The 57,074-nt window shown below is 72.4% G+C and carries 50 protein-coding genes (2 of these 50 running past the window's edge); 26 read left to right on the top strand and 24 right to left on the bottom strand.

Annotated elements, in window-relative coordinates:
* On the bottom strand, positions 1-1,062 hold the 5' portion of the coding sequence (locus ACFY30_RS06020) for an NAD(P)/FAD-dependent oxidoreductase (protein WP_390843941.1). It extends 975 nt beyond the left edge of the window; only the first 1,062 of its 2,037 coding nucleotides appear in the window; it begins with the start codon at positions 1,060-1,062; its stop codon lies beyond the left edge, outside the window.
* Positions 1,063-1,265: 203 nt separating this feature from the next.
* Here ACFY30_RS06020 and ACFY30_RS06015 point away from each other — a divergent pair, with 203 nt between their 5' ends.
* Positions 1,266-2,225, top strand: coding sequence for an LLM class F420-dependent oxidoreductase (locus tag ACFY30_RS06015; RefSeq protein WP_390843940.1), 960 nt, complete (start codon positions 1,266-1,268; stop codon positions 2,223-2,225).
* Positions 2,226-2,337: 112 nt separating this feature from the next.
* Here the strand turns inward: ACFY30_RS06015 and ACFY30_RS06010 are convergent, their stop codons facing one another.
* Positions 2,338-3,363, bottom strand: coding sequence for an SDR family oxidoreductase (locus tag ACFY30_RS06010; protein WP_390843939.1), 1,026 nt, complete (start codon positions 3,361-3,363; stop codon positions 2,338-2,340).
* Between the two features lie 6 nt (positions 3,364-3,369).
* The gene (locus ACFY30_RS06005) at positions 3,370-3,903 is read right to left on the bottom strand and encodes a phage holin family protein (RefSeq protein WP_390843938.1); all 534 of its coding nucleotides are present in this window, start codon (positions 3,901-3,903) and stop codon (positions 3,370-3,372) included.
* 148 nt (positions 3,904-4,051) lie between these two features.
* Here ACFY30_RS06005 and ACFY30_RS06000 point away from each other — a divergent pair, with 148 nt between their 5' ends.
* Both ACFY30_RS06000 and ACFY30_RS05995 read left to right on the top strand, forming a co-directional pair.
* Positions 4,052-4,414 (top strand): VOC family protein, encoded by a 363-nt coding sequence (locus ACFY30_RS06000; RefSeq protein WP_390843937.1) that lies wholly within the window; start codon positions 4,052-4,054, stop codon positions 4,412-4,414.
* Between the two features lie 142 nt (positions 4,415-4,556).
* A complete protein-coding gene (locus tag ACFY30_RS05995) occupies positions 4,557-4,904 on the top strand; it encodes a DUF6204 family protein (RefSeq protein WP_390843936.1) in 348 nt (115 codons plus the stop codon).
* On the opposite strand, the gene ACFY30_RS05990 is transcribed toward ACFY30_RS05995, so the two are convergent.
* The 7 genes from ACFY30_RS05990 to ACFY30_RS05960 all read right to left on the bottom strand — a co-directional run bounded on the left by ACFY30_RS05990 (position 4,876) and on the right by ACFY30_RS05960 (position 11,958).
* Positions 4,876-5,430 carry a GNAT family N-acetyltransferase gene (locus ACFY30_RS05990; RefSeq protein ID WP_390843935.1) on the bottom strand — a complete coding sequence of 185 codons (555 nt, stop codon included), beginning with the start codon at positions 5,428-5,430 and terminating at the stop codon, positions 4,876-4,878. The genes ACFY30_RS05995 and ACFY30_RS05990 overlap by 29 nt on opposite strands.
* A gap of 19 nt (positions 5,431-5,449) precedes the next feature.
* The gene (locus ACFY30_RS05985; RefSeq protein WP_390843934.1) at positions 5,450-5,710 is read right to left on the bottom strand and encodes a LapA family protein; all 261 of its coding nucleotides are present in this window, start codon (positions 5,708-5,710) and stop codon (positions 5,450-5,452) included.
* Between the two features lie 36 nt (positions 5,711-5,746).
* The gene (locus tag ACFY30_RS05980; RefSeq protein WP_390843933.1) at positions 5,747-6,676 is read right to left on the bottom strand and encodes an LD-carboxypeptidase; all 930 of its coding nucleotides are present in this window, start codon (positions 6,674-6,676) and stop codon (positions 5,747-5,749) included.
* On the bottom strand, positions 6,673-8,826 hold the full coding sequence (locus ACFY30_RS05975) for a S9 family peptidase (RefSeq protein WP_390843932.1): 2,154 nt from the start codon (positions 8,824-8,826) through the stop codon (positions 6,673-6,675). The genes ACFY30_RS05980 and ACFY30_RS05975 overlap by 4 nt, the downstream gene beginning before the upstream one ends.
* Positions 8,827-8,841: 15 nt before the next feature.
* Complete coding sequence (locus tag ACFY30_RS05970) at positions 8,842-10,155, bottom strand: M20/M25/M40 family metallo-hydrolase (protein ID WP_390843931.1); 1,314 nt, start codon at positions 10,153-10,155, stop codon at positions 8,842-8,844.
* A 61-nt stretch (positions 10,156-10,216) separates the two neighbouring features.
* Entirely contained in the window at positions 10,217-11,050 is an 834-nt protein-coding gene (locus tag ACFY30_RS05965) for a M55 family metallopeptidase (protein WP_390843930.1), read from the bottom strand.
* Positions 11,051-11,679: 629 nt separating this feature from the next.
* A complete protein-coding gene (locus tag ACFY30_RS05960; protein ID WP_390658793.1) occupies positions 11,680-11,958 on the bottom strand; it encodes a metal-sensitive transcriptional regulator in 279 nt (92 codons plus the stop codon).
* A gap of 303 nt (positions 11,959-12,261) precedes the next feature.
* On the opposite strand from ACFY30_RS05960, the gene ACFY30_RS05955 reads away from it, so the two are divergent.
* Positions 12,262-12,624 carry a hypothetical protein gene (locus tag ACFY30_RS05955; protein WP_390843929.1) on the top strand — a complete coding sequence of 121 codons (363 nt, stop codon included), beginning with the start codon at positions 12,262-12,264 and terminating at the stop codon, positions 12,622-12,624.
* A gap of 12 nt (positions 12,625-12,636) precedes the next feature.
* Here the strand turns inward: ACFY30_RS05955 and ACFY30_RS05950 are convergent, their stop codons facing one another.
* From ACFY30_RS05950 to ACFY30_RS05940, 3 genes are all read right to left on the bottom strand, one after another.
* Positions 12,637-13,362 carry a class I SAM-dependent methyltransferase gene (locus ACFY30_RS05950; protein WP_390843928.1) on the bottom strand — a complete coding sequence of 242 codons (726 nt, stop codon included), beginning with the start codon at positions 13,360-13,362 and terminating at the stop codon, positions 12,637-12,639.
* Between the two features lie 190 nt (positions 13,363-13,552).
* Positions 13,553-16,057 (bottom strand): SpoIIE family protein phosphatase, encoded by a 2,505-nt coding sequence (locus ACFY30_RS05945; protein WP_390843927.1) that lies wholly within the window; start codon positions 16,055-16,057, stop codon positions 13,553-13,555.
* 314 nt (positions 16,058-16,371) lie between these two features.
* Positions 16,372-16,815, bottom strand: coding sequence for an SRPBCC family protein (locus ACFY30_RS05940; RefSeq protein ID WP_390843926.1), 444 nt, complete (start codon positions 16,813-16,815; stop codon positions 16,372-16,374).
* A 201-nt stretch (positions 16,816-17,016) separates the two neighbouring features.
* Between ACFY30_RS05940 and ACFY30_RS05935 the strand changes: the two genes are divergently transcribed.
* The 3 genes from ACFY30_RS05935 to ACFY30_RS05925 all read left to right on the top strand — a co-directional run bounded on the left by ACFY30_RS05935 (position 17,017) and on the right by ACFY30_RS05925 (position 20,231).
* Positions 17,017-18,060: an Rv2578c family radical SAM protein gene (locus ACFY30_RS05935; RefSeq protein WP_390843925.1), complete on the top strand. Its 1,044-nt coding sequence runs from the start codon at positions 17,017-17,019 to the stop codon at positions 18,058-18,060.
* 144 nt (positions 18,061-18,204) lie between these two features.
* The gene (locus tag ACFY30_RS05930) at positions 18,205-19,776 is read left to right on the top strand and encodes an alpha/beta hydrolase (RefSeq protein WP_390843924.1); all 1,572 of its coding nucleotides are present in this window, start codon (positions 18,205-18,207) and stop codon (positions 19,774-19,776) included.
* A 56-nt stretch (positions 19,777-19,832) separates the two neighbouring features.
* Entirely contained in the window at positions 19,833-20,231 is a 399-nt protein-coding gene (locus ACFY30_RS05925; RefSeq protein ID WP_390843923.1) for a RidA family protein, read from the top strand.
* 174 nt (positions 20,232-20,405) lie between these two features.
* Here ACFY30_RS05925 and ACFY30_RS05920 read toward each other — a convergent pair whose 3' ends face one another.
* Positions 20,406-20,981: an adenylosuccinate lyase gene (locus tag ACFY30_RS05920; RefSeq protein WP_390843922.1), complete on the bottom strand. Its 576-nt coding sequence runs from the start codon at positions 20,979-20,981 to the stop codon at positions 20,406-20,408.
* Between the two features lie 579 nt (positions 20,982-21,560).
* Here ACFY30_RS05920 and ACFY30_RS05915 point away from each other — a divergent pair.
* The 12 genes from ACFY30_RS05915 (at position 21,561) to pssA (ending at position 34,665) form a co-directional block, all read left to right on the top strand.
* Complete coding sequence (locus ACFY30_RS05915; RefSeq protein ID WP_390843921.1) at positions 21,561-22,130, top strand: hypothetical protein; 570 nt, start codon at positions 21,561-21,563, stop codon at positions 22,128-22,130.
* Positions 22,127-22,582, top strand: coding sequence for a hypothetical protein (locus tag ACFY30_RS05910; protein WP_390843920.1), 456 nt, complete (start codon positions 22,127-22,129; stop codon positions 22,580-22,582). Before ACFY30_RS05915 ends, ACFY30_RS05910 begins: the two co-directional genes overlap by 4 nt.
* A gap of 130 nt (positions 22,583-22,712) precedes the next feature.
* Positions 22,713-23,315 (top strand): hypothetical protein, encoded by a 603-nt coding sequence (locus ACFY30_RS05905; RefSeq protein WP_390843919.1) that lies wholly within the window; start codon positions 22,713-22,715, stop codon positions 23,313-23,315.
* Positions 23,316-23,683: 368 nt separating this feature from the next.
* Positions 23,684-25,489 carry a 3-hydroxyacyl-CoA dehydrogenase family protein gene (locus tag ACFY30_RS05900; protein WP_390843918.1) on the top strand — a complete coding sequence of 602 codons (1,806 nt, stop codon included), beginning with the start codon at positions 23,684-23,686 and terminating at the stop codon, positions 25,487-25,489.
* A 184-nt stretch (positions 25,490-25,673) separates the two neighbouring features.
* Positions 25,674-26,489 (top strand): TetR family transcriptional regulator, encoded by an 816-nt coding sequence (locus tag ACFY30_RS05895; protein ID WP_390843917.1) that lies wholly within the window; start codon positions 25,674-25,676, stop codon positions 26,487-26,489.
* A 424-nt stretch (positions 26,490-26,913) separates the two neighbouring features.
* Entirely contained in the window at positions 26,914-28,257 is a 1,344-nt protein-coding gene (gene ccrA, locus ACFY30_RS05890; protein ID WP_390843916.1) for a crotonyl-CoA carboxylase/reductase, read from the top strand.
* A 17-nt stretch (positions 28,258-28,274) separates the two neighbouring features.
* Positions 28,275-30,302, top strand: a complete 2,028-nt coding sequence (locus ACFY30_RS05885; RefSeq protein ID WP_390843915.1) for a protein meaA — start codon at positions 28,275-28,277, stop codon at positions 30,300-30,302.
* A complete protein-coding gene (locus ACFY30_RS05880) occupies positions 30,299-31,258 on the top strand; it encodes an HpcH/HpaI aldolase/citrate lyase family protein (protein WP_390843914.1) in 960 nt (319 codons plus the stop codon). Before ACFY30_RS05885 ends, ACFY30_RS05880 begins: the two co-directional genes overlap by 4 nt.
* Before the next feature lie 16 nt (positions 31,259-31,274).
* A complete protein-coding gene (locus ACFY30_RS05875) occupies positions 31,275-31,787 on the top strand; it encodes a MaoC family dehydratase (RefSeq protein ID WP_390843913.1) in 513 nt (170 codons plus the stop codon).
* 3 nt (positions 31,788-31,790) lie between these two features.
* Entirely contained in the window at positions 31,791-32,996 is a 1,206-nt protein-coding gene (locus tag ACFY30_RS05870) for an acyl-CoA dehydrogenase family protein (protein WP_390843912.1), read from the top strand.
* 171 nt (positions 32,997-33,167) lie between these two features.
* Positions 33,168-33,824, top strand: coding sequence for a phosphatidylserine decarboxylase (locus tag ACFY30_RS05865; protein ID WP_390658808.1), 657 nt, complete (start codon positions 33,168-33,170; stop codon positions 33,822-33,824).
* 22 nt (positions 33,825-33,846) lie between these two features.
* Positions 33,847-34,665 (top strand): CDP-diacylglycerol--serine O-phosphatidyltransferase, encoded by an 819-nt coding sequence (pssA, locus tag ACFY30_RS05860; RefSeq protein ID WP_390844195.1) that lies wholly within the window; start codon positions 33,847-33,849, stop codon positions 34,663-34,665.
* 92 nt (positions 34,666-34,757) lie between these two features.
* Here the strand turns inward: pssA and ACFY30_RS05855 are convergent, their stop codons facing one another.
* Positions 34,758-35,876: a glycerate kinase gene (locus ACFY30_RS05855; RefSeq protein ID WP_390844194.1), complete on the bottom strand. Its 1,119-nt coding sequence runs from the start codon at positions 35,874-35,876 to the stop codon at positions 34,758-34,760.
* A gap of 214 nt (positions 35,877-36,090) precedes the next feature.
* Between ACFY30_RS05855 and ACFY30_RS05850 the strand changes: the two genes are divergently transcribed.
* Positions 36,091-37,173 (top strand): ADP-ribosylglycohydrolase family protein, encoded by a 1,083-nt coding sequence (locus ACFY30_RS05850; protein WP_390843911.1) that lies wholly within the window; start codon positions 36,091-36,093, stop codon positions 37,171-37,173.
* Here ACFY30_RS05850 and ACFY30_RS05845 read toward each other — a convergent pair.
* Complete coding sequence (locus ACFY30_RS05845) at positions 37,115-37,744, bottom strand: TetR/AcrR family transcriptional regulator (RefSeq protein WP_390843910.1); 630 nt, start codon at positions 37,742-37,744, stop codon at positions 37,115-37,117. The genes ACFY30_RS05850 and ACFY30_RS05845 overlap by 59 nt on opposite strands.
* Before the next feature lie 92 nt (positions 37,745-37,836).
* Between ACFY30_RS05845 and ACFY30_RS05840 the strand changes: the two genes are divergently transcribed.
* Entirely contained in the window at positions 37,837-38,283 is a 447-nt protein-coding gene (locus ACFY30_RS05840) for an anthrone oxygenase family protein (protein ID WP_390843909.1), read from the top strand.
* A 77-nt stretch (positions 38,284-38,360) separates the two neighbouring features.
* On the top strand, positions 38,361-38,861 hold the full coding sequence (locus ACFY30_RS05835; protein WP_390843908.1) for an NUDIX domain-containing protein: 501 nt from the start codon (positions 38,361-38,363) through the stop codon (positions 38,859-38,861).
* 12 nt (positions 38,862-38,873) lie between these two features.
* Here ACFY30_RS05835 and ACFY30_RS05830 read toward each other — a convergent pair whose 3' ends face one another.
* Entirely contained in the window at positions 38,874-39,074 is a 201-nt protein-coding gene (locus ACFY30_RS05830; protein WP_390843907.1) for a type II toxin-antitoxin system VapB family antitoxin, read from the bottom strand.
* Positions 39,075-39,149: 75 nt separating this feature from the next.
* Here ACFY30_RS05830 and ACFY30_RS05825 point away from each other — a divergent pair, with 75 nt between their 5' ends.
* The gene (locus tag ACFY30_RS05825; RefSeq protein WP_390843906.1) at positions 39,150-39,884 is read left to right on the top strand and encodes an NAD-dependent deacetylase; all 735 of its coding nucleotides are present in this window, start codon (positions 39,150-39,152) and stop codon (positions 39,882-39,884) included.
* Positions 39,885-39,889: 5 nt separating this feature from the next.
* Here the strand turns inward: ACFY30_RS05825 and ACFY30_RS05820 are convergent, their stop codons facing one another.
* Positions 39,890-40,390, bottom strand: coding sequence for a DUF6194 family protein (locus ACFY30_RS05820; protein WP_390844193.1), 501 nt, complete (start codon positions 40,388-40,390; stop codon positions 39,890-39,892).
* A 48-nt stretch (positions 40,391-40,438) separates the two neighbouring features.
* Here ACFY30_RS05820 and ACFY30_RS05815 point away from each other — a divergent pair, with 48 nt between their 5' ends.
* Positions 40,439-41,194 (top strand): MerR family transcriptional regulator, encoded by a 756-nt coding sequence (locus ACFY30_RS05815; protein WP_390843905.1) that lies wholly within the window; start codon positions 40,439-40,441, stop codon positions 41,192-41,194.
* Here the strand turns inward: ACFY30_RS05815 and ACFY30_RS05810 are convergent.
* The 6 genes from ACFY30_RS05810 to ACFY30_RS05785 all read right to left on the bottom strand — a co-directional run bounded on the left by ACFY30_RS05810 (position 41,191) and on the right by ACFY30_RS05785 (position 53,766).
* Entirely contained in the window at positions 41,191-41,673 is a 483-nt protein-coding gene (locus tag ACFY30_RS05810; RefSeq protein WP_390843904.1) for a methylated-DNA--[protein]-cysteine S-methyltransferase, read from the bottom strand. The two genes, ACFY30_RS05815 and ACFY30_RS05810, sit on opposite strands and share 4 nt — an antisense overlap.
* Before the next feature lie 9 nt (positions 41,674-41,682).
* Positions 41,683-43,191: an AlkA N-terminal domain-containing protein gene (locus ACFY30_RS05805; protein ID WP_390843903.1), complete on the bottom strand. Its 1,509-nt coding sequence runs from the start codon at positions 43,189-43,191 to the stop codon at positions 41,683-41,685.
* Between the two features lie 120 nt (positions 43,192-43,311).
* Complete coding sequence (locus ACFY30_RS05800; RefSeq protein WP_390843902.1) at positions 43,312-43,788, bottom strand: hypothetical protein; 477 nt, start codon at positions 43,786-43,788, stop codon at positions 43,312-43,314.
* A gap of 199 nt (positions 43,789-43,987) precedes the next feature.
* Complete coding sequence (lpdA, locus tag ACFY30_RS05795) at positions 43,988-45,400, bottom strand: dihydrolipoyl dehydrogenase (RefSeq protein ID WP_390843901.1); 1,413 nt, start codon at positions 45,398-45,400, stop codon at positions 43,988-43,990.
* Between the two features lie 74 nt (positions 45,401-45,474).
* Complete coding sequence (locus ACFY30_RS05790; protein ID WP_390843900.1) at positions 45,475-49,389, bottom strand: glycoside hydrolase family 2 TIM barrel-domain containing protein; 3,915 nt, start codon at positions 49,387-49,389, stop codon at positions 45,475-45,477.
* A gap of 189 nt (positions 49,390-49,578) precedes the next feature.
* Positions 49,579-53,766 (bottom strand): molybdopterin-dependent oxidoreductase, encoded by a 4,188-nt coding sequence (locus ACFY30_RS05785; RefSeq protein WP_390843899.1) that lies wholly within the window; start codon positions 53,764-53,766, stop codon positions 49,579-49,581.
* 344 nt (positions 53,767-54,110) lie between these two features.
* On the opposite strand from ACFY30_RS05785, the gene ACFY30_RS05780 reads away from it, so the two are divergent.
* Both ACFY30_RS05780 and ACFY30_RS05775 read left to right on the top strand, forming a co-directional pair.
* The gene (locus tag ACFY30_RS05780) at positions 54,111-55,961 is read left to right on the top strand and encodes a M1 family aminopeptidase (RefSeq protein WP_390843898.1); all 1,851 of its coding nucleotides are present in this window, start codon (positions 54,111-54,113) and stop codon (positions 55,959-55,961) included.
* A gap of 211 nt (positions 55,962-56,172) precedes the next feature.
* A protein-coding gene (locus tag ACFY30_RS05775) for an FAD-dependent oxidoreductase (RefSeq protein WP_390843897.1) crosses the window boundary here: on the top strand, positions 56,173-57,074 show its 5' portion. 769 nt of this gene lie beyond the right edge of the window; 902 of the gene's 1,671 nt are visible here — the first part of the coding sequence; its start codon is at positions 56,173-56,175; its stop codon lies beyond the right edge, outside the window.

The raw sequence follows: 57,074 nt of genomic DNA, 5'->3' as shown, positions 1-57,074 counted from the left end.
CACGAACCCCATGTCCTTGTGCCGGTAGGGCCGCAGTTCGCCCCCGCTGAGCGAGGCGGCCACGTTCCGGCCGGCCACCGTGCCCTGACGCCACGCGTGCTGAGCGGTCATCGGGGTGTACTGACCGGGCTTCTCCAGATCGGGTACGGCGGCCGCGTCGCCGCACGCGAACACCTCGGGCCGGCCCGGCACCCGCAGGGTCGGCTCGACGAGGAGCCGCCCGCGTTCCAGGGGCAGCCCGAGGGACTCGGCGAGCGGGTCGGGCCGGACGCCCACGCACCACACCAGGGTGCGGGTGTCGACGAACTCGCCGTCGGTCAGCAGGACTCCGTCGCCCGTGGCCTCCTTCACGGAGGTGCCCATGCGCACCTCGACGCCCCGCCGGCGCAGCACCCGGTCGGCGGTGCGGGAGAGCTGTTCGTCGAGTTCCGGCAGGACGCGTTCGGCGACGTCGAGCAGCAGCCAGCGCGGCCGGATGCCCTTGCGCAACGGGTGGGAGCGCACCAGCGCCTCGGTGAACTGCTGTCCGTGCGCGGCGACTTCGGTGCCGGTGTAGCCGGCGCCGACCACCACGAACGTGCAACGCGCCGCGCAGTCCTCGGCGCTGTCGGCACCGGCCGCCAACTCGACCTGGCGGGTGATGTGGTCGCGCAGGTAGAGCGCCTCGGGCAGCCCGCGGAAGCCGTGGGCGTGCTCGGCGACACCGGGGACGGGCAGCAGCTTGTTGACGCTGCCGGCGGCGAGGACGAGCCGGTCGTAGGCGAGGGTGCCGGTGCCGCCCTCCGGGTCGGTGTAGTGGACCGTGCGGCCGTCGAGGTCGATCCGGTCGGCCTCGCCGAGCACCAGCCGTACCTCCCGCAGCGTCCCGGACAGCGAGACGGTGACCCTGCGCGGTTCGAGGAGGCCGGCGGCCACCTGGGGCAGCAGGGGCAGGTAGAGGAAGTAGTCGGTCGGGTTGAGCACGGTGATGTCGGCCCGGCCGCGGGCCTCCCGCGCGAGGGTGCGGGCCGTGCGGTATCCGGCGAAGCCGGCTCCGACGATCACGATGCGGGGTCGAGCCACGGTTCGCCTCCGGGTGTTGTCGTACGGAGTTTCCGCGTCCCCCTGGCCAGGGCGGCCAAACGTGCGCCGGGGGGTGCCGGGCGGGCGCCACCGGTTTCCCGGCCGGGCGCGGGGTACTCGGTCGGGGCCCCGGCCCGCCCCGCCGCGGCTCCGGCCGTGACCGGCCGGGACGATCCGACCCGCCCAGCGCGGAGGTACCCCCCATGCCCGAGTACGGCTACTTCCTGTCCTGCGAGGAGTTCGGCCCCGCGGACCTCGTCGAGCAGGCCCGGATGGCCGAGCAGGCCGGTTTCCAGGCACTGTGGATCTCCGACCACTACCACCCGTGGAACGACGCCCAGGGCCAGAGCCCCTTCGTCTGGTCGGTGATCGGCGCCCTGTCGGAGGCGGTGTCGCTGCCGATCGAGACGGCGGTGACCTGCCCGACCGTGCGGATCCATCCGGCGGTGGTGGCGCAGGCCGCGGCCACGTCCGCGGTGATGACGGGCGGCGGGTTCCGGCTCGGCGTCGGCTCGGGCGAGGCGCTCAACGAACACGTCCTCGGCGACGCCTGGCCGCCCGCGGACGTCCGCCTCGACATGCTGGAGGAGGCCGTCCAGGTGATGCGCAGGCTGTTCACCGGCGAGGAGGTCACCCACCACGGCCCGCACTACACGGTGGAGAACGCACGTCTCTACACCGTCCCGGACGAACCGGTCCCCATCGACATCTCCGGCTTCGGGCCGAAGGCGACCTCCCTCGCCGCCCGCGTCGGCGACGGCTACATCACGATGATGCCCGAGGAGCCGATGGTGGAGCAGTTCCGCAAGGGCGGCGGCGGATCCAAGCCGGTCAGCGGCGGGCTCAAGGTCTGCTACGGCACCGACCGCGCCGAGGCGGTCCGCACGGTCCGCCGGCTGTGGTCGAACCAGCTGCTGCCCGGCGAAATGGGCCAGATCCTGCCCACGCCGAGCCACTTCGAGCAGCTCGCGCCGCTGGTCAGCGAGGAGATGGTCGCGGAGAACACGGTGTGCGGCGACGACGTCGACGAGCACGTGGCCGCGCTGAAGGCGTTCGCCGACGCGGGCTTCGACCGGATCTACGTCAACCAGATCGGCCCCGACCAGCGCGGCTTCTTCGACTTCTACCGTACGAAGGTGCTGCCCCGGCTCGACCGGGGCTGACCGCGGTGCGCCCGGGCCGGAACGGCAGCGGGGGCTTCCGGGTGGTGTGAGCCGGCGCCCGACGCCCGGTCTGCGTCGGGCGGTATGCGTCGACCCGCCGCCCGTGCCCCGGTCAGCCGTGCGACCTGCGGCGCAGCCCGGCGGTGACCGCGGCGCCCAGCCCGCCGGCCAGCAGACCGACCCCCATCCGCGCCCGGTTGCGCGAGACCCACTCCTGCACGCTCGTGTCGGTCGACTCCCCGTCGAACCGGCCGTGCGCGCCGAAGTCGTGCCCGTGCGGGCCGTCGGCGGGGCTCCACAGGTTGCCCGGGCCGCCGTCCCGCTCGCCCTGCTGCTGGGCGTCGAAGCCGGTGCGGGCGAGATACCGGTCCAGGAAGCCCGGAACCACCGCGTTGGCGATCAGGGTCGCCGCCGTGGAGCCTCCGACCCAGTACTCCCGCCGGCGGGCGTGGCCGGCCGCGTGCACGATCGCCCGGGCCGCGACCTCCGGCTGGTACACCGGGGCCACCGGCCTGGCCCGCCCCGGCATCCGGTCCACCACCCAGTCGAACTGCGGGGTGTTCACCGCCGGCAGCTGCACCATCGTCGTGCGGACCCGGCTGCCCGTGTGCAGCAGCTCGCACCGCAGGGACTCGTTGAACCCCTGGATCGCGTGCTTGGCACCGCAGTACGCCGACTGCAGCGGCACCCCCCGGTAGGCGAGCGCGGAGCCGACCTGGACGATCGTGCCGCGATCGCGCGGCAGCATGTGGCGCAGGGCGGCCCGGGTGCCGAACACATAACCCAGGTACGTCACTTCGGTGACGCGGCGGAACTCGTCGGGGGTGATCTCGGTGAAGGGCGCGAAGACGCCGGCGAAGGCGTTGTTGACCCACACGTCGATGCGGCCGAACGCGTCGGCGACCTTCTGCGCCGCGTCCTCGACGGCCTTGGCGTCGGCCATGTCGACGCTCACGACGAGGGCCTCGCCGCCCGCGCGCTGCACCTCGTCCGCGGCCGTGGCGAGCCCCTCACGTCCCCGGGCGAGGAGGGCGACCCGGTCGCCGCGCGCGGCGAAGGCCAGGGCCGTGGCCCGGCCGACGCCCGCGCTGGCGCCGGTCACCACCACGGCCCGGGCCGGTCCCCGAAGGGTGCGCATCACGCATCACGCCCGGTGGTGCGGGATCTCGGGGTCGATGTCGTCACCCCGCGCCGTACCCTCCGGCCCCTGCGCGCCGGGCACTCCGGGGGCGGGAGGTGTGGTGGGCGCGGTGGGCGGCATCGGCGGGTACGGCGAGCCGACACCGGCCGCGGGCCCGGCCGGCGGCAGTCCGCCGGCGACGGGGCCGTGTCCCGCCTGCTGCGCGGCGTGGCTCAGCCCGGCCTCGCCGCCGGGCCGGGCGGGCCCGTGCGGCCGGGCGGCGCCGCGCAGCGCGTACGCCACGGCGCCCAGGACCGCCGCGGTGATCAGGGCGGCGGCCCAGCCGGGCAGACCGATGTCGAGGGCGAGGCCCAGGGCGAGCGCGACGGCCGCGCCCGCGTAGAGGGCGACCGCGCCGGACGCCGCGTACAGCGTGGCCTTGCGGCGCTGCCTGCGGGTCTGCTCCCGCAGCTCGTCGCGGATCGTCTCGCGCGCCACCTGCGCCAGCTCTTCGACGAGGTGCTTGTCCAGATGCTCCAGGTGATCCATGCGCTCCATGGCGGCCGGGTACCCGCCGTCACGGGCCCGTAACGCCACGGCCCGACGGGCGTCCTGCGGAGGGGCGCCGGACGGGAGGCGAGGGGGCGCGAAGGGGATCGGGTGAAGGGACCGCCACCCTCGGGCCGGCCCAACTAGGCTCGCCGCCATGGACATTCTGGGAGCCACGCTGCGGGTCTGTGTCGACGATCTGGAGGCCTCGGTCTCCTTCTACGAGCGGCTCGCGGGCACCAGAGCCCTCCGCTTCGAACGCGGCGGTGTGGAAGTGGCCGCGGTCGGCTGCTTCCTCCTGATGAGCGGGCCCGAGGCGGAGCTCGAGGTGCTGCGGAAGGTGGCCGCGACGATCGCCGTGGCCGACGTCGACGAGGCCCACAAGACCCTCACCGAGCTCGGCGCGGACGTCGTCGCGGGCCCGGTGGGTACCCCGGCGGGCCGCAACCTGATCGCCCGTCACCCGGACGGCTCGGTGTACGAGTACGTGGACCGCCGCCCCGCCCAGGACACCGCTTAGGACCTGGTCTCCGCCGGGACCGTGCGACGGGGGCGGGCGCGGGGCCCGGGTTCGCGGGGCGCCGCGCACCACGAAATTCCGTGTGCGCCGCGTCCCCGCCGACGTACCCTCGACCGTCCGAAGGGTCGAGCGAGGAGCGAACGTGAGCGAGCAGCACACCTACCGGGTGATCGTCCGGGGTACCTGGGACGGCCTCACCGACGAGGCCCGGGCCCGGCTGCTCGCGGAGGCCGACGGCCACGGTCTGGCCGGCATGCGTTTCACCGAGGAGGGCACGCTGTCGTACGAGCCGCGCCCGCTGAAGCACTTCTCGATGCGCTATGTGGTGGTGTCGGACGCGGCGGACGGCGAGGAGATGGCGGGCGCGCTCGCGCAGGAGCGCGCGGAGACGGCGCTGCGGGAGCGGGGCTACGGCTTCACCGGGCTGAAGTCGACCGTGACGGACCTCGACACCATGAAGATCAACCGGAAGTCCGCAGCTCGGCGGTGATCGCCCACCGCTCGTGGTCGCGCCACTCCCCGTCGATGTGGATCATCTTCGGGGAGAAGCCCTCCAGCCGGAACCCGCAGGCCCGGGCGAGGGCGATCGACGCCGCGTTCCCGGGCTGCACGTTGATCTCCAGCCGGTGCAGCCGCATCGGCCCGAACGCGTACCCCACGACCAGGTCGAGGCCCTCGCGCATCAGTCCCCGGCCGGCCGCGTGCGCGAAGGCGCCGTAGCCCAGCGCGCCGCACTGGAAGCCGCCCTGCACGATGTTGTTGATGTTGATGAACCCCGCGAGGGCGGCCCCGCGCTCCTTCTCGCAGATCAGGAACCCGGCTTTCGTGGGGTCCTCGATCAGCCGTCCCGCGTAGGCGGTGTACGCCTCGGGCGTGGCCGGCGGGAACAGCCACGGGTGGTGCAGGTCCTTGCTCTCGCGGACCCGGGCGGTGAACTCGGCCCCGTCCTCGTACGTGAAGTGACGTATCCCGACGCGAGGGCCCTCGGCGAGGTAGCGGGAGGCGGAGTGCGGCATCCGGCCAGCCTACGGCCGGTCAGCGACGGCGGCCCACGAAATAGGCTCCGCACAGCGCGCCGATGAGCCCGGTGGCGAGCAGGGCCGCCCACAGCGGCATGGTCACCACGGGGATCAGCAGCCTGATCTCGGTGTCCTGGGTGTTCTCGAAGATGAAGACCAGGGCGAGCGCGGCGAGCACCAGGACGACGATCCGGCCGGGCGTCATCGCCTCGCGCCAGCCACCGGACCGGTGACGGGTCCCGGAGGTCGTGGAGAACTTCGAGGTCTTCGGGCTCATACGTCCAGGGTGGGCCGCGAACCGCTGTCCCGCACGTCAGCGCAGGGCGGGCTCGTCCAGGGTCAGCGTGCCCGCGTCCGCGTCGAGTTCGGCGTTCACCCCGAAGGGCACGGTCAGCGCGCCCTCGCAGTGCCCGAACCCGAGTTCCTCGACGACCGGCACGCCGAGGCCTCCGAGCCGGTCGGCGAACACCGGCCGCAGCTCCTCGTAGGGCCCGCAGCGCTCCCAGGACCCGAGCGCGATCCCGGCGACGCCGTCCAGCCAGCCGGTGCGCAGGAGCTGGGTGAGGGCGCGGTCCACGGCGTACGGCCGCTCCCCCACGTCCTCGATCATCAGCAGCCCGCCGCGCGCACCGGGCCGGGTGTGCGGGGTGCCGTGTCCGGTGGTGAGGAGGGTCAGACAGCCGCCGAGGGTGACGCCCCGCGCACGGCCCGGTGCGAGGGCCGGTGCCGGGGCCGGGGAGCCGAGGGTGCGGACGGTCTCGGGGGTGAAGAGGGTGGCCCTGAGGTGTTCCTGGGCGCGGGCGTTCTTGACGAAGTCGATGCCGGCGGCCACGGGTCCGTAGAGCGTGACCAGGCCGAGGCGGACGGCGAACGCCTCGTGGAGGGTGGTGTTGTCGCTGAAGCCGACGAACACCTTCGGTCCGGCCGCCCGCATCGCCTCCCAGTCGAGCAGGTCGACCACGCGCTGGGCGCCGTATCCGCCGCGGGCGCACAGCACGGCGTCGACCAAGGGGTCGCACCAGGCGCGCTGGAGGTCGGCGGCCCGGTCGGCGTCCGTGCCCGCGAGGTGGCCGAGGCCGGGGTGCCGGTCCAGGACGTGGGGCGCGGCCACCGGGTCGAGGTCCCAGCCGCGCAGCAGGTCGAGCCCCGCCTGCAGCCGCTCCTCGGCCACGGGTCCGCTGGGGGCGACGACGGCGACCCGGGCGCCGGGGGCCAGCCGGGACGGCCGGACGAGGTCCTTCACTGCACGAGCTCCAGGGTGGGGATACCGGGCGGACGCAGCCCGAACACCTGAGCGTACAGCGACAGCTCCGCCTCCAGCGCGCGCACCGTCGTCTGCGCCCGCCGGAACCCGTGCCCCTCCCCCTCGAACGCGAGATAGGCATGGGGTGCCCGGATCCGCCGCCCCGCCAGCCGGGCCAGGAACCGCTCGCACTGCGCGGGCGGACAGATCACGTCGTCCAGGCCCTGGAGCAGCAGAAACGGTACGGCGATGCGCTCGGCGTGCTGCAGCGGCGAGCGCTCCGCGTACCGGGCGGGCACCTCGGCGAGCGGCCCGACCAGCGTGTCCAGGTAGCGCGACTCCAGGTCGTGCGTCTCGCCGGTCGCCCAGCCCAGCAGGTCCAGCACGGGATAGCGGATCGTGCCGCAGGCGTACACGTCGGTGCCGGTCAGCGAGGCGGCGGCGGTCCAGCCGCCCGCGCTGCCGCCCCGGATGGCCAGCCGGCCGCGGTCGGCCGTCCCCTCGTCGGCGAGGGCCCGGGCGACGGCCGCGCAGTCCTCGACGTCGACCACCCCCCACTGCTCGCGCAGCCGCTCCCGGTACTCCCGCCCGTAACCGGTCGATCCGCCGTAGTTGACCTCGGCGACGCCGATGCCCCGGGAGGTGAAGTAGGCGATCTCCAGGTCCAGCACGAGGGGCGCCCGGTCGGTGGGGCCGCCGTGCGCCCACACGACGTAGGGCGGCAGTTCGTGCCCGGGGGCCGCGCAGGCCGGATGGTGGGGCGGGTAGACGTGCGCGTGGATGTCGCGCCCGTCGGGTCCGGCGAAGGTGCGGATCTGCGGCTCCGGGTAGTACGCCGGATCCACCGCGTCGTCGTGCGCGGCGCCGATCACCCGGGCCCGGCCGGTGCGGGCGTCCAGCTCCACCACCTCGTAGGCGCTGCGCGGACTGGCCGCGACGGCGACCACCCGGTCCCCCCGCACGGCCAGGGTGGACGCGAACTCCGTCCACGGCCCGGCCGCGTCGACCAGCTCCCCGGTCTCCGGATCGAGGATCCCGAGCGCGGTGGCGCCCCGGCCGTGCACGACCGCGACGAGCCCGTTGTCCAGCGGCGCGAACCAGCGGTGCCCGAGCTTCCACAGGGCGCCGCCGAACTCCTCCTCACGGGGGCAGACCGGCTCGTGGTCTCGGTAGAGGTTCCACCAGCCGGTGCGGTCGCTCGTGTACAGAAGACAGTCGGCAGGGGGGTGTTGGCCGTCCTCGGTGGACCGCGTACGGTCGTCAGCGGACTGCGCTTCGCCGACGGTGGACCGCATACCCTCACCCAGGGAACGCATACGACCGTCCGCAGACCGCATACGATCGTCCGCGTACCGCCCACCGCCGTCCGCATATTGCATACCGCCGTCCGCGTAGTGCACACCGCCCCGCGCAGACCGCTGCCAGTCCACCTGTGCGATCGACTCCTCCGGCCCGCCGGCCACCACCCGCGCGCCGCTGAGCGTCCCGTCCGGCGAGACGTCGGCGACGAGCACCTCCGTGCCGTCCCACGGCATCCGGGGGTGGTCCCAGGCCAGCCAGGCGGCCCGGCGGCCGTCGGGCGTCAGACGCGCTCCGGTGACGAAACGGTGCCGGCCGTCGGTGAGTTCGCGTACGGCGCTCCGGTCGTCGGCTGCCGAGCCGTCCAGGGGTACGGCGGCCAGGACCCGGCGCACGTCGGTGGGGCCGGTGCCGGTGAACTCCTCCAGGACGCACCAGACTTCCCCCCGGTCGAGCAGCAACTGCGGCTCCGCCCAGCGCAGTCCGCCGCCGAGCGTCGAGACGGGGGTCAGGGGCCGGGGAGCGGAGCCGGACTCGCAGGCGTACAGCCGCTGGTCGTCGAAGTGCACGAACACCACCAGGGGACCGTCCTCCAGCGCGGCTCCCGCCCACGGCTGTCCGCCGTACTCGACGACCCGGCTGCGCACGTTCCACGGGGGCGGGAGGAACGACTCCTGGGTGCCGTCCGGGTGCCGACGCACCAGGGTGCGCCGGCCCTCCTCGGTGGGGCGGGGCGCGGTCCACCACACCTCCTCGCCGACGAAGCCGACGTACTCGGGCCGTCCGTCGTGCGTGGCGGCGAGATGGGCGTCGAGGGGTGAGGGCCAGGAACCGTACGGCAGGATCTGCACGTTCTCCCCGCTCGTCTAGGCCGTGCGCAGGAAGCGGTCGAGGACGTCGACGCCGAAGTGCAGGGCTTCGACGGGGACGCGTTCGTCGACGCCGTGGAAGAGGGCCTGGTAGTCGAAGCCCTCGGGCAGCTTCAGCGGTGCGAAGCCGTAGGCGGTGATGCCGAGGCGGGAGAACTGCTTGGCGTCGGTGCCGCCGGACATGCAGTACGGCACGACGTGCCCCTCGGGTGCGAACTCCTCGACGGCGGCCCGCATCCGGGCGTACAGCGGGGTGTCCACCGGTGCCTGGAGGGCGACCGAGTGGTGACGGAACTCCCAGTTCACGTCGGGGCCGGTGAGTTCGTCGAGGGTCGCGCGGAACTCGTCCTCGGTGCCCCACAGATACCGTCCGTCGACGTGGGCGACGGCCTCGCCGGGAATGACGTTGAGCTTGTAACCGGCTTCCAGCATGGTCGGGTTGGCGCTGTTGCGGACCGTCGCCTCGACGAGGGAGGCCGCCGGGCCGAGCTTCTTCAGCAGGGTGTCCACGGCGTCGGGGTCGTCGAGCGCGGGCTCGATGCCGTAGAGGGCGGCGAGTTCGGTGAGGGCGGCACGGGCGGTCGGGGTGAGGCGGAGCGGCCACTCGTGTTCGCCGATCCTGGCGACCGCGGCGGCCAGCCGGGTGACCGCGTTGTCCCGGTTGACCTTGGAGCCGTGACCGGCGCGCCCGCGCGCGGTGAGCCTGAGCCAGCCGGTGCCGCGCTCCCCCGCGGCGATCGGGTAGATCTCGCGGCCGGCGCCGTCGTGGAAGGTGAACGCGCCGGACTCGCCGACGGCTTGCGTGCACCCCTCGAACAGCGCGGCGTGGCGGTCGGCGAGGAATCCGGCGCCGTCCTCGGCGCTGGCCTCCTCGTCGGCGGTGAAGGCGAGGACGAGGTCGCGGCGGGGCCGTACGCCCTGCCGGGCCCAGGCGCCCACCACGGCCAGGATCATCGCGTCCATGTTCTTCATGTCGACGGCGCCGCGTCCCCACACCACTCCGTCGCGGATCTCCCCGGAGAAGGGGTGCACGGTCCAGTCGGCGGCCTCGGCGGGGACGACGTCCAGGTGGCCGTGGAGGAGCAGCGCGTCCGCGGACGGATCGGTGCCCGGGATGCGGGCGACGACGTTGGTGCGTCCGGGGGTGCGTTCCAGGAGGGTCGGTTCGATGCCCGCGTCGGCCAGTCGCGCGGCCGCGTACTCGGCGGCGGGCCGCTCCCGGCAGTCACCGCCGCCCCGGTTGGTGGTGTCGATCCGGATGAGGTCGGAGGTGAAGCGGACGACCTCGTCCCGTGCCTGCGCGTCAGCCATCCCTCTCCTCTTCCCGGCCGTTCCGCCCGGCGTCCCGGTCCTGATTTCCCGGCCCCGCCGTTCAGCCGTACTGCTCCTCGATCGCGGCCGAGACGACGGTGGTGACCGCTTTGAAGGTACGGATGCCCTCGTACATCGTGCCGCTGGTGTAGACGATCCTACGTTCGCCGGTGCGCGCCACGCCGGGTACGACGGTGGCGGCCATCGCGAGGTGCTCGGCGTCGAACTCGACGGCGACCGTGTGCGGTCCGCCGTGGACGGGGTCCCGTCGCACCGCGAGGGAGGCCGCCTCCTGCGCGGCCGCCCGGATGTCGGCGGCGGTGCGGGCGGGTGTACGGCAGACGGCGGCGTACCGGGAGACGTGGTCCTTCACGGCGACCTTCAGTGCCTCGGGCGCGTAGCCGAGGGCGTCCTCGCAGGCCACGTCGTCGCCGGTGACGAGAACGACCGGGACGCCGTACTCGGCGACCACGTGCGCGTTGAGCAGGCCCTCGCTGGCGCGGACGTCGTCCAGCCAGACGCCGGTGATGGAGTTGGCGAGGTAGGTGTGGGCGAGGACGCCTTCCATTCCGGCGCCGGCGTGGTAGCCGACGAAGGCGATGCCGTCCACGTCGCCGTACTGCACGCCTTCCACCATGGAGAGGGACTTGTGCCGGCCGGTGAGCATCTCGGCCCGTTCGTCGAGCCGTTCGAGGAGGAGGTTGCGCATGGTCCAGTGGGCCTCGTTGATCAGCACCTCGTCGGCGCCGCCGGCGAAGAAGCCGTGCACGGCCGCGTTGACGTCCGAGGTGAACATCGACCGGCAGCGCTCCCACTGCGCGGTCCCCGGCAGCACGTCGGCCGGCCAGGTGACGCCGGTGGCGCCCTCCATGTCGGCGCTGATCAGAATCTTCACGTCCGGGACCCCGTTCTGTCCGACTCCGGTCTCTCCGGCGTCTCCAGGAGGTGTTCGAGCCTAACGGGCCGCCTCGCGGTTCCCCGCGGAGCGGGTCCGGTCACGGGCGAGCTGCTTCACCTGACGGAGCGTCGAAGTCGTCCCCACGGACCGCCCCCCGGCGTGCCGATCCTTTCGCTGAGGCAGGAGTACAGGGCGCCGGGGGCGGTGTGCAGGGCGGCGGCGACGAGGTGCGGCGTGCGCCCGCGCCGCCCAGCGCGGGCACGCCTCCGCCCGGCCGGTGGCCGCGGCGGCGAAGCGGACCTCGGGACGGGCGCCCGGCGCGCCGCCCGCGGGGCGCGCTTCCCGGCGGCCGCCGAGGCGGACCTCCGGCTCGTCACCCGCGCCTGACCGCGCCGCCCAGGGCCGGAGGGGAGGACCCGCGATGGTCCTCTCCCCTCTCACGGCCGCCCGGGCCCGTCGCCGGGTCCTGAACGCGGCGGCCGCCGGGCACACCCGGGGGCGCGCCGCCCCCACGCCTGCCCATGCCCCTGTCCCGGCTGTCGGACGGCGCGGCCGCCGTCCCGGCCGGACGGGGCCCGAAACTGTGTCCGTCTGAGCCCGCCCCCGGCGGGCGGGTCAGGCCCTGGTCAGGCCAGCGACAGGAACAGCTTCTCCAGGCGGCCGCGCATCTGCGCGGAGTCCCGGACCTCCGGGTCCTCGCTGGTCATGCACTGCTCCAGCCCGGTCGCGATGATCGCGAAACCGGCCCGGTCCAGGGCTCGGGAGACCGCCGCGAGCTGGGTGACCACGTCCTCGCAGTCCCGGCCCTCCTCGATCATCCGGATCACGCCCGCGAGCTGGCCCTGGGCGCGCCGCAGCCGGTTGAGCGCCGACTTCAGCTCCTCGGCCGACATGTCGAGTTGCACACTTCCTCCTCCTTCATACCCCCGCGGGTATCGTACCTGTGCGGGAGAACAATCCGGAGAAAGGTTCTGTTCCGTGACCGGGTCCCGGACCGCCCCCGCCTCCCCCGCCTCTCCCATCGCCCCGACCGCCCGGCGCGCTCACTGTGCCCCTGGACCGGCTCGACGAGGCCGCTCCCGCCCCGCGGCGGACGCGCGGCGGCGTCTCCCGCTGATCGTATGCTCCTCCGGGCCCGGTCAGCCCAGGGCTGCGCTCGGCTCGCCGGACTCGGAGGCCGACGGCCGCGCCGGAGGGCGGCGGCACGAGTGCCTGGACAGGCCGCCGCCGGGCACGCCGTCGAGAGCCCGGCGTGTGCCCGCCCGTCGTGGCCGCTGGCCCGTCAGGTCCGCCCTCGTCGCCGACCCCCTGTCGTCGCGGGTGTCACAGGTGTCGCGGGTGTCGCGGGTGTCGCGGGTGTCGCCGCGTGCCTGGCCCGGGCGCCCGCGCGCCGATCGTCCGGGCTCACCGGCGCCGGCCCGGCGTTCTCCGGCGCGACCGACACCTGCGGCACGGCCGGCACCTGCGGCGCGGCCGTCCCGTCGTCCCGTCGTCCCGTCGTCCCGGCGTCCCACGACCCGCCGGTGGACGCCGTCTCCTTCGAGGTGACGCCGGCGCGGCTCATCGCCTGATGTGCTACGCGGTCAGCCGGGCCGCCCCGCCACCAGCCACTTCGACGGCAGTTCGATCCGGGTGCCGTCCGGCGCGGACTCGGTGGTGATGAGCGGGAGTTCACCGCTCGCGAGGACGGTGAGCCCCGCCGCGCGGAGGTAACCCGGCACGGCGTCGTCGGCGACCTCGCCGGGGGCTATGCCGTGGCGGAAGATCGGCGCGAGTTTCGGGGGCGGACCGGCCGGGCCCTGGGCCAGACCGCCGAGGACGGGACGGGCGGCCTCGGACAGTTCGACGAGGAAGACCCGGCCCCGCTCGCCGAGCAGCGCGGCGATCCCGTCGGCCAGCGGCTGCCGGTCGGCGGGCTCGCACTGGTGCAGGACGCCCCGCATGTAGACGTTGGCGTCCCCGAGTTCGGCGTGCAGGGTCTCGGCGGCGCCCCGCTCGGCCGCGTCCAGCAGCCGGTACGTCGCCTGTCCGGCGGGGTCGGCCTGCCGGGCGTGGTCGAGTGCGGCGGCGGCCAGGTCGACGCCGACGACCTGCCGGAAGCGGTCGGCGAGGAACCGGGTCTGGGTGCCGTTGCCGCAGCCGAGGTCGACCAGGGGCAGCCCGGCGTCGGCGAGACGGGGCTCGAAGAGGGCGAGATGGAGGGCGGCGGTGACCTTGGGATCGGCGTCCCAGAACACCGCGCCCGGGTCGTCGGGGGCCTCGCGCCAGAAGCCCTCCCAGGCTTCTCGGTACCGCATCGTCACGCTCATGCACAGCTCCCCGGGGTGCGACGCCGATCCGCCGTAAGTGACGGGCGAGTACGGTCTATCGCTCCCACGGCGCCGCTACAAGCGCGGTGCGTCTTCCTTCACGCCCCGTTCCGGAACCGTACGCCGTCGTGCGCCCCGCACGACGCGGGCGGGCGCGGGAACCGGTGTCCGTGAGGCCCTTCGGGGCCGCTCAGCGCCGCGGCAGCGTGAGTTCGAACCACACCGACTTCCCGGCGCCCGTGCGGCTGGTCCCCCACTCCCTGGCCAGCGTGCTCACCACCCGCAGGCCCCGCCCGGTCTCGTCCTCGGGCCCGGCGCTCAGCAGGGTCGGCAGTTCGTGGTCGTCGTCGTCCACCTCGCACAGCAGCGTCTCCCCGCGCACCAGCCGCAGGGTGACGGGCTGCCGGTGGGAGTGCCGCAGGGCGTTGGTGACGAGTTCGCTCACCATCAGTTCGGCGGTGTACGCGAGTTTCGCCAGGCCCCAGTCGTGGAGTTGTTCGCGGACCGCCGCGCGGGCCCGGGCGGCCTCGGCCGGGTCGAGGCGGAAGCGCCACTCGGCCACGTCGTCGGGCTCGATGCCGTTGAGGCGGGCCATGAGCAGGGCCACGTCGTCCTTGCGGCCACCGCGGCCCGCCTTCGAGAACGTCGCGGCGAGGGCGCGGATGATGGTGTCACAGGCGTCGTCCATGGAGGCGGCCGGATGCGCGGCGGACTCGCACAGGGTCGCCAGGCCCGCCCCGATGTCCTCGCCGCGCACCTCCACCAGGCCGTCGGTGCACATCACCAGCCGGTCGCCGGGTTCCACGCGTACGCGTACCGCCTCGAAGGGCACCCCGCCCACTCCGATGGGCGCCCCGGTGGGCAGGTCGAGCAGTTCGCTGCGGCCGTCGACGGCGCGGACCAGCACCGGGGGGATGTGGCCCGCGTTGGCGAGGTGGAGTTCGCTCGCGATGGGGTCGTAGACGGCGTACAGGCAGGTGGCGAGGTAGGTGTCGCCGAGCCGTTGCGCCAGGTCGTCGAGGTTGCGCAGGAGTTGGGCGGGCGGCAGGTCGAGGGCGGCCATGGTCTGCACGGCCGTTCTCAACTGGCCCATCATCGCGGCGGAGTTGAGGCCGTGGCCCATGACGTCGCCGACGACGAGGGCGGTGCGTGCGCCGGGGAGTTTCACGGAGTCGAACCAGTCGCCGCCGACCCGCCCGAGCAGGGTGCCGGGCAGGTAGCGGGTGGCGATGTCGCAGCCCGCCATGCGCGGCGGGATGTGCGGCAGCATGCTGTCCTGGAGGGTCTCGGCGACGCTCTCCTGGTAGGTGTACATGCGCGCGTTGTCGAGCACGAGGCCGGCGCGGGCGGCGAGTTCGGCGCCGGTGACCCGGTCCATGTCGTTGAACTCGGCGCGCTCGGGGTGGCGCAGCAGGATCATGAAGCCGAGGACGACGTTCCGGGCCTTCAGCGGGACGACGAGCATGGAGCGGCCGGTGATGAGGGGCCGGATGTCGCGTTTCTCGAACTGCGAGGCGATGGCGTGGCCCATCTGCTCGCTGATGCGCGGCACGAGGACGGGTTCGCCGGTGGTCATGCACTGGAAGAACGGGGTGTGGGCCGGAAAGGGCATGGCCTCGCCGACCGGGACGACGTCGTCCCAGCGGCCGGGTTCGTCGGTGTGCTCGACCGCCACCCGGTGCCACATGGTCGTGGTGTCGGGTACGCCTTCCGCGAATCCCTCGCCGGCGACGACCTGTTCGCGCAGATAGGTGCCGGCGACGTCGGTGAAGCGGGGGACGACGGCCTTGCTGACCTCGGTGATCGTGCGGGAGAGGTCCAGGGAGGTGCCGATCCTGCCGCTGACCTCGTTGAGGAACTCCAGGCGCTCGCGCACGGCGGCGTACTCGAGGTCCTCGCGGTCGTCGGCGAGCTCCGGCGTGACGGGCAGTCCCTCGGCGGCGGCGCGGACGGCCCGCTCACGACGGGCCTTGCGCTCGGCGCGCCGGGCCACGCCCCAGTCGGGGGTGACCGGCACCCGGTCGTTCTGACTGAACTCCAGTACGGGGTAGCCGAGTTCGAGGACCTGGGCGACGATGCGGGCGCTCTCGCCGACGCTCATGCTGGGCAGGATCTCGGGCAGTCTGCGGGCGAGTTCCTCGGCGCCGGGGAAGTCGGTGTGCAGGGCGAAGCCGGGCGCGATGCGTTCGACGGCGAGCGGGTCCGAGGATGTCGCCGGCTGTTCCCGGTGCAGGGTGGCGGCGTCGGCGGCGAGGACGAGCAGCCGCTCACGGCCCGGTCCGACGAGGGGGTAGGCCCACCACAGGACGTCGACCCGGTGGCGGTCCCGGTCCGGAACGGTGAGGCGGGCGCGTCCGGCGGCCGGGTAGCTCAGTCCGCGGTCGAGGGAGGACTCCAGGCCGGGGCCCAGTCCGTCGTAGGCCCCGAACTCACCGTACGAGCCGTGCGGAAGGTCGTCGTCGGGCTCGGGGAGGGCGCCGGAGACGGGGAGCAGGTCGATGGCGGGTGCACCGATCGCCTCCTCCTTGGCGACGCCGAAGAGCCGGCGTGCGCCGGTGCTCCAGTGGGAGACGAGGCCGTCGCGGTCGACGACGACCACGGCCAGTGGCATGCGCCCGGCGCCGGCGGCGTCGTCCGCCGCCCCACTGCCCGCTCCGCGGCCGGGAGGTGCGTCCCTGTCGGTGCCACGGTCCATGGCCCAGGCCCTCTCTCCCCAGAGCTGTGCAAGATCTGTCCGCAGCACCAACCGTACGGCGCGTACCGCTCGGGATGTGCGGCAATCCTGGAATTGGTTTCACCGGCGCGCTCCGGGGTACGCCGTGCGCCGCGGTGCCCTTCCGGTCCTCGTGGCCGTGCCGCGCGTCCCCCTCGTCGCACCTGCCGCGCGCTCCCCGCGGGAAGCGGGGGGACACGGGCAGACGCGACGGGCCGCGGCGCCGTACCGGTCGCCGGGGGAGCCACTCGAACCGGTGAAGGGGGTCGGCGGACCCGGAGGTCAGGCCACCGGGACTACTTCTCGACCTCGGCGGCGAGCTTGTCGAGGATCTCGTCGTAGATACGGCCGAGGCCCTTGGGGGCGAAGGTCCTCTCGAAGAAGCCGCCGATACCGCCGGCGCCCTGCCAGGTGGTGGTGACGACGACACGGGACGCGCCCTCGCCGGCCGGGGTGACGCGCCAGACGGTGACCATGGAGGAGTTGCGGTCCTTCTCGACGAGTTCGCCGTCGGTCGGCTCGGTGACCTCCAGGAGGCAGTCGCGGACGCGCTTGCTGGTGGCCTGGAGCTTCCAGTGGACGAGGGTGCCCTCGCCGTCGCCGCCCTCGCGCACCTCGTACTCGCTGAAGTGCTCGGGCAGCAGGCTCGCGCGCGTGCCGCTGTAGTCGGCGAGCGTGTCGAACACCTTGTCGGGGTCCGCAGCGACGACCCGCTCGGTGGTGGCCTCGACCTGCGCCATGAAGTTCCTCCAGGTCCGTGTTGCTCAGGGTTGCTCAGGGTGTGCTCGGGCGAGGCAAGCCAACCACCCCGCTCCACGGCCGCCCAAATCGGGGGCGCGGAAGCGGTCGGAAGACGCTCGAAACGCCGAGGCAGAAGCGCACGCGCACGATCATGGGAACACATGTTCTATTGTGGGGCTCAGTGCTACCGAGGAGGCGTCATGCGCTGGGAGAACCTCGCCCTGGAGTCCCGCCACGACCGGGCGTCGGACGCCGCGCTGTTCGGCGCGGACGCGGTCACGACCCGGACGTTCGACACGCCGGAGTTCGCCGGGATCACCTTCCACGAGGTCCGGGCCCGCTCGGTCCTCAACCGGGTGCCGGGCGCCTCCCGGATGCCGTTCGAATGGACGGTGAACCCCTACCGTGGCTGCACGCACGCGTGCGTGTACTGCTTCGCCCGCAAGACCCACAGCTATCTGGACCTCGACACCGGGATCGGCTTCGACACCCAGATCGTGGTCAAGGTGAACGCGCCGGAGGTGCTGCGCCGCCAGCTCGCCTCGCCCCGCTGGCACGGCGATCACGTGGCGATGGGCACGAACGTCGACTGCTACCAGCGCGCGGAGGGCCGCTACCGGCTGATGCCGGGCATCCTGTCCGCCCTGCGCGACCGGGCCAACCCCTTCTCGATCCTGACCAAGGGCACCCTGATCCTGCGCGACCTCGACCTGCTGAAGCAGGCCGCCGAGGTGACCGACGTCGGGATCTCCGTCTCGGTCGGCTTCACCGACACCGCGCTGTGGCGCACCGTGGAGCCGGGCACCCCGGCCCCCGAGCGGCGCCTGGACGTCGTACGGACCCTCACCGGGCACGGCATCGGCGTCGGCGTGCTGATGGCGCCGGTGATCCCGTTCCTCTCCGACGAACCGGCCCAGCTGCGGGCCACCGTGCGGGCGACGGCCGCGGCGGGGGCCACCTCCGTCACCCCGCTCGTGCTGCATCTGCGCCCAGGCGCCCGCGAGTGGTTCATGGCCTGGCTGGGACAGCACCACCCGCACCTGGTGCGCCGTTACGAGCGGCTGTACGCGGACGGCTCCTACGCCCCCAAGTGGTACCAGCGCCGGATCACCCGTCAGGTGCACGAACTGGCGCAGGAGTACGGCATCGGGCCCGCGCGCGCCGGGATGCCCCGCCGGATCCGGCCGACGGAGCAGGCGGAGGAACCCGCCCCGTCCGGGCCGACCCAGCTCACCCTGATCTGAGCGCGTTCGAGCGCATCCGGCGCCCGATCGGGTCAACTCTCACCGCAACACGTATGTCCGGACGATCTTTCCGGGACGATGCCGCGAGGGCCGTGAGCCACGCGGCCCGGCCACCTCCGGCCCCCTCCGTCCTGGGAGGACTCCTTGAACCCACGCGCGGCCCTGCTGTGCGCCACCGCCGTCGTCCTGGCCGGGACCGTCACGGCCGTACCGGCGGGCGCGACCCCCGCGCCCGCGGCCGCCGCGACGGCGAAGCTCGACTGGAAGACGTGCGCCACCACCGACCAGCCGACGCTGCAGTGCGCGTCCCTGAAGGTGCCGCTCGACCACGACACCCCCGGCGGGGAGCAGATCACCCTGGCGCTGTCGCGCGTCCCGCACACCGCGCGGACCTACCAGGGGCCGCTGCTGGTCAACCCCGGCGGGCCCGGCGGCCGGGGACTGTCCCTCGCCGGATTCGTCGCGTCGTCGCTGCCGAAGGCGGTGGCCGCCCAGTACGACGTCATCGGCTTCGACCCGCGCGGGGTGGGCAGGAGCACACCGGCCCTGGACTGCAGGCCCGGCCACTTCGGGCCCGTGCGCCCGGACTCCGTGCCGGCCACCGAGGCGGCCGAGAAGGCGAACCTGGAGCGGGCACGGGCCTTCGCCGAGGCGTGCGGCAAGAAGTACGCGCACGTGCTGCCGTTCATCGACACGGTCAGCGCGGTGCGCGACATGGACGCGATCCGCGCCGCCACCGGCGCGCCCAGGCTGAACTACTTCGGCTACTCGTACGGCACCTACCTCGGCGCGGTCTACGCCAAGCTGTACCCGCAGCGGGTGCGGCGCCTGGTCCTGGACTCGATCGTCGACCCCACGGGCGTCTGGTACGAGGCCAACCTCACGCAGGACGTCGCCTTCAACGACCGCCACCGCGCCCTGATGGCGTGGATCGCCAAGTACCACGAGACGTACCGGCTCGGCAGCGACCCGGAGAAGGTCGAGGCCGCGTGGTACGCGATGCGGGCGGCGCTCGCCAGGAAGCCGGCCGGCGGCAAGGTGGGCGCCGCGGAGCTGGAGGACACCTTCCTGCCCGGCGGCTACTACGACGGCTACTGGCCCCATCTCGCCAAGGCGTTCGCGGCGTACGTGAACGACGGGAAGGCCGATCCGCTGGTGCGGGCCTACGAGGACTACGCCGCCGTGGACGCCTCGGGGGACAACGGCTACAGCGTCTACACCTCGGTGCAGTGCCGTGACGCGCTCTGGCCGCGCGACTGGGACACGTGGCGTTCGGACAACTGGGCGGCGTACCGGAAGGCGCCGTTCATGGCCTGGAACAACGCCTGGTACAACGCGCCGTGCGCGTTCTGGCCGACCAGGTCGCGGGGCCCGGTGAACATCGCCAACGGGGCGCTGCCGCCGGCCCTGCTCTTCCAGGCGACGAACGACGCGGCCACCCCGTACGAGGGCGGCGCGCTGGTCCACGCGCTGCTGCGGGGCTCCAGCTTCGTGGTCGAACAGGGCGGCGGGAACCACGGCGTCACGCTGAGCGGCAACAGCTGCCTCGACAAGCACCTGGCGGCGTATCTGACCGACGGCACGGTCCCGCGCGGCACCGGCCCGGTCGACGCGGTGTGCGAGGCGCAGCCCGATCCGAAGCCGCCGACCTCGAAGGCCACCGCGCGCACGGCCCGCGGCTCGGCCCTGCACGGCCTGCTGGGCTTCCGCGGCTGAGCGCGGGCGCCGGGCCCGTCGGGGGCGTTGTCGGACCCGTGGTCCACCATGGACCCATGAGCGAACCGACCAGGATCCCCGCCCCCGACGGGGTCGCCCCCGCGGCCCAGTACGCGCACGTGGTCATGGGCTCCGGCCGTTTCGTGGCGATCTCCGGTCAGCTCCCTCTCGACGAGCACGGCGCGCTGGTCGGCGAGGGGGACCCGCGGGCGCAGGCCCGTCAGGTCTTCGAGAACCTGCGGCGCTGCCTCGCCGCGGCGGGCGCCGGCTTCGACGACGTCGTCAAACTGACCTACTTCGTCACGGACATGGCCCACATGCCCGCGATCCGCGCGGCCCGCGCCGCCCACATACCCGACGACCGCCTCCCGGCCGCCTCGGCCGTCCAGGTGGCCGCGCTGGTCCGCCCGGAGTTCCTGATGGAGATCGAGGCGTTCGCGGTCCTCGGGGCGTGACCCCGGGCGGCACAGAGCGCTGTTCCGTCAAGGAAGCGTCTTGGTGAGGGCCTGACAGTCTGATGGCCTGACATCTTGACGGCCTGCCAGTTTGACGGCCTGACGGTGTGCCGGATGGCCGGTCTGGCAGTGTGACGGCCTGGCGCCTCACGTCCCGCCGGTCCCGCCGGCCGCCTACCGCTGGCGGGGAATCCGCGCCAGCGCGTGCACGGCGGCCTCGGCGAGCGCGGGATGCGCGAGGGCCTCGTTCAGCACGGGCCGGGCACGGTCGTCGCCGAGCGAGCCGAGCCCCTCCACGCAGGCCAGGGCCACCCGTCGGTAGGGGTCGTGCGGGGTGAGCCGGCGCCGGAGCGTGGTGATCAGCGCGGGCACCGCCTCGGGCGCGCGCAGCCGCACCAGGAGCCGGACGGGGTGCAGGGCGTAGGCGACGCGCAGTTCGTTGGTGGCCAGCGCGGCGGCGGCGCGTGCGGTGCGGGGATCGCCGAGGCGGGCCAGGGCGTGGGCGGCGGAGGCGCAGCGCGGCGGATCGCGGTGGTTGAGCAGCAGCACGAGCGCCTCGAACGCCCGCGGGTCCCCGGCGAGCCCCAGCCGGAAGGCGGCCAGCTCCCGGGCCCACAGCGGCTGCCCCGACTCGGTGAGCACGTCCGCCAGTTCGTCGCGGTCCTCGGTGGCCGCGAGCCGTTCGAACGCGGCCGTGCCACCCGACTCCCGCCGTAAGCGCTCCGTGAGTGATCGCAACTCTTCGTCCATGCCCTCGAGGGTAGGGGCTGGGACACACCCCGGGGACCGGGCGGCGCGCAGCGGCGCTTGGAAGCACAACCAGCGCACTGGCGACGGATTCGAATGCGCCTCCGGTGTACGCGCGCCCGTTCCTCTCCAGGGCCGCGGCACCCCTCCGCGCGATCCCCTCCCCCTCAGCGACGTGCAGCAATGTCATGGACCACGAGCAGAGGAAGCATCCTCGGCGTCAACTTCGTTCAGCGACGGTCATGTTCGGCCGATTTTCGAAGCACATTAGTTCGCATGAGTGAACTTTCGAGGCGGAAAGGGCTGACCGCCCCCGTCAGTACGATGACGCACCCGACAGCACAGGAAGCGCCTGCTGTTGGCACATCTCCGCAGCAACCACAGCCATGAGCGGTGGTCCGAGCAGGAACGATCAAAAGCGTTGCTACTGATAAGTAATGAGCCGTCAGATGGACGTCGGAATCGACAGGAAAGGGTCGACGGCCTCCTCCCTGATGATGGGTGCCGTCGATGCGGGGCCGCTGGGCTCCTGCACCGAGGCGCCCGGCGGCGCCGTCGTCTTGTCCGAAGGGCCTTGACCAGATGAGTTCTCCCCCGCCATTCGATCCGTCCTCCTACGGGGAACTGATGCGCGGTCTGTTCCACAAGGTGCGGCTCGACACGTTCGAGACCTACGACGACCCGCGTTGCAACATCACGGCCGTCACCATGGAGGCCTTCACCGTGACCCTGCCCCGGCTGCCTGCCGGCACGAGCGTCGAGGAGACGTACGAGCGGCTGATGGACGCGAGCATGCAGCTCGCGGCGGACGGGATGAAGCGCGTACGGGACGGTTCAGGCCCGTACGAGGTGCACCTGGTCCCGCTCGTCTCCCTGTACGGCCCCCGGCTCGGCGAACTGGACGAGGAACTCCTCCCGTGGCTGGTCGCGGTCGACGGTCTGCCGCGCAAGGAGCGGGCCGTCTTCCGGGCCATAGCCCACCTGGGCTGGACCAACGTCCGGACCGCCGAGCTGCTGGACCGCTCCGAGGGCTGGACCAGCAAGCTCATGACACGGGCCAGATTCCTCTTGACGCGCGCCGGGGTCTCCGTGGAGGAGCTGCAGACGAGCTTCTTCGACATAGAGATCGAGAGAAGAAAGGACAAGGAATGACCCATGTGACGGCTCACCGCCGCAAGGCGCGTCTCATCGATCATGCCGCTCCGCCCACTTGCGAGGAGTGGCGGGAGAACGACGCCCGGTACTTCGAGGACATCGAGGCGGAGATCCGGCGCCGGGCAGCCGGGGGCGATCCCGGCCGGGCTCCCTGGACGTCGCCGCTGTACTTCGACACCGGCCACGGCACGTCCGCCACGCGACGCGCGCTGCTCGCACTGCGCCATCTTCCGCGCGGGGCGGTCGTCCGCCTGGTCCTGGACCGGCTGCTCCACGGGGAGAGCATCCGTCCCGCGACCGGCCCGGGCGCGGGACGCACCGGCGACGACGCCGACACCGAGGGGCGCGAGCACCGTGCTCACGACGGCCGCTCCCGCTTCCCGGACCACACCATGAGCCCGCCCACCCGGGGCGGGCGGACCATCGTGGCGTCGTCGGCCGGCGCATAGCCGCCGGCCGTCCGACGTCATGACGGAGCCGCCGCTCCCGGCCCCGGCCCACGGGCCACGGCCGCGGGGCGGCGGTCTCCGGCGCACCCCGCACCACCCACGGCCCGCCGCGAGAACAGAGAGCACGACGATGGCGACCCACGGCACTCCCCGGCAGACCGTCGCGAGATGCAGCAACGCGACGAGGGCGGGAATACCCCACGCCCGTACGACACCCGAGACCGGCCCGTACACCGGGGCGGACTCCGGCCCCGCGCCCGAACCGGACACCGACACGGACACCCCGCCCGCGTCCCGCACCACACCCGCGCCCGGCCCCGCGTCCGAACCCGACGCCGCCCCCGCACCCGGATCCGCACCCGCACCCGGCTCCGACACCGTCCGCACACTCGGGCCCGCGTCCGAACCCGACGCCGCCCCCGCACCCGTTCCCGCGTCCGCCCCTGCCCCCGCCCCCGCCCCCGCCCCCGCCCCCGGGGAGGGACCCGGCCCGGCGTCCGGCCGCCCGGCGGTGCGCCCCGCGCGCCGGACGCTCGCCCTCGGGGCCGTCCTCGCCCTGCTGGCCACCGCCTCCCTCACCTGTGTCGCCCTGGGCGTCCACCAGATGCTGGACCACTCCCCGCTCGCCAACGGGTTCCTGGCGCTGGCGGGTGTGTGCATGACCGGGGTCGCCGCCGGCGTCCCCATCCTCCTCCACCTCCGCCGCAGGGACCCCTCGGACGGCGGCCCCTGACGCGCGCGCCCGTGCGGAACAGGTCACACTTCCGAGGGCTGGCGCGCTCGTTACCCACCGGTTAAGCTCATACGAGCGAGTCACCCACTCGCTCATCCCTCGCGGCGGCCTGGTGACGCAGCCTCCGCGAGAGCAGTCGGTTCGGTACCTGGTACCGATGTACGACCCGGTCCCGGGACAGGGCCGGTCGGATTCCCGTTCGTCCGGTGGGCGTGTGCGCGCCCGCGGCGAGCGGCACCGGGCGTGTGCGCCAGTAGCCCGGCAACACCCGCACTCCTTCCGCACCCGGTGCGCCCGGGCCTCGCAGAGGCTTTCCGGCGCACCTGGGGGCGTTCCCAGTCGTCACCCTCTTTCTCTGGAGTCCCGCGATGGCCACTCCCCTGTCCGACACCCCTCTGTCCCCGCTCCGGACGATCGCCGTCGTCGGCCTCGGCACCATGGGCACCGGCATCACCGAGGTCCTGGCCAAGGCCGGCCGCGAGGTGATCGGCATCGACATCAGCGAGGCCCAGGCGGCGCGGTCGCTCGCCGCCCTGGAGGCCTCCACCGCCCGCGCCGTGCAGCGCGGCCGGCTGACCGAGGAGGAGCGCGCCGACGCCCTCGCCCGGGTCCGCACCTCCACCGACCTGCGCGCGGCGGCCGACGCCGACCTGGTGATCGAGGTGGCCCCGGAGTCGTACGAGATCAAGCAGCCGATCTTCCGTGAGCTGGACGGGATCGTGCGGCCGGACACGATCCTCGCGACCGGCACCAACGCCCTGTCGGTCACCCGGCTCGCCGCCGAGTCGGCGCGCCCGGAGCGGGTGCTGGGCCTGCACTTCTTCAACCCGGCGCCCGCGATGAAGCTGGTCGAGGTGGTCTCCTCGGTGCTGACCGCGCCGGCCGCCGTCACCGCCGTCACCAACCTCGCCCTCGACCTCGGCAAGGAGCCCGTCGCGGTCGGCGACCGCCCCGGGTTCGTCGCGGACGGGCTGCTGTTCGGCTACCTCAACCAGGCCGCCGCGATGTACGAGGCGCGGTACGCCTCCCGCGAGGACATCGACGCCGCGATGCGGCTCGGCTGCGGCCTGCCGATGGGTCCGCTCGCCCTGCTCGACCTGATCGGCGTCGACACGGCCCGTACGGTCCTGGAGGCCATGTACGCCGAGTCCCGTGACCGGCTGCACGCCCCCGCCCCGATCCTCAAGCAGCTCAGCGAGGCGGGCCTGACGGGTCGCAAGGCGGGCCGCGGCTTCTACACGTACGAGGCGCCGGGCAGCGCGACGGTCGTCCCGGACGCGCTGACGCCCGTCTCCGGCGGGACCGGGACGCCGGGGCGCGAGGTCCGCAGCGTCGGTGTCGCCGGTTCCGGCACCATGGCCTCCGGTATCGCCGAGGTGTTCGCCAAGGCGGGCTACGACGTCGTCCTGGCCGCCCGCAGCGAGGAGAAGGCGCAGACGGCGAAGGCCCGCATCGGCAAGTCGCTCGCCCGGTCCGTCGACAAGGGCCGGATGACCGCCGAGGCCGCCGCTCAGACCCTGGAGCGGATCACCCCGGCCGGCGGCTACGACTCCTTCGCCGACGTCGATCTGGCCGTCGAGGCGGTCGCCGAGGACCTGGAGATCAAGCAGCAGCTGTTCGCGACGCTGGACAAGGTGTGCAAGCCGGGTGCCGTCCTGGCCACCACCACCTCGTCGCTGCCGGTCGTCGCCTGCGCCCGCGCCACCTCTCGCCCGCAGGACGTCATCGGGATGCACTTCTTCAACCCGGCGCCGGCCATGAAGCTGGTCGAGGTCGTCCGTACCGTGCTGACGGCCGAGGACGTCCACGCGACGGTCCACGAGGTGTGCGGACGGATCAGGAAGCACGCCGTCGACTGCGGGGACCGTGCGGGCTTCATCGTGAACGCCCTGCTGTTCCCGTACCTCAACAACGCGATCAAGATGGTGCAGGAGCACTACGCCTCCCTCGACGACATCGACGCCGCCATGAAGCTGGGCGGCGGCTACCCGATGGGCCCGTTCGAGCTGCTGGACGTCGTCGGGCTCGACGTCTCCCTCGCCATCGAGAAGGTCCTGCACCGCGAGTTCCGCGACCCGGGTCTCGCCCCGGCCCCGCTCCTGGAGCACCTGGTGGCCGCGGGCTGCCTCGGCCGCAAGACCGGCCGCGGCTTCCGCGAATATGCCCGCCGCTGACGGCGCCGGCGACGGGTTCGAAGGGGACCGGGACTGGGGCGGGCTGCTGGACCCGGGCGGGCATCAGGCACCCGCCCGGCCGGGGCGTCTCCCCCCGGTCCGGCCCGGCGGTCCCCCGCCCCTGCCGGGCGGGGGAAACCCCGGACCTGCGCATCGAGCTGCGCACATGCAGTACGTTCGGGTCATGTCCCAGCCCGCCAGGTCCCCACGTACACCAGCCACGCCCGACGCGCCGGAGAGTGCCGCGGGCGGCCGCGCGGCCGCCCAACGGCTCAGGATGCGCCGCGAACTGGCGGCCGCGGCCATGGAGCTGTTCGCGACGAAGGGGTACGAGGCGACCACCGTCGACGAGATCGCGGCCGCGGCCGGCGTCGCACGCCGCACCTTCTTCCGCCACTTCCGTTCCAAGGAAGAGGCCATCTTCCCCGACCACGACGACACCCTGATCCGCGCCGAGGCCGTCCTCAACGCGGCCCCGGCGCACGAGCACCCCCTCGACACCGTGTGCCGCGGCATCAAGGAGGTCATGAAGATGTACGCGGGCCGCCCGGAGATCTCGGTCGCCCGCTACAAGCTGACGCGTGAGGTGCCCACCCTGCGCGAGGCGGAGATCGCCTCGGTGGCCCGCTACGAGCGGCTGTTCACCCGCTACCTGCTCGGCCACTTCGACGAGCACGCGCACGACGACGACGCCAACGACGACCCGCTGCTCGCCGAGGTCGCCGCCTCCGCCGTGGTCACCGCCCACAACCACGTGCTGCGGCGCTGGCTGCGGGCCGGCGGCCAGGGCGACGTCGAGGCACAGCTCGACCACGCCTTCGCGATCGTCCGCCGGACCTTCGGCACCGGCATCGGCGCCGGACGAAGCGGCGCCGCCCCCGCGAAGCAGGTCCCCGCGGCGGTCTCCGCCCAGGGCGAGGTGCTGGTGACGGTCGCCCGCACCGACGCCCCGCTGGACGAGGTCATGCGCACCATCGAGCAGGCGCTGAAGGAGCGCTGAGCCTCCTCTCCCGCAGCCCGGCCCCTGTGATGACGGCCACCCCACCGGGTGGCCGTTTTGGCATGTCAGAGCCCCTTTTCGCGCGGATTTCAGCGGCCGTTCGATCGATCATCGCTCATGTGTTACGTAAAGATTTCAGCTGAGAGGAAGTTCTGGCACTCAGTGCCTTGCGGGGTGACACGCGGTGTCATACGTTGAAGGAGTCCGGGCGGCCGGCGTGCAGAGACCATACGTACGCCGGCTGTCCCCGCAAGCCGACGGCTCGCGCGCCCGGACGCCTGCGTCACAGGCAACCTCCCGCGCCACAAAGCGCTGCCGAACAGCACCACCGCCGAACCGACGGCACCTTCCCGCAAACCCTCAGCAGCACCGACGTAACCCTCAGCGCCCCGCCCTCAGGGCGCTCACCGCCGGAGGCATCACCGTGACCGTGAAGGACATCCTGGACGCGATCCAGTCGCCGGAATCGACGCCGGCCGACTTCGCCGCCCTGCCGCTCCCCGAGTCGTACCGCGCGATCACCGTGCACAAGGACGAGACCGAGATGTTCGCGGGTCTCGCGACCCGCGACAAGGACCCGCGCAAGTCGATCCACCTCGACGAGGTCCCGCTGCCCGAGCTCGGCCCGGGCGAGGCCCTGGTGGCCGTCATGGCCTCCTCGGTCAACTACAACTCCGTGTGGACCTCGATCTTCGAGCCGCTGTCCACGTTCGGCTTCCTGGAGCGCTACGGCCGCCTCAGCGAGCTCACCAAGCGGCACGACCTGCCGTACCACATCATCGGCTCCGACCTCGCGGGCGTCGTCCTGCGCACCGGTCCCGGCGTCAACGCCTGGAAGCCCGGTGACGAGGTCGTCGCGCACTGCCTCAGCGTCGAACTGGAGTCGTCGGACGGCCACAACGACACCATGCTCGACCCCGAGCAGCGCATCTGGGGCTTCGAGACCAACTTCGGCGGCCTCGCCGAGATCGCGCTGGTCAAGTCCAACCAGCTGATGCCGAAGCCCGGTCACCTGTCGTGGGAGGAGGCCGCCGCCCCCGGCCTGGTCAACTCCACCGCCTACCGGCAGCTGGTCTCCCGCAACGGCGCCGGCATGAAGCAGGGCGACAACGTCCTGATCTGGGGCGCGAGCGGCGGACTCGGCTCGTACGCCACCCAGTTCGCGCTGGCCGGCGGCGCCAACCCGATCTGTGTCGTCTCCAGCGACCAGAAGGCGGACATCTGCCGCTCGATGGGCGCCGAGGCGATCATCGACCGCAACGCCGAGGGCTACAAGTTCTGGAAGGACGAGAACACCCAGGACCCGAAGGAGTGGAAGCGCTTCGGCAAGCGCATCCGCGAGCTGACCGGCGGCGAGGACATCGACATCGTCTTCGAGCACCCCGGCCGCGAGACCTTCGGCGCGAGCGTCTTCGTCACCCGCAAGGGCGGCACCATCACCACCTGCGCCTCGACCTCGGGCTACATGCACGAGTACGACAACCGCTACCTGTGGATGTCGCTGAAGCGGATCATCGGCTCGCACTTCGCCAACTACCGCGAGGCCTGGGAGGCCAACCGGCTCATCGCGAAGGGCAAGATCCACCCCACCCTGTCGAAGGTCTACTCCCTGGAGGAGACCGGCCAGGCCGCCTACGACGTGCACCGCAACCTCCACCAGGGCAAGGTCGGCGTGCTGTGCCTGGCCCCCGAGGAGGGCCTGGGTGTGCGCGACGAGGAGAAGCGCGCCCAGCACATCGACGCCATCAACCGCTTCCGCAACATCTGAGACACCCGAGGTCATAGATGACTGAGCGTCAGAAGGACCGGCCGTGGCTCATGCGCACGTACGCCGGTCACTCCACGGCCGAGGCGTCCAACGAGCTGTACCGGCGCAACCTCGCCAAGGGGCAGACGGGCCTGTCGGTGGCGTTCGACCTGCCCACGCAGACCGGCTACGACTCCGACCACGTCCTCGCCCGCGGCGAGGTCGGCCGGGTCGGTGTGCCGGTCGCGCACCTCGGTGACATGCGCAGGCTGTTCCAGGACATCCCCCTGGAGCAGATGAACACCTCGATGACCATCAACGCCACCGCCATGTGGCTGCTGGCGCTCTACCAGGTCGTCGCGGAGGAGCAGGGCGCCGACATCAGCCGGCTCCAGGGCACGACCCAGAACGACATCGTCAAGGAGTACCTCTCCCGGGGCACGCACGTGTTCCCGCCGGGGCCCTCGCTCCGGCTGACGACGGACATGATCGCGTACACGGTCTCCCACATCCCGAAGTGGAACCCGATCAACATCTGCAGCTACCACCTGCAGGAGGCGGGCGCCACGCCGGTCCAGGAGATCGCGTACGCGATGTCCACCGCCATCGCGGTGCTGGACGCCGTCCGCGACTCCGGCCAGGTGCCGGCCGAGAAGTTCGGTGACGTGGTCGCCCGGATCTCCTTCTTCGTGAACGCGGGCGTCCGCTTCATCGAGGAGATGTGCAAGATGCGCGCCTTCGGCCGCATCTGGGACCGGATCACCCGCGAGCGGTACGGCATCGAGGACCCCAAGCAGCGCCGCTTCCGGTACGGCGTCCAGGTCAACTCGCTCGGTCTGACCGAGGCGCAGCCGGAGAACAACGTCCAGCGGATCGTGCTGGAGATGCTGGCCGTCACGCTCTCCAAGGACGCACGCGCGCGTGCCGTGCAGCTCCCGGCGTGGAACGAGGCCCTGGGCCTGCCCCGCCCCTGGGACCAGCAGTGGTCGCTGCGCATCCAGCAGGTGCTCGCCCACGAGAGCGACCTGCTGGAGTACGAGGACATCTTCGAAGGCTCGCACGTCGTCGAGGCGAAGGTGAGCAAGCTGGTCGAGGAGTCCCTCGCGGAGATCGACCGGATCCAGGAGATGGGCGGCGCGATGGCCGCCGTCGAGTCCGGCTACCTCAAGTCGCAGCTGGTCTCCTCGCACGCCGAGCGCCGGGCCCGTATCGAGTCCGGGCAGGAGAAGATCGTCGGCGTCAACATCTTCGAGACGACCGAGCCCAATCCGCTCACCGCCGATCTCGACACCGCCATCCAGACGGTCGACCCGGCCGTCGAGGCCCGGGTCGTCGCCTCGCTCCGGCACTGGCGCGACACCCGCTACCAGCCGCCCTTCAACCACCCGCGCCCCTGCAAGGCGCTGGAGCGGCTGAAGGAGGCCGCCAAGGGCACCGACAACCTCATGGAGGCCACCCTGGAGTGCGCCCGCGCCGGGGTCACGACCGGCGAGTGGGCCGGGGCCCTGCGCGAGGTGTTCGGCGAGTTCCGCGCCCCCACGGGGGTCTCCTCGGCGCCGGTCGCGGTTCCGGCGGAGGAGGGGTCGGCCATGGCCGACGTCCGCCGCAAGGTGGAGGTGACGGCCAAGGACCTCGGCGTGGGCAAGCTGCGCTTCCTGGTCGGCAAGCCCGGCCTGGACGGGCACTCCAACGGCGCCGAGCAGATCGCCGTACGCGCGCGGGACGCCGGCTTCGAGGTGGTCTACCAGGGCATCCGGCTGACGCCCGAGCAGATCGTGGACGCGGCGCTCGCCGAGGACGTGCACGCGGTGGGGCTGTCGATCCTCTCCGGCTCGCACGCGCAACTGGTCCCCGACGTGCTCGAAAGGCTGCGTGTGGCCGGTGCCACAGATATACCGGTGATCGCCGGTGGCATCATCCCCAACGGGGACGCCGAGCAGCTCAGGGCCGCCGGAGTGGCCGCGGTGTTCACCCCGAAGGACTTCGACATCACCGGAATCATCGGCCGCATCGTCGACGAGATCCGGAAAGCGAACAAGCTCGACCCCCTGGAGGTCCCCGCATGACCGTCAACCGTCTGCGTCCCCGCCGCTCGTGTCTCGCGGTACCGGGCAGCAACCCGCGCTTCCTGGAGAAGGCGCAGGGCCTCCCGGCGGACCAGGTCTTCCTCGACCTGGAGGACGCGTGCGCGCCGCTCGCCAAGCCCGAGGCGCGGCACACCATCGTCAAGTTCCTCAACGAGGGCGACTGGACGGGCAAGACGCGCGTCGTGCGTGTCAACGACTGGACGACCGAGTGGACGTACCGTGACGTCGTGACCGTCGTCGAGGGCGCGGGCCAGAACCTCGACTGCATCATGCTGCCGAAGGTGCAGACCGCCGAGCAGGTCGTCGCGCTCGACCTGCTGCTGACGCAGATCGAGAAGACGATGGGCTTCGAGGTCGGCAAGATCGGCATCGAGGCGCAGATCGAGAACGCGCAGGGCCTGAACAACGTCAACGCCATCGCGCAGGCCTCCCCGCGCGTGGAGACGATCATCTTCGGCCCGGCCGACTTCATGGCGTCGATCAACATGAAGTCGCTGGTCGTGGGCGAGCAGCCGCCCGGCTACCCGGCGGACGCCTACCACTACATCCTGATGAAGATCCTGATGGCCGCCCGCGCCAACAACCTCCAGGCGATCGACGGCCCCTACCTGCAGATCCGCAACATCGACGGCTACCGCGCGGTCGCCCAGCGCGCCGCCGCCCTCGGTTTCGACGGCAAGTGGGTGCTGCACCCGGGCCAGGTCGAGGCGTCCAACGAGATCTTCTCGCCCTCCCAGGAGGACTACGACCACGCCGAGCTGATCCTGGACGCGTACGACTACTACACGTCCGAGGCGGGCGGCAAGAAGGGCTCCGCGATGCTCGGCGACGAGATGATCGACGAGGCCAGCCGCAAGATGGCCCTGGTCATCTCCGGCAAGGGCCGCGCCGCCGGCATGCAGCGCACCAGCAAGTTCGAGATCCCCGCCAACTAGAGGAGCCCTGAGCGCGATGCAGTTCGGACGCACCTACGAGGAGTTCGAGGTCGGGGCGACGTACAAGCACTGGCCGGGCAAGACGGTCACGGAGTACGACGACCACCTGTTCTGTCTCCTCACCATGAACCACCACCCGCTCCACATGGACACCAACTATGCGGAGAAGACGACGGACTTCGGCAAGAACGTCGTCGTGGGCAACTACATCTACTCGCTGCTGCTCGGCATGAGCGTGCCGGACATCTCCGGCAAGGCGATCGCCAACCTGGAGATCGAGTCGCTCAAGCACGTGGCGCCGACCTTCCACGGCGACACGGTCTACGGCCAGACGACCGTGCTCGACAAGTGGCCGTCCAAGTCGAAGAACGACCGCGGCATCGTCTACGTCGAGACCAAGGGCTACAAGCAGGACGGCACGCTGGTCTGCGTGTTCCGCCGCAAGGTGATGGTGCCGACCGAGACGTACATCAAGGAGCGCGGCGGCGAGCAGCCCGGCCGCCCGGAGCTGAAGTCGCAGGAGAAGTAAGCCATGGCCCGTCTCGCCCAGACCGCCGGTCTGACCGACGTCCAGCAGGAGATCCTCTCCACCGTCCGCGACTTCGTGGACAAGGAGATCATCCCGGTCGCGACCCAGCTGGAGCACCGCGACGAGTACCCCCAGCAGATCGTCGACGGCCTCAAGGAACTGGGTCTGTTCGGCCTGATGATCCCCGAGGAGTACGGGGGTCTGGGCGAGTCGCTCCTGACGTACGCCCTGTGCGTCGAGGAGATCGCCCGCGGCTGGATGTCGGTCTCCGGGATCATCAACACGCACTTCATCGTGGCGTACATGCTCAAGCAGCACGGCACGCAGGAGCAGAAGGACCACTTCCTCCCGCGGATGGCGGCCGGCGACATCCGCGGCGCGTTCTCGATGTCGGAGCCGGCCCTGGGCTCGGACGTCTCGGCGATCACGTCGAAGGCGGTCAGGGACGGCGACGAGTACGTCCTGAACGGTCAGAAGATGTGGCTGACGAACGGCGGCACGTCGTCCCTGGTGGCCGTCCTGGTCCGGAGTGACGAAGGACACCCCGAGGGCACGGCGCCCCACAAGTCCATGACGACCTTCCTGATCGAGAAGGAGCCCGGCTTCGGTGAGGTCCGCCCCGGCCTGACCATCCCGGGCAAGATCGAGAAGATGGGTTACAAGGGCGTCGACACCACCGAGCTGATCATGGATGGCCTGCGGCTTCCCGCCGATCGGGTGCTCGGAGGGGTCACCGGCCGAGGTTTTTACCAAATGATGGACGGCGTCGAGGTGGGCCGGGTCAACGTGGCGGCGCGTGGCTGCGGCGTCGCTCAGCGTGCGTTCGAACTGGGCGTCCGGTACGCCCAGCAGCGTCACACTTTCGGCAAGCCGATCGCCCAGCACCAGGCGATCCAGTTCAAGCTCGCCGAGATGGCTACCAAGGTCGAGGCCGCGCATGCCATGATGGTGAACGCGGCACGCAAAAAGGACTCCGGCGAACGTAACGACCTCGAGGCCGGTATGGCGAAGTACCTCGCCTCCGAGTACTGCAAAGAGGTCGTGGAGGACGCCTTCCGGATCCACGGGGGCTACGGCTTCTCCAAGGAGTACGAGATCGAGCGCCTCTACCGTGAGGCCCCGATGCTGCTGATCGGTGAAGGTACCGCCGAAATCCAGAAAATGATCATTGGGCGCCGACTGCTCGAAGAGTATCGGTTCCAGGGATAGATGTCCGGGTTGGGGGTGTTTTCTTCGAGAAGAAGATCACACCCCGTCAACTTCCCTCGGCCGTCGACTCGGCTTCCTGGCTTACCCAGTTGCGCCCCCGAACCGCTACGATCGCCGGAAAGCCGCCGTCCCCCCGTCGAAGCGCGGCATCATCCGCTACGAAGGTCATCCATGCCCCACAGCCAAACCTCTGCACACCGCGACCGCCTGGTAGGCGCACGCCTCGCGCGCGGAGCATCGCCGTGGCTTCTGCCGACCGTCGCCACCGCAGCCGTCAGCCTGGTCCGCGCCCGCCGCTCGGGCGTCGCCAAGGCCGTCGCCGTGCCCGCCACCGCTCTCGCGGCGGGCATGCTGTGGTTCTTCCGCGACCCCGAGCGCGAGATCGCCCCGGGCCGGGTCATCTCCCCCGCCGACGGAGTGGTGCAGAGCATCATGCCGTGGAAGGACGGACGCACCCGGGTGGCGATCTTCATGAGCCCGCTCAACGTCCACGTCAACCGCGCGCCGCTGGCCGGCACGGTGACGTCGGTCGAGCACATCCCCGGCGGCTTCGTTCCCGCGTTCAACAAGGAGAGCGAGAACAACGAGCGCGTCGTCTGGCACTTCGACACCGAGCTCGGTGACATCGAGATGATCCAGATCGCCGGTGCCGTCGCCCGCCGTATCGTCCCCTACATCCCTGAGGGCACGAAGGTCGAGCAGGGCGAGCGGATCGGCCTGATCCGCTTCGGTTCGCGCGTCGACATCTACCTGCCCGAGGGCGTGGACGTCGCGGTCGAGGTCGGGCAGAAGACCGTGGCGGGGGTGACTCGCATTGACCGTGATTGACCCGGAGACCCAGGCGGGCTGGGTGCCCGAGGCCGACGAGGTGGACGAAGAGGAGGAGATGCCCCTCTCTCTGCGTCTGTCGATAGCGGACACGCTCACCCTCGGCAACGCCACGTGCGGCTTCATGGCGGTGTACTTCACCACCACCGGGATCCTGATCCCGCACCTCACCGGCAGCCAGGAGTCCGGCATGGCCCGCCACAGCGCGGCCACGGCGGTCATCCTGATGCTCTGCGCGGCGGTCTTCGACCTGTTCGACGGCCTGGTGGCGCGCAAGCTCCGCTCCTCGCCGATGGGCGCCGAGCTGGACAACCTCTCGGACCTGATCAGCTTCGGTCTGGCCCCGGCGTACTTCGTCCTCGTCTACGGCATGGTCGCCGACGACGCGCACCAGCGGGTGGCGGCGGTCGGCGCGATCGTCGTTCTGCTGGCCGTGGTGCTGCGCCTGGCGCGCTTCTCGTGCGTCACCCCGAGGAACGGCATGTTCCAGGGCATGCCCTCGCCGTTCGGCGCGCTGACGGTCGTCTCGATCGTCCTGCTGGAGCTGCCCTTCGTGGCCACCCTGCTGGCGATCCTGGGCACCGCCTGGCTGATGGTGAGCCGGGTGGAGTACCCGAAGCCGCGGGGCCGCCTCGCCGGCGCGATGCTGTGCTGGATCGTGCTGTCGATGGGGCTCCTGGCCGCCTGGGCCTTCGACGCCCCCAGCGGCCAGCTGCTCCTGCAGACGGGCTGCGCGCTGCAGCTGGTCATGGGCGCGGTCATCCCGCTGTTCGCCACGGCCCGCCGGGTGAACAACTTCCGCGACAACCGGCGCGAGGCCCGAGCGGCCCAGCTGCCGTAGCGCGACGCCGAGCAAGAGGGCCCCGGACCGTTTCGGTCCGGGGCCCTTCGCTTCGTCCGTGCGGGGGCGAAGCCCCCGGGACTCTCCCGCCGTCAGCCCAGGAAGTCGCGTCCGATCCGCTCGGCGACCCGTTCCAGGATCGGGCCGGCGTCGGCGATGCAGGTCGCGACGTCGGGCTCGACCTCCGTGAGCGGGTAGGCCCGCCGGATGCCGGCCCGGCCCAGGGCCTCGGGCGGCAGGGCGAGGCGCCCGCACACGGCGACGACCTCCTTGCCGGCCGCCCGCGCGGCCGCGGCGACCCCGGCGGGAGCCTTGCCGTGCAGGGTCTGCTCGTCCAGCGACCCCTCCCCCGTGATCACCAGGTCCGCCCGCTCCAGGGCCGGCGCGAAGCCCAGCACGTCGAGCATGACCTCGATGCCGGCCCGGAACCGGGCGCCGAGCAGCAGAGCCCCGTATCCGATACCGCCCGCGGCCCCCGCGCCCGGCGCGGCCGCGTACTCCGCCGCCCGCGGCCCGGCCTCCGCCTCCAGCACCTTCGCGTAGTGGGCGAGCGCCGCGTCCAGCGCGTCGACGTCGTCCGGGGAGGCGCCCTTCTGCGGCCCGTAGACCGCGGGCGCGCCCTTCGGCCCGGTCAGCGGGTTGTCGACGTCGCTGGCGAGGATCAGCTCCACCGCGGACAGCCGGGGGTCGAGCCCCGACAGATCGGCCCGGGCGAGGTCGGCGAGCCCGCCGCCGCCCGGCGCCACCGGCTCCCCTTCCCCGTCCAGGAACCGCGCGCCGAGCGCGGACAGCATGCCCGCGCCGCCGTCCGTGGTGGCGCTGCCGCCGACCCCGAACACGATCGTCCGCACGCCCGCGTCCAGCGCGGCCCGCAGCAGCTCTCCGGAGCCGTACGTCGACGCCGTGAGCGGTGCGAAGACACCGGCCGGCAGCCGCTGCAGGCCGCTCGCCTCGGCCATCTCCACCACGGCGGTGTCGCCGCGCAGCGCGAACGCGGCGGTGACCTCGTGCCCCAGGGGCCCGGCGACCCGTACCTCCCGGCGTTCGAAGCCGGCCGCGACCGCCGCGTCCACCGTGCCGTCGCCGCCGTCGGCGACCGGCAGGGCCTCCACCTCGGCGTCCGGCACGACCCGGCGCAGCCCGGCCGTCACCCGCTCGGCGACCTGTACGGCCGTCAGCGACCCCTTGAACTTGTCCGCGGCCACGAGCACCCGCCGGGTGCCCTGCGCTGCAGCGTCCGCCACCGTTCTCATCCCCTTGCTCTCCGGGCCCCGCGCACGTCAGGGCCAGTCGCGCCGCAGTGACCTTAACCGGCGGACGCCCCCGCCGTCATGCGATGCCCGCACCCTGGAACAACCCTGAGCGGCGGCTGTGGGAGCCGCCAAAACCCGCGCGAGAGCTCCCGGAATCGGGTAGACCGGAGCCATGACCCCTGTGGGCGCCGACCCGGACCTCGCCGACCGCGTGCTCGGCGGCTGGCTGGGCCGGATCGCCGGCAACATGCTCGGCAAGCCGGTCGAGCAGGGCGAGGTGTGGACCCGCGAGCGCATCGACGGCTACCTGCGGCGCACCGGCGCCCTGCCGCTCACCGACTATCTGCCCGAGCCGCCCACCGAGGAGGACCGCCTGCGGCTGCGCCCGGAGTGGCGTGCGTGCGTGCGCGGCCGCATCCACGGCAGCTGCCGCGACGACGACGTCGACTACGCGATCCTCGGCCTGCACCTCCTGGAGACCCACGGCTTCGGCTTCAGCACCGAGCAGGTCGGGGACCTGTGGCTGCTGCGGCTGCCGTACCTGCAGACGTTCACCGCGGAGCGCGCCGCCTACCGCAACCTCGCCAACGGTCTGAAACCGCCCCTGACGGCGACGTACGACAACCCGTACCAGGAGTGGATCGGCGCCCTCATCCGCGCCGACGTCCACGGCTGGACCTCTCCCGGTGACCCGCGCCGCGCCGCCGCCCTGGCCCGCCGGGACGCCGTCCTCTCGCACACCGGCAACGGCGTCTACGGTGCCATGTGGGCGGCGGCGCTGATCGCGGCGGCGTTCACCGCGCCGACGGTGCACCGGGCGCTCGACGAGGCGCTGGCCGTCGTACCGGCGAGCAGCCGCCTCGCGCGGACCGTACGCCGGGTCGCCGCCCTCCACGACACGGGGCTGGCCTGGGAGGACACGCTCACCACGATGGCCGGGGAGACCGCCGGCCTCGGCTGGATCCACACCGTCCCCAACGCCGCCGTCCTCACCGCCGGGCTGCTGTACGGCGACGGCGACTTCACCCGCACCGTCGCCCTCACCGTGCGCGGCGGCCTGGACACGGACTCCAACGGGGCCACGGCCGGTTCGGTGGCCGGTGTCCTGAACGGGGCGCGGGCGATCCCGGCCCGCTGGAAGGAGCCGCTCGAGGACACCGTGCGCAGCGCGGTGTTCGGCTTCGACGGGGTGCGGATCAGCGAGCTGGCGGAGCGGACGGTGCGGCTGGCGGGGCCGGAGTACCGGGGCGGATGACGGCGAGCCGGTCCACCAGCAGTTCCACCCTCCGCTCGGTGTCCTCCGGCGGCTGCCGTCCCGCGCGGGTCAGGGTGGCCAGTCCGTGCAGGGCCGCCCAGAACGTCTCGGTGAACAGTGCCGGGTGGACGCCGTCCCCGGCGACCGCGGCGAGCGTCTCCAGCAGGGCGGCGAAGGCGTCCTTCAGCGGCTCCGGAGTGTCCTCCTGCGCGAACGCCAGGCCGCCGTCGAGCTGGAACATCGCGTCGTAGACCGCCGGGTTGCGCTCGGCGAACGAGAGGTAGGCGCGGGCGAGGGCGGTGACCCTGGCGCGAGGGCCGTCCGCGGCTGAGGCCGCGGCCCGCAGCGCCACGGCCATCTCGGCGGCGCCCTGGAGGGCGACGGCTCCGATGATCTCGCGCTTGCCGCGGAAGTGGCTGTAGAGGACGGGCTGGCTGTATTCGATGCGTTCGGCGAGCCGGCGGGTGGTGACCGCGTCCCAGCCCTGCTGCTCGGCGAGTTCGCGGGCCGTCGCCACGATGAGGCGCTCGCGGACCGCCCGTTCGCGCTCCTTGCGTTCCTGTACCGACATGCGCCGATCCTAGCATCGCTAGACAATCGAGCGGCGGCAGTACTAGCGTTGCCTCAACATCTAGCAACGCTAGATCCCAGGAGGGGTCCATCATGCTCGTCGCACTGGAGATCGTCACCGTCGTGGTCGTCGGCGTGATGGTGGGGGTGGAGTTCTCCGTCGCCTTCGTCATCAACCCGATCCTCAAGGCCCTCCCCGACGACAGCAACCAACGCGGCCGGAGCCACGGGGGCCGGATGCTCGGCGCGGTGATGCCGTTCTGGTACATCGGCTCGCTCGTCCTGAGCGCGGTCTGGGCCGTCGCCGGACGGCACCACGGCGGCGCCGGCCTCGTCGTCGCCGCCGGCGCGCTGCTGATCCTCAGCGTGGTCATGTCGCTCCTGCTGCTCGTCCCGATCAACAACCGGGGCAAGACGTGGACCGTCGAGAACCGGCCCGCGGACTGGAAGGAGCAGATGAACCGCTGGGACCGCTTCCACTACGTCCGCGTGGCCGTCCTCATCGCCGCCTTCACCCTGCTGGTCGCCGCCCTCGCCTGAGACCGGCTGAGGCGTACCGTCCTACGTACGGATGAACTTGGCGGGGGCGGCCGGACCAGGCTGGATACCCTGCCGGGGTGACTACTTCCAGCACGTCCGGCTTCGCCGCCTACATCGCCTCACTGCCCCGTGTCCTGGCCGGGGCCGCCGCGCTCTTCCGTGACGCGGAGGGCCGGGTCCTGCTCGTCGAGCCCAACTACCGGGACGGCTGGGCCCTGCCGGGCGGCACCATCGAGTCCGACCAGAACGAGTCCCCGCGTCAGGGCGCGCGCCGCGAGACGCTCGAGGAGATCGGTCTCGACCGCGCGCCCGGGCGGCTGCTCGCGGTGGACTGGGTGACCGGGCCGGGCCGGCCGCCGCTGGTGGCGTACGTCTACGACGGCGGTGTCCTCGGCGAGGACGATCTCAAGGCGATCCGGCTGCAGGAGGAGGAACTGCTGTCCTGGCGGCTGGTCCCGCGCGAGCGGATCACCGACCATCTGCTGGGCGCGCTGGGCCACCGGGTCCTGGCCGCGCTGGACGCGCTGGCGGACGGTTCGGGGCCGGTCGAGCTGGAGAACGGCCACCGGGCCGGCTGACCCCGCCCGGCGTCAGCCCTCGGGGTCCCGGGGCTTGCCGTCCGCCTCGCGCAGCGCCTCGTCGCGTACGGCGACCCGGGCCTCGGTGCGGTGGCCGCGCTCGATGTAGTCCCGGACGACGAGCTCGACGGCGTCCTGGGGGCTGCCGACGCCGGAGAGAACCATGACCTCGACGACGAGTTCGGCGTCGAGGGAGACGGTGACCTTGGCCATGTGGGGACAGTAACACCGGGCCCGGCACCGGGATATCCGTTCGCCTCGAACAGACAGGCGCCCTACTCTCCCCCCATGAACAGGCCACTCGTCGCCATTCTCAGCGGTGCGGGCATCTCCACCGATTCCGGGATCCCCGACTATCGCGGTCCGAACGGGCTGTGGCGGCGGGATCCGGAGGCGGAGAAGCTCGTCACCTACGACCACTACATGGGCGACCCGGAGATCCGGCGGCGCTCGTGGCGGATGCGGCGGCAGAACCAGGCGCTGGACGCCGAGCCGAACGCCGCGCACCTGGCCGTCGCCGAGCTGGAGAGGTCCGGGACCGCGGTGCGGGTGATCACCCAGAACGTGGACGGGCTCCATCAGCTCGCCGGCGTGCCCGGCCGCAAGGTACTGGAGCTGCACGGCACCGCACGCAGCGTCGTCTGCACGAAGTGTCATGCCCGCGGTCCGATGGACGACGCCCTCGCCCGCCTCGACGCCGGCGAAGAGGACCCGCCCTGCCTGGAGTGCGGCGGCATCCTCAAGCCGGCCACCGTCATGTTCGGCGAACGGCTCGACCCGGTCGTCCTCGGCGAGGCGCTCGCCATCACCAAGGCGTGCACCGTGTTCGTCGCCGTCGGCACCAGCCTGCAGGTACAGCCAGCCGCAGGCCTCGCCGGCGTCGCCGCCGACCACGGCGCCCGCCTGATCGTCGTCAACGCCGAGCCGACGCCGTACGACGACCTCGCCGACGAAGTCCTCCGCGAACCCATCGGCACCGCCCTGCCCCGGCTCCTCCGCAGCCTGCACGACGAAAGCACGTGAGCGACCTACAGCCCTCCCGGCGGCGAGGACCGCTTCTGCGTTCCTCCCCCGCCGCGGGTCCGGCGGTCGAAGCGGGTGCGGGCGCGGGCGTGGGCGTCGTGCAGGAGCCGGGTGACCAGGTCGAGGGTGTGTTCGGCGGGGTTCACGACGGAGATCCAGCCGAGGGGGCCGTACACCGGGTGGGGGGTCAGGGTGTCGGTGGCCGTGTGGTCGCGGGGGCGGGTGAGGGCGCGGGGCTCTTCTCCGGTGAGCCGGCGGAAGGCCGTGCGGTCGACGTGGATGTTCACGCGCCAGCGGTCCGGGGGGTCGAGGTCGGAGGCGGTGTCGTCGGGGTAGTTCTTGGTGACGATCGTTCCGTACGGCTGGACGTCGCGGGGCATCCGCCCGTCGGGGGCGTAGTAGAAGAACGCGTCCCCCCAGGCGAGTTCGGGGAAGTCGCCGCCCGGGGCCGGGACGACCACGAGCGCGCCGGCGAAGGAGCGGACGGTCGTGATGATCTGGTCCATACTCATGGTTCAAGCATGACCTTCAAGTGCTGATGTGGGGTTGGGCCGGTGGACGGGCAGGTGGGCGGCTCACGGCGGGGGCCGATCCGCACGGTGGATGTGGCCCGGGAGTCGGGTTACTCGGTGCAGCAGGTGCGGGACCTGGAACGGCTGGGTGTCATTCCCCCGGCCGCTCGCTCGGCCAACGGCTACCGCTCCTACACGCCGGCGCATGTGCACGCTCTGCGCGCCTACCGGGGGCTCGCGGCCGCCGCGGGGCCTGTCGCGGCCCGGCGGTTGCTCGCGGAGCTGCGGTCGCGGACGGTCGCGGAGGCGGCCGCGGCGATCAACGCGGTCCACGTCCGGCTCGCGCGGGAGCGGGAGGAGGCGCTGCGCGCCCAGCAGGCGCTGTGCGCGATCCGGGCGGAAGCGGGAACCCGCGCGTTCGAGCACGAGGGCGACGCGATGACGATCACGGAGCTCGCCGCGGCGCTCGAGGTACGTCCCTCGACCCTGCGGTTCTGGGAGCAGGAAGGGCTGGTCACGCCCGAGCGGGTGACGTCCCTGCGGGCGCGCCGCTACGGCGTTGCCGCCGTCGGGGCGGCCCGGATCGTCGCGGCCCTGCGCGGCGCCGGGTACGGCATTCCCGCAGTGCGCGAGATCATGGGCTCCCTGCGGCGGTTCGAGGGGCTGGAGGAGACCGGGCGCGTCCTGCAGCAACGCCTCGACCGGATCGCCGCCCGGACCGTGGACCTGCTCAGGGCGGGGGCCGACCTGGCGGTGGTCGTCGAATCGACGGGCCCGGGAGGGGAGTCGGGTCGCTAGAACAGGGACGCCCCGCTCTCGAAGGCCAGCAGGCGCTGCTTGCGGTCCAGGCCGCCGCCGTAGCCGGTGAGGCCGCCGTCGGCGCCGACCACCCGGTGGCAGGGGACGATGATGCCGATGGGGTTCTTGCCGTTGGCGAGGCCGACCGCGCGGGACGCGCCCGGGTTGCCGAGGGCCTCGGCGAGTTCGCCGTAGGAGCGGGTCTCGCCGTACGGGATCCTGCGGAGCTGGTCCCAGACCGCGCGCTGGAAGTCGGTCCCCCTCAGGCGCAGTCGCAGGGTGAACTCCTTCAACTCGCCCGCGAAGTAGGCCTTCAGCTGTTCTTCCGGCTCACCGAAGGAAACGTCGTCACGCGGGCCGAAGCTCTCCTCGGGCGGGCGGTGGCGCTGCCCGGTCATGTACAGGCCGCTCAGCAAGCCGTCGTCGGCGACGAGCGTGAGGGGGCCGTAGGGGCTGTCGATGACGGTGTGGTTCCTCATGGAACGTCCTCACACGGGAAGGAAGTTGATCGGGTGGCTGTCGGTCGCCCACAGGTACTGGACCGCGTACGCCCGCCAGGGGCGCCAGGCCGTCGCACGGGCCGTGAGGGCCGCCGGGGTGGACGGCAGGCCCAGCTCCAAGGCGGCGCGGCGGACACCCAGGTCGGTGGGGAGGAAGGCGTCGGGGTCGCCGAGGGCGCGCATGGCGATGACGTCGGCGGTCCAGGGGCCGAAGCCGGGGAGGGCGAGGAGCTGGGCCCGGGTCTGCGGCCAGTCGCTCTCGGGTCCCAAGTGGAGTGTCCCGTGGGCCAGTTGGTGCACCAGCGTGGTGAGGGTGGTGCGGCGCGTGCGCGGCATCGCCAGGGACTCGGGGTCGACGGCGGCCAGCGCCTCGGGGGCGGGGAAGAGGTGGGTGAGGCCGCCTTCCGGGTCGTCGACCGGTTCGCCGTACGCGGTGACCAGCCGGGCGGCGTGGGTGCGGGCGGCCGCCGTGGACACCTGCTGGCCCAGCACGGCGCGTACGGCGAACTCCGCCTCGTCGACCGTACGGGGCACCCGACGGCCGGGAGCCTTGTCGACCAGCGGCGCGAGCAGCGGGTCCGTGCGCAGCTGGTCGTCGACGGCCACCGGGTCGGCGTCGAGGTCGAGCATGCGCCGGCAGCGGCTGATGGCGACGGTGAGGTCCCGCAGGTCGCTGAGGGTGAGACGGCAGCCGATGTGGTCGGGGCGCGGGGTGAGCGCGACGACCCCGTGCCCGTACGGAAGACGCAGGGTGCGCCGGAACGCTCCGTCCCGCCACTCCTCCACGCCGGGGACGCCGGTCGCGGCGAGATGTCCGAAGAGGTTGTCGGGGTTGAGCGGGGCCCGGAACGGCAGCCTCAGCTGGAGCGTGCAGCCGGTGACCGGTGCGGCCGGATCGGCCGGTGCGGTGGGCCCGTCCGTCTTGCGGGCGCGGACGCGCAGGTCGCTCGGGGAGAGCGCGAAGACCTCGCGCACGGTGTCGTTGAAGGTGCGGACGGAGGTGAATCCCGCGGCGAACGCGATGTCCGCCATGGGCAGGGCGGTCGTCTCCACGAGCAGCCGGGCGGTCTGCGCGCGCTGGGCGCGGGCCAGCGCCAGCGGGCCCGCGCCCAGTTCGGCGAGGAGCTGCCGCTCGACCTGGCGGGTGCTGTAGCCGAGGCGGGCGGCGAGGCCGGGCACGCCGTCCCGGTCGACGACGCCGTCGGCGATCAGCCGCATGGCGCGGGCGACCAGGTCGGCACGCTGGTTCCACTCCGGGGAGCCCGGGCTGGTGTCCGGCCGGCAGCGTTTGCAGGCACGGAACCCGGCCTGCTGGCAGGCGGCGGCACTCGGGTGGAAGACCATGTTCTCCGGCTTGGGCGGCACGGCCGGGCAGCTCGGCCGGCAGTAGATGCCCGTGGTCAGGACCGCCGTGAAGAACCAGCCGTCGAACCGCGCGTCCTTGGACTGCACGGCGCGCACACAGCGTTCCCGGTCGGTGTACATCCCGTTCTGCATGCGTCCAGCATCGGTCACCGGCCGCCATCGGCGCTGGCGAGAATCCGACATCGACCTCGCCTGTCCTGCACCACCGCAGTTCGCCGGGCCCGGCGAACGCGCGGCCGGGCCTCAGCCCGCCTACGCCCGGCGTGACGCCAGCGCCTGGATCACGAAGATGTCGATCGCCATCACGGTCACCGACCACAGCGGCCGGTACGGGAGGAACAGGAACTGGGTGAGGAGACCGAGCCCGGCCAGGAGCATGCCCGGTACGCGGGCCCGGGCCAGGTTCCGGAGCAGACCCGCGCCGGTCCCGGCGGCGAGGACGCCGAGGACGAGGTGGATCCAGCCCCAGCCGGTGAGGCTGAGCTCGTAGACGTAGGGGCCGACGCGGGCGTACCCGTCGTCCTCGGCGAGCGCGGCGGCGCCCTGCAGGACGGACAGGGCGCCGCCGCACAGCAGCAGGACGCCGGCGAAGGTGACGCCGCCGCGGGCGAAGCTGTCGCGCCGGGCCGGTGCGGGCGGCCGCGGGCCGCCGCGGGGCGCGGACCAGGCGGTGCCGATCTCGCCCCGCGGGTGACCGCTCGGACCGTCGGGAGGGGGGTGGGCGGTCATGGGGGCGTCCCTTCCGCGGGGGTGCCCCGCCGTCCGGCACGGTGGGCGCCCCTCGTCCGTCGCTCGGGTCCTGCTGCCGGTGTCAGGACATCCCGGGCGCACGGCGGCGGCGAGCGTGGCGGGGCCGTACGGGTGTACGGCCCCGCCGGGAGCGGGACCCGCCGGACGCCCTCGCCGGGCCGGGCCGGGCGGGCCGGGCTCACATGTTGATCATGTGGCCGGCCAGACCGTGCACGGCCTCCTTGACGGCCTCGCCCAGGGTCGGATGGGCGTGGACGTTGCGGGCGACCTCGTGCACGGTGAGGTCCCACTGCTGGGCCAGAGTGAGCTCGGGCAGGAGTTCGGTGACGTCGGGGCCGATCAGATGGCCGCCGATCAGCTCGCCGTACCTGGCGTCGCTGATGAGCTTCACGAAGCCGGTGGTGTCGCCGAGGCCGTGGGACTTGCCGTTGGCGGAGAAGGGGAACTTGGCGACCTTGACGTCGTGGCCGAGGTCGCGGGCCTGGGCCTCGGTGTAGCCGAAGCTGGCGATCTGGGGCTGGCAGTAGGTGGCGCGGGGGATCATCGCGTAGTCGAGTTCCATGGTCTCCGCACCGGCGAGGGTCTCGGCGGCGATCACGCCCATCGCCTCGGCGGTGTGCGCGAGCATCAGCTTCGCGGTGACGTCGCCGATGGCGTAGAGGTGCGGGACGGAGGTGCGGCAGTGGCCGTCGACGTCGATGGCGCCGCGGTCGGTGACCGTGACCCCGGTGTTCTCCAGGCCGTAGCCGGTGACGTTCGGGGCGAAGCCGATCGCCTGGAGGACCTTGTCGGACTCCAGGACCTGCTGGGCGCCGTCCTTGCCGGTGACGGTGACGCGGACCTGCGGCCCGGACTCGTCGATGGCGTCCACGCGGGTCGAGGTGAGGACGTCGATGCCCAGCTTGCGGTACTGGCGGGCGAGTTCGGCGGAGACCTCGGCGTCCTCGAGCGGGGCGACGCGGTCCAGGAACTCGACGACCGTGACCTTCACGCCGTAGTTGTGCAGGACGTAGGCGAACTCGATGCCGATGGCGCCGGCCCCCGCGATGATCACGGACTGCGGAAGGTCCTCGGCGAGGATCTGCTCCTCGTAGGTGACCACGCGGGAGGTGCGGCGGGTGCCCGGGAGCAGTTTGGGGGTGGCGCCCGTGGCGATGATGCCGTGGTCGAAGCCGAGGGTGCGGGTCTCGCCGTCGTAACCGGTGACCTGGAGGGTGTGCGGGTCGAGGAAGGTGCCGCGGCCGTCGAATTCGGTGATCTTGTTCTTCTTCATCAGGTAGTGGACGCCCTTGACCCGGCCGTCGGCGACCTTGCGGCTGCGGCGGTAGGCCTCGCCGTAGTCGAAGGAGACCTGTCCGTCGACCTTGATGCCGAAGGTCTTCGCCTCGCGGGTGAAGATGTGCGCGAGTTCGGCGTTGCGCAGGAGGGCCTTGGTGGGGATGCAGCCCACGTTCAGGCAGACGCCGCCCCAGTACTTCTCCTCGACGACGGCGACGCGTTTGCCCAGCTGGGCGGCGCGGACCGCGGCGACATAGCCGCCGGGGCCGGCGCCGAGGACCACGACGTCGAAGCGGTCGTCATGCTCGGTCATGGGAGGTTCCTCTTCCGTAGGTACCGTTTCCTTCCGTCGGGAAACGGTACCCACGGCTCACCGCTCGTGCCTCGCTACTGTGTGGCCGTGGGCCTGCGTGAGGCCGCCATGGCCTCGTCCACGCCGGTCAGCGGGCGCAGCCGGTAGGTGTAGGAGTAGTCGCGGTCGGCGAACAGCTTGTACTCGTCGTGGGTGTGCGCGCCCCAGCTGTTGTCGCCGCCGACGCCCATCTGCCGGTGGTTCAGGCGCAGGACGACCTCCCTGCGCGGGGTGAGCTGGTAGTCGTGACGGGCGCCGACGGAGAGGTCCTCGGGGGTGAAGTGCGAGGCGTTGGCCTCCAGGAGCGGTTCGCCGGAGGCGAGCAGTCCCACACCGTCGCGGTCGGTGAGGGCGATCCAGCGGACGTCGGTCTTGTTGCCGTTCTCCTGCGGCCGCAGGTAGGAGGTCCACTGCCCCGTGACGGTGCCGGAGTACAGGCCGACGTCGGTGGCGTTGTTGCGGTCCCAGTGGTTCTCCTCGGGGCCGCGTCCGTAGTAGTGCAGGTGCTCCAGGCGCGAGGGCAGGATCAGCAGGGTGCCGACCTCCGGGATGTACGGCAGGTTCGGGGCGCCCGGGTGGAGGGTGTTGTCGACCTTGATCTCGCCGTTCCCGAAGACGGTGTAGGTGGTGGTGTACGTGGACTCGGTGGTCGTGGGCAGGGTGCCGGCGACCTTGATCTCGACGGCCCGGTCGCCCAGCGCCCGCACGCCGACGCCGGTCACCCTGCGGTTCGCGCCCGCGTCGCGCCAGGTCTGGTTGCGGGTGTGCTGGCCGTTGCCGCGGTCGTTGTCGGTGGGGGCGCGCCAGAAGTTGGGGGCCGGCCCGGAGATGAGCAACCGGACGCCGTGGGCCCGGTACGAGGTGATGACGCCGGTCTCCTTGTCGACGGTGACGGAGAAGTCCCGGCCCGTGACGGTGACCGAGGTGTCGCCGTCCCGGTGGGTGAGCGCGGGGACGCCCACGAGGGACACGGGGGTGACGGCGGGGCTCGCGGCGTCGACGGGGATCTGCTGCCGGGCCACCTCGAAGCCGGCCGCGGCCCACTTCGTGCGCTCCCTGGTGGTGAACGACAGCTGCAGGAAGTACTCGGCGCCCGGTGCCGGGTCGCCGGGGCGTGCGAAGGGCACGGTGATGTCCTTGGCGGTCAGCGGCGGCACGTCCAGCTGGTCCCGGCTGAGCCTGCCGCGCTGCACCACCTTCCCGTCGGCGACGAGTTCCCACCGTCCGTCGAACGCGCGGAGGTTGGTGAAGAGGTACTCGTTGGTGAGGGTGACCGCGGCTCGGGGGGCGAGCCGGTCGCCGGCGGCGGGTGCGGCGCCGATGGCCTGGTAGACGCGTTTGACCTCGGCGGACTTGCCGGTGAGCCCGCGGTCCGCGGTGACGATGCCGTCCCCGGAGAAGGCGCCGTCGTTGGGGTTGTCGCCCCAGTCGCCGCCGTAGGCGAGGAAGGACTTCTCGCGGGGATGTCTCTCGGTGAGACCGGCGGTGGCGGCGTCGAACCAGAACCGTACACCGTCGTCGCCGGGCCCGCGGCTCGCGGAGGCCAGTTCGGCGGCGCTCAGGGCCCGGGCGTAGACGCGTGCCCGGCGGACGGTGCCGCTGAACTCCCGGGTCGGGTTGTCGACGTCGGTGGCCAGGGACAGGGGCGCGGTGTTGACGGCGGGCCGCACGGTGGTGGACCGGGTGGCCCGGACCACCCCGTCGACGTGCAGCGTGAGGGTGCCGGCCTCGGCGTCGAAGACGCCCGCGACATGGTGTTCGGCGCCGGTCCAGTCGTCGGGGAGCGCCCAGCTCGCGGTGACCCACTGGCCGCTGCCGTGGATGAAGAACTCCAGGGTCCGGTTGGTCTGCTTGAGGGCGTACTGGGTGTCGCCCTTGGCGAGGACGGGCTGGTGGTAGCCGGTCACGTGCGGGGTGATCCAGGCTTCCAGGGTGAGGGAGCCGGTGAGGTCGAGGCGCGGGTCGCGGGCGAAGACCGTGCCGCCGGAGAGGCCCTTGTCGCGGCTGAAGGTGCCGCTGGGGTTGATGATCTCGCCGCTCAGGGCGGCGGGCCCGGACTCGGTGAGCAGCTTGCGGGACGGGGCCGGCCAGGTGAGGGCCTGGTCGACGAAGTCCCAGATCCAGCCGCCCTGCAGGACGTCGTGGCGGCGGACCAGGTCCCAGTACTTCTTGAAGTTGCCGTTGGAGTTCCCCATCGCGTGGGAGTACTCGATCATCACGTACGGCCGGGTGTCGGCGGTGTCCTTCGCCCGTGCCTCGACGCGGGCGGGGCTGTCGTACATCTCGGAGCGGATGTCGCTGATGCCGGGGCGGTCGTCGCCCTCGTACTGGATGACGCGGGTGGTGTCGTAGGAGCGGATCCAGTCGTGCATGGCGGTGAAGGTGCTGCCGCCGCCCGCCTCGTTGCCGAGGGACCAGATGACGACCGAGGCGTGGTTCTTGTCCCGGTGGACCATGTTCTGGGCGCGGGCCACGCACGCCCGGGTCCAGTCGGCGTGGTCGCCGGGGTACTCGCCGCGGATGCCGTGGGTCTCGAGGTTGGTCTCGTCCACGAGGTAGAGGCCGTACTCGTCGGCGAGTTCCAGCCACTGGGGGTTGTTGGGGTAGTGCGAGGTGCGGACGGAGTTGATGTTCAGCCGTTTGATGAGGCGGATGTCCTCGACCAGGTCCGCGCGGGTGAGGGCCGAGCCGCGGGCCGGGTGCATCTCGTGGCGGTTGGTGCCCCGGAAGGAGACCGGCCGGCCGTTGATGCGCATCAGCCCGTCCTTGAGGGCGAACTCGCGCAGGCCGACGCGGTGGGACAGGGTCTCGGTCACCCGGCCTGCCGGGTCGCGCAGCCGGAGCACGGCGGTGTAGAGGTAGGGCTGCTCGGCCGACCACAGGCGCGGCGCGGGCACGGCCTTCGTGGCCTGTACGGTGCGCTCCTCGCCGGCGCCGAGTTCGACGGCCTGCAGCAGCGGCCGGGACCAGACCGGGTGCCCGCCCGCGTCATACAGCTGGGTCTCCACGGAGTACCGTCCGGCGCCCTTGCCGCCGTAGTCGCGCACGCCGGCGGTGACGGACAGGGCGGCCGCCTTGCAGTCGTCGCTCAGCGGGGTGTCCAGCTTGAAGTCGCGCAGGTGCACGGCCGGGGTGGAGTACAGGTAGACCGAGCGGAAGATGCCGCTCAGCCGGATCATGTCCTGGTCCTCCAGCCAGTCGCCGTCGGAGTAGCGGTAGACCTCCACGGCGATCCGGTTGGTGCCCGGCCTGAGGTGGGCGGTGATGTCGTACTCGGCGGGGGTGTAGGAGTCCTCGTGGTAGCCGACCAGCTCGCCGTTGATCCAGACGTAGTGGGCGGACTTGACGCCCTCGAAGTGCAGGAAGGTGCGCCGTCCCGCCCAGCCGCGCGGGAGCGTGAAGGTGCGGCGGTACTGGCCCACGGGGTTGTAGCGGGTGGGGGCGGCCGGTGGCTGCGCGTCCTCGCCGTGGCCGTTGGGGCCCCACCAGGGGTAGGTGATGTTGACGTAGAGCGGGCGGTCGTAGCCGTGCAGCTGCCAGGCGGAGGGGACCGGGATGGTGTCCCAGCCGCTGTCGTCGAGGTCGGTGCGGTGGAAGTCGGGGTCTCGGTCGTCGGGGCGGTCGGCGTGTGCGAATCTCCAGGTGCCGTCGAGGCTGAGCCGGTACGGGGAGCGGGTGCGGTCGGCGGCGAGGGCCTGGGCGAGGTCGGCGTACGGCATGAGGGTGGTGTGCGGGTCCTCGGTGCCGACCCGGAAGACGTCGATGCGGCCGTTCCACTCGGGGGCGTCCGCGACGGCGCCCGCCGCGGCGGCCCGGTGGGCGCCGGCCGGGGCGGACAGGGCGAGGGCGCCGAGGACGGCGGCCGATCCCTCGAGCAGACGACGGCGGCTGACGACCACCCGCTCGGGGCGGTCCGGCCGGTCCATGGGCGACACGTGCGGGTGCGACATGACCACGACCTTCCTCGGGGAGGACCGTGCGGCTGCACGGACGGAGGGTGCGTCAGATCTTGTCGGATAGTGTTGAAAAAACGAACAGGGGCGCGCCGTGATGGCCAGAATGCAACTCTCTTCGGCGCAACGCCACTTGGCTCGCCGCCGGACCCGTCCGCCGCTGCCGTCACTACACGTCAGTAGACGTCAGTACACGTCCCGTACGTACCGCTTGTCCGAGGCGAGCTGTTTGACGTACGCCGCGGCCTCCGCCTCGGACAGCCCGCCGTGGACGACGGCGACGTCGCGCAGGGCCCGGTCGACGTCCTTGGCCATGCGGGAGGCGTCGCCGCAGACGTAGAAGTGGGCGCCGTCCTGGAGCCAGGACCACAGGTGGGAGCCGTGTTCGCGCATCCGGTCCTGCACGTACACCTTGGCGCGCTGGTCACGGGAGAAGGCGGTGTCCAGCCGGGCCAGGCTGCCGTCGGCGAGCAGGGCGGTCAGTTCCTCCTCGTAGTAGAAGTCCGTCGCCCGGCGCTGCTCGCCGAAGAACAGCCAGTTGGGCGCCCGGTGGCCGCGGGCCCGGCGTTCCTCCAGGAAGCCGACGAAGGGCGCGACGCCCGTGCCGGGGCCGACCATCACCATCGGGGTGGCCGGGTCGGCGGGCGGGCGGAAGTGCGGGGAGCGCTGGACGTGGACGGGGACCTCGGCGCCGGGTCCGGCGTCGGCGAGGAACGGCGAGCAGACGCCCTGACGGGGGCGGCCGGCCAGGTTCTCGTAGCGCACCACGGAGACGGTGAGCGAGACGAGACGGGGGTCGGTCAGCGGGCTGGAGGATATCGAGTACAGGCGCGGCTGGAGCCGGCCGAGCGCCTCGGCCCACTCCTGGGCGCCGGCCCGGATCCCGAACTCGGCGGCCACGTCGACGGCCTGCCGGCCCCAGGACCACTTGGCGAGTTCGCCCTTGTTGTCCGGGCGCAGCAGCTTGCGCAGCTCCCGCGGGTCGCGGGCGCGGTCGGCGGTGAAGCGCAGCAGGGCCGGGCTGACGCGGGTGATGTCGAGGTGGCGCAGCAGGGCCTCGCCCAGGGCGACCTCGCCGACGCCGTTGACGTGCACGGCCGTCCCCGCGTCGAGGCCGGTGACCGCCAGCCACTCCTCCACCAGCGCCGGGGAGTTGAGGGGCCGCACGCCGAGGGCGTCGCCCGCCTCGTACACCAGCGGGGTCTCGCTGTCGCGGGTGTCGAAGGTGAAGCGGCGCACCTCCTTCCCGGAACCGGGCAGGCTCAGCAGCCGGTTCCCGGTGAGGCGGGCGGTGACCGGCACGGGGCGCTTCGGGCGGGCCGGTGCCGGTGCGGCGGCCGGCGCGGCCCGGCCGGTCCCGCCGGGCGCGGCACCCCCGAAGTCCGTGACCCCGGACGACCCGGATGGGGTGTCCGCGGGTGAGGCGGCCTCGGGTTCCGTGAGTTCGGTGGCGTCCTTCAGCGCGGTGAGCACCTGGTCCAGCCAGGCCTCGGCCTGGGGCTCGTAGTCGGGTTCGCAGTCGGTGCGCGGGGCCAGCCGTACCGCGCCCAGTTCGTCCATACGGTGGTCCAGGCGCCGGCCGTGCCCGCAGAAGTCGTCGTAGGCGGAGTCCCCGAAGGCGAGGACGGCGTAGCGGCGGCCTTCCAGGCGCCCGGTGCCGAGGGCGGCGAGGCCGTCCCAGAAGCCGGCGCCGTTGTCGGGGGCGTCGCCGTCGCCGAAGGTGCTGGTGATCAGCAGCAGGTCGGCGCCCGCGGGCAGGGCGGCGGGGTCGGCGTCCTCCATGGCGACGAGGGAGGCGGCGTGGCCGATGGCGGTGAGGCGCTCGGCGGTGGTGGCGGCGAACTCCTCGGCGTTGCCGGTCTGCGACGCCCACAGGATGACGACCCGTCGGCCGGGGGCCTCACGGCGTTCCGGCGCGGGCGCGGTGGCGGTGCGGGAGTACATGCCGGCGAGGGTGCCGTTGACCCACAGGGCGTGTTCGGGGCTGAAGGGGGCGTCCGGCGGCAGCACGGGGACGCCGGGGGCGCCGGCCGGGATGCCCGCGAGGAAGCCGACCAGGTACTGGCGTTCGCGTTCGGTCAGGACCGGCGGCGGCGCGGGGTCCAGGCCGAAGACGGCGGCGGCGGAGGCGGTGGCGGAGGGCTGGACGGCGGTCGGGACGATCACGGGGGCCGGTTCGGCCGGTGCCCCGGCGGCCGGCGCCTGCACGGTCACCGGGGTCGACACCTTCGTCAGCGACACCGCGCACACCTTCAGTTCCGGCTGGAAGGACAGCGGGTCGACGGCGTCGCTGGTCACCGCGTTGACGCTGAGGTACTCGCCGAACAGGTCGTTCCAGTGGAACGGCGCGAAGCAGGACCCGGGCAGCACCCGGTCCGTGACGACCGCGGGCAGCACGGCCCGCCCGCGCCGTGAGGCGACCTCGACGGAGTCGCCGTCGGCGAGGCCGAGCGCGGCCGCGTCCTCGGGGTGCACCTCCACGAACGGGCCGGGGTTCAGCTTGTTGAGCTTGGCGACCCGGGCGGTCTTGGTGAGGGTGTGCCACTGGTGCTGCAGACGGCCGGTGTTCAGGACGAACGGGTAGTCGTCGTCCGGCATCTCGGCGGGCGCCAGGTGCGGGCGGGCGTGGAAGACGGCCCGGCCGGAGGGGGTGGCGAAGGTGAGGGTGCCGTCGGGGTTCACGTAGCGCACGGGGTTGCGGCCGGGTCCGTCGGCGGTGGCGGCGGGCCACTGGACGGGGGCGGCGCGCAGCCGGTCGTAGGTCACTCCGCGCAGGTCGTAGCCGGTCTGCGGGTTGTGGAAGCGCTTGATCTCCTCGAAGATCTCCTCCGCGCTGTCGTAGCGGAAGGCGTCCTCGTACCCCATCGCGCGGGCGACGGCTGCGATCAGTCGCCAGTCGGCGGTGGCCTCGCCGGGCGGGTCGGCGGCGGGGCGGGCGAGGGTGAGGTTGCGCTCGCTGTTGACGAGGACGCCCTCGGTCTCGGTCCACAGGGCGGCGGGCAGGACGACGTCGGCGTAGGCGTTGGTCTCGGTGTCGGCGAAGACGTCCTGCGCGACGACGAACTCGGCGGCCTCCAGCCCCTCGATGACGGTCCTGCGGTTGGCGACGGAGGCGACGGGGTTGGTGCAGATGATCCAGCAGGCCTTGATCTCGCCGTCGGCCATCTTCCGGAACATCTCGACGGTGCCCTTGCCGACGCCGTCCGCCCGGATCGTGCCGGGTTCGAGGCCCCACACGTCCTCGGTGAAGGCGCGGTCGGCGTCCACGAGGACGGACCGCTGGCCGGGCAGGCCGGGCCCCATGTAGCCCATCTCCCGGCCGCCCATGGCGTTGGGCTGGCCGGTGAGGGAGAAGGGGCCGCTGCCCGGGCGGCAGATCTTTCCGGTGGCGAGGTGCAGGTTGACCAGGGCGTTGGTGTTCCAGGTGCCGTGTGTGGACTGGTTGAGGCCCATGGTCCAGCAGCTGGTCCACTCCCCCGCCTCGCCGATCAGCCGGGCGGCCTCGCGCAGGTCGGCCTCGGCCAGGCCGGTGAGCTCGGCGACGGTCGCGGGCGGGTAGTCCGCGAGGAACTCCGGCATCGCCTCCCAGCCCTCGGTGTACGCGGCCACGAAGTCGGGGTCGGTGTGCCCGTTCGCGTGCAGCAGGTGCAGCAGGCCGTTCAGAAGGGCGAGGTCCGTACCCGGCCTGACCTGGAGGAACAGGTCGGCCTTGGCGGCGGTCGCGGTGCGCCGGGGGTCGACGACGATCAGTTTCGCGCCCGCCTTGACCCGGTCCATCATGCGCAGGAAGAGGATGGGGTGGCAGTCGGCCATGTTGGAGCCGATGACGAGGAAGACGTCCGCCTTGTCGAGGTCGTCGTAGGAGCCGGGCGGACCGTCGGAGCCGAGGGACAGTTTGTAGCCGGTGCCGGCGCTCGCCATGCAGAGCCGGGAGTTGGACTCGATCTGGTTGCTGCGCAGACAGCCCTTGACGAGCTTGTTGGCCAGGTACTGCGCCTCCAGGCTCATCTGGCCGGAGACGTAGAGGGCGACCGCGTCGGGGCCGTGCTCGTCGACGATCGCCCGCAGCCGGCGCGCCGTCTCGGCGACCGCCGCGTCCACGGGGGCGGGCTCGGCCTCCTCGCCGCGGTCCGGACGCACGAGGGCGGTGGTGAGGCGGCCGGGGGCGGCGAGCAGGTCGGCGGTGGTCGCGCCCTTCGTGCAGAGCCGGCCGAGGTTGGCGGGGTGTTCCTTGTCGCCGGAGGCCTTCAGGACCGTACGGCGTCCGTCCGGGCCACGGCCGATGTCGAGGACCATGCCACAGCCGACACCGCAGTACGAGCAGACCGTGCGCACCTTCGACGCGCTGTCGGTCCGCGGGTCCGGCACGGCCACGGGCGCCCCTTTCGTTCTGCCGCCTTCTTGCGATCGGCCCTGGTGGGAGCCTTGTCGAAGGTACGAAGTGTGCATTACGCAGGTGTCTCCCGGATGGGGCGCCGGGGGTTAAGGCCGACGCACAGCGCGGGGTGGGCGGGTGTGAGCGGAGCCTTCCGGGAGGCGCGCGGCGGCCGTGCGGTGCGCGGGCCGCCCCCGGCCGTGCGGTGTCCCGGGGGTTTCCTTTGCCTTGCCGATGTGGCATGGACGCGTCATATCTGTCACGCTTCCGGCAGCCGTCGCACACCGTTCTCCCTCCGGCACACACCCATGCCGAGGTCCCGGCCGCCCAAAAGGAGCCACGTGTGAGACCCACCCCCCGCAAGGCCCTCGCCGCGAGCGCGCTCGCCCTCGCCGCGGTGGCCGCCCTCTCCCTGCCCGCCACCCCGGCGACCGCCGCGCCCGAGGCGGCCGACGCCTGCACCCCCGCCCAGGTGGTCGCCAACGGCGGCTTCGAGAGCGGCGCCAGCTCCTGGACCCCTTCGTCGACCGGCGTGGTCACCAACCGCACCGGTCAGACCGCGCACGGCGGCGGCTACTACGCCTGGCTGGACGGCACCGGCGGCACCCACACCGACACGCTCTCGCAGAGCGTCACCGTCCCCTCCGGCTGCGCCGGCGCCACCCTCACCTTCTGGCTGCACATCGACACCGCCGAGACCACCTCGTCGACCGCGTACGACAAGCTCACCGCCAGGATCGGCTCCACGACCCTCGCCACGTACTCGAACCTCGACGAGAACACCGGATACGCCCAGAAGTCGTTCGACGTGTCGGCGTTCGCCGGCCAGACCGTCACCCTCGCCTTCACCGGCACCGAGGACTCCAGCCTCCAGTCGAGCTTCGTCCTGGACGACATCGCCCTGAACACGTCCGGCTCCAGCACTCCGCCGGCCGACTCCGCCCGGACGCCCGCGGCGCCGGCGTACACCGTCAGCCTCAGCAGCAACACCGCGGGCACGGTCTGGACCGGGCACGAGAGCGTCACGTTCACCAACGCCTCCGCCACCGCGCTCAGCGAGGTGTACCTGCGGCTGTGGGACAACTACCACGGCACCTGCTCCTCGATGCCGATCGCGGTCGGCAACGTCACCGGCGGCACCGCGGGCGCCCTCTCCGTCGGCTGCACCGCCCTCCAGGTCGGCCTGCCCACGCCCCTCGCCCAGGGGCAGAGCACCACGATCGGCTTCGACCTCACCATCACCGTGCCCAGTGGCGCCGACCGGTTCGGCCACGACGGGTCGTTCAGCTTCATCGGCAACGCGCTGCCGGTGCTGGCGGTGAAGGACGGCGCGGGCTGGCACCTGGACCCGTACACCAACAACGGCGAGTCGTTCTACTCCCTGGCGGCCGATTTCAGGGTGACCCTCGACCACCCGACCACCCTGCTGGTCCCGGCCACCGGCACCTCGGTCGACACCGCCGGCTCCAGCGGACGCACCGTCACCACGGCCACCGCCGCGCAGGTCCGTGACTTCGCCTGGGCGGCCGGCCCGTTCAGCAAGATCTCCGGTACGTCGGCCGCCGGGACCCCGGTCAACGTGTACTCGGTCTCCGGCATCAGCTCCTCCGACGCCTCGTCGATGCTCAGCACCGCCAGGACCGCCGTCGACGCCCACGCCGCCCGCTTCGGCGCCTACCCCTACGGCGAGCTGGACGCGGTCATCGACAACTCGTTCTGGTTCGGCGGCATGGAGTACCCGGGGTTCGTCCTCGACCTGGTCAGCACCACGGCCCTCACCCATGAGATCGGCCACCAGTGGTGGTACGGCATCGTCGGCGACGACGAGTACAACAGCCCCTGGCTGGACGAGTCGTTCACCGACTACGCCACCGACCTGGCCCTCGGCAAGACCGGCACCAACTGCTGGAACAGCGTCTCCTGGGCCTCCTCGGCCGAGAAGATCACCAACTCGATGGCCTACTGGGACACCCACTCCTCCCGGTACTCCACCGTCGTCTACGGCTACGGCAAGTGCGCCCTGCACGATCTGCGGCGGCTGATCGGCGACACCGCGATGGCCGGCCTGCTCAAGAGCTACGCCACCGCGCACTGGTACGGCGTCTCGACCACGGCCGGGTTCAAGGCGGCCGCGCAGGCCGCCACGACCACGGACCTGACGTCGTTCTGGAGCACGCACCGCATCGAGGGCTGAGCGGACCCCGGTCCGTCACGGGTGGCGCCCGCCGGCGTCACCCGTGACCTGTGAGGGCGTCAGCACGGTGAATCGGATGGGTCAAGCGGGTGAAGCGGGAGCGGCCCGAGGCGGTGTCCGCCGTGCGGGGCAATGCATGAAGATCGCGGCCCCATACCGGTCGAGTCGGCGGACATGACGCCTGGAGGCGAGTGATGAAGGAATGACGAACGTGACAGCCGGACGACCCGGCGGGACCACGCACGAGGTGCCGGTCCTGATCGTCGGCGGTTCCCTGGTGGGACTGTCGACGTCCCTGTTCTTGGGCCGGCTGGGGGTACGGCACACCCTGGTCGAGCGCCACGCCGGCACCTCCATCCACCCGCGCGGGCGCGGCAACAACGTCCGCACGATGGAGCTGTTCCGGGTGGCCGGGGCCGAACCGGCCATCCACGAGGCCGCGGCGACGCTGGCCGACAACCACGGCATCCTGCAGACGCCCACCCTGGTCGGCGACGCGGGCGAATGGCTGTTCCGGGACATCGACCCGGGCGGCGGGCTGGCCCGCTTCAGCCCCAGCTCCTGGTGTCTGTGCAGCCAGAACGACCTGGAGCCGGTCCTGCTCGACCAGGCCACGCGGCTCGGCGGCGATCTGCGGTTCAACACCGAACTGATGTCGTTCGAGGCCGACGCAGACGGGGTCACCGCCCTGGTCAAGAGCCGGGAGACGGGCGAGCACACCTCCATCCGCGCGGACTACCTGGTCGCCGCCGACGGCCCCCGCAGCCCCGTGCGGGAACAGCTCGGCATCGGGCAGAGCGGCCCCGGCGACCTGTTCCACAACATCAGCATGACGTTCCGCTCCCGCGGGCTCGCCGAGGTGGTGGGCGAGCGCCGCTTCATCGTCTGCTACCTCACCGAGCCGGGCGCCGACGGTGCGCTGCTGCCGGTGGACAACCGCGAGCACTGGGTCTTCCACGCCCCCTGGCACCCCGAACACGGGGAGACGATGGAGGACTTCACCGACGAGCGCTGCGTCGACCACATCCGCCGGGCGGTCGGGGTCGCCGACCTGGACGTGGAGATCACCGGAAAGGCGCCGTGGCACGCCGCGCAGCGGGTGACCCGGGCCTA

The sequence above is a fragment of the Streptomyces sp. NPDC000345 genome (assembly GCF_042898825.1).
In the GTDB taxonomy this organism is placed as follows: domain Bacteria; phylum Actinomycetota; class Actinomycetes; order Streptomycetales; family Streptomycetaceae; genus Streptomyces.
This window is presented reverse-complemented; position numbering and strand designations above follow the sequence as displayed.

Coding starts and splice junctions, on each gene's coding strand:
- ACFY30_RS05940 (WP_390843926.1), bottom strand. CDS start 16,815: ATGGCGCAGGTCGAGGCCACCACCGAGCGGGTCGTCGCTGCGGACCCC.
- ACFY30_RS05925 (WP_390843923.1), top strand. CDS start 19,833: ATGAGCGAACCGACCAGGATCCCCGCCCCCGACGGGGTCGCCCCCGCG.
- ACFY30_RS05900 (WP_390843918.1), top strand. CDS start 23,684: ATGGCCACTCCCCTGTCCGACACCCCTCTGTCCCCGCTCCGGACGATC.
- ACFY30_RS06000 (WP_390843937.1), top strand. CDS start 4,052: ATGGACATTCTGGGAGCCACGCTGCGGGTCTGTGTCGACGATCTGGAG.
- ACFY30_RS05985 (WP_390843934.1), bottom strand. CDS start 5,710: ATGAGCCCGAAGACCTCGAAGTTCTCCACGACCTCCGGGACCCGTCAC.
- ACFY30_RS05880 (WP_390843914.1), top strand. CDS start 30,299: ATGACCGTCAACCGTCTGCGTCCCCGCCGCTCGTGTCTCGCGGTACCG.
- ACFY30_RS05820 (WP_390844193.1), bottom strand. CDS start 40,390: ATGGACCAGATCATCACGACCGTCCGCTCCTTCGCCGGCGCGCTCGTG.
- ACFY30_RS06015 (WP_390843940.1), top strand. CDS start 1,266: ATGCCCGAGTACGGCTACTTCCTGTCCTGCGAGGAGTTCGGCCCCGCG.
- ACFY30_RS05800 (WP_390843902.1), bottom strand. CDS start 43,788: ATGACCGCCCACCCCCCTCCCGACGGTCCGAGCGGTCACCCGCGGGGC.
- ACFY30_RS05945 (WP_390843927.1), bottom strand. CDS start 16,057: ATGGACCGTGGCACCGACAGGGACGCACCTCCCGGCCGCGGAGCGGGC.
- ACFY30_RS05950 (WP_390843928.1), bottom strand. CDS start 13,362: ATGAGCGTGACGATGCGGTACCGAGAAGCCTGGGAGGGCTTCTGGCGC.
- ACFY30_RS05870 (WP_390843912.1), top strand. CDS start 31,791: ATGGCCCGTCTCGCCCAGACCGCCGGTCTGACCGACGTCCAGCAGGAG.
- ACFY30_RS05865 (WP_390658808.1), top strand. CDS start 33,168: ATGCCCCACAGCCAAACCTCTGCACACCGCGACCGCCTGGTAGGCGCA.
- ACFY30_RS05885 (WP_390843915.1), top strand. CDS start 28,275: ATGACTGAGCGTCAGAAGGACCGGCCGTGGCTCATGCGCACGTACGCC.
- ACFY30_RS05845 (WP_390843910.1), bottom strand. CDS start 37,744: ATGTCGGTACAGGAACGCAAGGAGCGCGAACGGGCGGTCCGCGAGCGC.
- ACFY30_RS05810 (WP_390843904.1), bottom strand. CDS start 41,673: ATGAGGAACCACACCGTCATCGACAGCCCCTACGGCCCCCTCACGCTC.
- ACFY30_RS06005 (WP_390843938.1), bottom strand. CDS start 3,903: ATGGAGCGCATGGATCACCTGGAGCATCTGGACAAGCACCTCGTCGAA.
- ACFY30_RS05935 (WP_390843925.1), top strand. CDS start 17,017: ATGCGCTGGGAGAACCTCGCCCTGGAGTCCCGCCACGACCGGGCGTCG.
- ACFY30_RS05910 (WP_390843920.1), top strand. CDS start 22,127: ATGACCCATGTGACGGCTCACCGCCGCAAGGCGCGTCTCATCGATCAT.
- ACFY30_RS05970 (WP_390843931.1), bottom strand. CDS start 10,155: ATGGCTGACGCGCAGGCACGGGACGAGGTCGTCCGCTTCACCTCCGAC.
- ACFY30_RS05920 (WP_390843922.1), bottom strand. CDS start 20,981: ATGGACGAAGAGTTGCGATCACTCACGGAGCGCTTACGGCGGGAGTCG.
- ACFY30_RS05840 (WP_390843909.1), top strand. CDS start 37,837: ATGCTCGTCGCACTGGAGATCGTCACCGTCGTGGTCGTCGGCGTGATG.
- ACFY30_RS05915 (WP_390843921.1), top strand. CDS start 21,561: ATGAGTTCTCCCCCGCCATTCGATCCGTCCTCCTACGGGGAACTGATG.
- ACFY30_RS05895 (WP_390843917.1), top strand. CDS start 25,674: ATGTCCCAGCCCGCCAGGTCCCCACGTACACCAGCCACGCCCGACGCG.
- ACFY30_RS05990 (WP_390843935.1), bottom strand. CDS start 5,430: ATGCCGCACTCCGCCTCCCGCTACCTCGCCGAGGGCCCTCGCGTCGGG.
- ACFY30_RS05790 (WP_390843900.1), bottom strand. CDS start 49,389: ATGTCGCACCCGCACGTGTCGCCCATGGACCGGCCGGACCGCCCCGAG.
- ACFY30_RS05875 (WP_390843913.1), top strand. CDS start 31,275: ATGCAGTTCGGACGCACCTACGAGGAGTTCGAGGTCGGGGCGACGTAC.
- ACFY30_RS05805 (WP_390843903.1), bottom strand. CDS start 43,191: ATGCAGAACGGGATGTACACCGACCGGGAACGCTGTGTGCGCGCCGTG.
- ACFY30_RS06010 (WP_390843939.1), bottom strand. CDS start 3,363: ATGCGCACCCTTCGGGGACCGGCCCGGGCCGTGGTGGTGACCGGCGCC.
- lpdA (WP_390843901.1), bottom strand. CDS start 45,400: ATGACCGAGCATGACGACCGCTTCGACGTCGTGGTCCTCGGCGCCGGC.
- ACFY30_RS05825 (WP_390843906.1), top strand. CDS start 39,150: ATGAACAGGCCACTCGTCGCCATTCTCAGCGGTGCGGGCATCTCCACC.
- ACFY30_RS05830 (WP_390843907.1), bottom strand. CDS start 39,074: ATGGCCAAGGTCACCGTCTCCCTCGACGCCGAACTCGTCGTCGAGGTC.
- ACFY30_RS05905 (WP_390843919.1), top strand. CDS start 22,713: ATGGCGACCCACGGCACTCCCCGGCAGACCGTCGCGAGATGCAGCAAC.
- ACFY30_RS05850 (WP_390843911.1), top strand. CDS start 36,091: ATGACCCCTGTGGGCGCCGACCCGGACCTCGCCGACCGCGTGCTCGGC.